We start from the raw sequence: 55,452 nt of genomic DNA, 5'->3' as shown, positions 1-55,452 counted from the left end.
TATCAATTTAAATGCTTTTAAATATTGGAAAATAATTTACGATAGAGCAAAACCGGGACAATACTTATTTAGTCATAATCAACTACCAAATGATGAGCCCGTTAAAGCAAATAGCCTGTATGACTTGTGTACAAAATATTTTAAAAAGGTAGGTTTAAATATAACAGGATATGCTTTAAAATATACATATCTTAATCTTGTTGCAAAAATCTATGGAATATCAATAGCTAAAGAAGCTGCAGGACACACGTCGGAGAGAACAACCAAAATATATGCAGTAGATTACGAAATAGAACAAGTTGAAAAAAATAAAAATATTGATATTTGTATTTAACAATATGAGGTTGTCCAAACTTTTAGGACAGCCTCGTGTTTTTTAAAGGTCTCTGATTTAACAGATGTATTAAAATACAAATGATCATTTTATTTTGTGAGTTCGGTGGGCAAAGCCATAATACACAATTTCATCAGCACCTATCTTTACATCATAAGAATGTATAGTACTCAAATAATCTTCATATATGATACTATCTTTTTTGAAAATTATTCCTTGAAGACCCGATTTTCCTTGTATTAAAATTGTATTATCTACACCAATGTCAGGATAAGAATAAGACAGAATTTTGTTGTTATTTTTTAAGAAATAACATGGAGCATTTACTTTTATATCCCCTGATATTTTGTATTTATGAGAATTAACTTTTAATTCTCCTTTTCCATTATTATCAATTAACTCTAAAACAACACCGTTCACTGTTGTAGTGTCTGTAACAGTAAATTTTGACTTTACTGTGTGGCTTTGTTTTCTATTTTCTTTTGAAACCTTTGAGCATGAAACTAGAACAACAGAAGAAAATAAAATAAATTTGATTGTATTTATAGAAGTTGAAAAAACCATATACTTTTATAATTTACGTTAAAATAATCATTATCTCCGCCTTTCAACTCGGAACCGTTCCATATATCAATATGATCAGTTGGGCCCCAGCCATCTTCAAAAAATATGATCCCTTTCATTTTCCAAAAATCAGTATGATTTAATTTGGGGTATTCTTTTTTAGTAAACAATTTACGATGTCCAAAAATTTCAGGATGTTTATGCATCCAGGTTGCCAATTCTTGTGCTCGTAGAATATGTTTAAATTTATCTTCATGAGACATCCAACATTTTGCACCGTCAAATGTTGACAAATCAACATTTGATAAGGCCAAAGCGACGCTCATACGAATAGCGCATTGATTAGGATATTCGCTTTTATCACATGGAGTGCTTTTTCTTCCAGGATGATGTTTCCACAAATTAAAATACAATGATGGATTCATGTTTCAATATATAATTGTCGAATATAATAAATATTTTTTATTCATAATTACGGGAATCCATACATGCTAAAAATTTATTGTTATGTAAAATACATGCCAGATGAAAAAGAGTTTTAGCTTTATAAAAATCTTTAATTTTATTCAAACGCTTTTCAACTGAACTTAAACTATTCGGTTTAATACCATCTTTTTTTAACCTTTCTGATACCTCTTGCTGACTTAATCCTTCAGCAAGATACTTAACAATTAATATTTCTACTTCGTCCATGAAGTAAAAATATTCTGAATCATATAAAATATCTTATGGGAAACCATATTGTTATGTGGTTTATGAAAAAAATCCCGGAAACACGTCCGGGAACAGATAAAACACATCTCATTTTTTTAAAGTGGTCGAATTTGATCACTTTGGTTAAACATTCAGTTTTATTTTAAGGCATCATATTTTTCCAAAATTGCAGCAACTTCTTTTAAAAGTTCGTTTTTCTTCTGGATATAGTTTTGCATATCGATTACAGAGGAAATGAAACAAATCTCCCATAATACGGAAATACCAGATCCCAAATTCAAAATTCCAATTCTTGAATGTTGACTTTGATTGTCGGCTTTTACACCACGATTGCGAATACCTAATATTCGGGATGTTGCTTTTGAAATTTCATCAGCCATTTTATAAGACAAGGAATTTTTATCTGCAAAATCCTTTGCATTTACATAACATTCAGTTCCTCCGGCTGCAGGACTTCCTGAATTAAAGTGAATATCAAAAACAACTGATCCGCTGCCCGGCTTGATTCTTCTTTGATACTGTGAATTTGTTTCAAAATCCTTGTCTTGAATAACGTTCTTTAAATCTAAACTTGGAATGATTAAGTTCCGGGCATCTTTTGTTAAGTCCCTTTCAACATAACCATTGGCGACCGCTCCCGGGTCTGTGTTGTGATGTCCTGCTGATATAAAAATCATCTTTTTTTATTTAATTGTTTTACAATAGTGTTAAACCAGGCAGGAATGAAATTTTTAATTAAAGACCATATAATTATTCCGGCAATTGCCGAACATGGAATAATCCATAATAATGAACTGAATGAAATTCCTGAACGTTCTGAACTTTTTGTTTTTGATTTTTTCAGTTCTTCATTTTCTTTCTTCAATAATTCATTTATTTTGGTTTGCTCGGAAAGATATTGTTCTGTTTGTTTGAGTTTTGTTTCTGCAGTTGTTTCAGAATTTAGATTGATTTCAGAATTTTCATTGATCGGAATAATTGCTTCATTTCCATCCTTATCACGATATGTAACATTTCGGGGTTTAGGGCAATTTTCTGAATCTTGCTGAGGTCCAGTATTGTAATTCGGCAATGAATTTTGATTATTCTTTATAGACAAACTTAATTTTGAAACTTCTTTATGCTCGTTTTCGACCTCTGTTCTTTTAATATGAACATTGGTTTCGCTTGATCTGTTTTGTTCGATTTTTGAACGGTTTTCTTCACTCTGAATGTTAGTATTTGTTTTTCTTGAAGAACAAGAAAAGAATAAAACAATCAAATTAATCCAAATAAACTTTTTCACCGTTTTGATATTCATAAATCCGTATTTTAAAATCATATTTGTTCAATAGTCTACCAATCCATTTACGGGGAATTTCTTCCCAATAGATAAGTTTTGTATTTGGTTTTAATGCAGCTTTATCATTGGCGTATTTTATTAAAATATTACTGCTGTCAGTTTTGTATTTGCCTTTCTGAATGGCTTTAAAAACCAAACTTTCAATTTTCTTTTTCAATTGTTCTGTTTTGGTTTCCGCCTGTTTTAGCTTTTGATCTAAAATTTCAGATTTCTGTTTTTCCTTCGCAACTTCACTCACCGCTTCTTTGATTTCCGGTGAAAGTCCTATTGTATCAATTTTAATCGGCTGTGAAAACGCCAGGAAACCGATTAAAAAACAAATCAAAGTTTTCATTGTGCATTCTTTTCTAAGTTGTTAGCATATTTTTCAAGTTCCTTATTAAAATCATTCTGTTTTTCAAGTGCTTTTATTTTCTTTTGGTTACTCTTTGCGATTTCACTTTTAAAATGATTTACCAGCTCAATCGCTTTTTGCATCTGATCCGCACAATCTGTTGAATCAATTTTTGTTTGAAGATTTTTCTTTTCAAGTTTTAATTCTTCCAACTGCTTATTGAGGTTCGTTATGGTTAAACTGTCAATTTTTATTGCATCATTAAAACCTTTGTCATATCTTTCTGGGAGCAACCAAAAGAAGAAATAAACTATTACTCCAATCAAAGCAACCCAACCTGAAAAGGGCTTTCTAACAAATCCGTATAACCAATCAAAAAGCCCTTTAGCTGTTTCCATATCTCAATTTTTTTCAATTCATACTTTTAAGATTTGAAAGGAAACTTCCAATCTCCCTTTGTTAAATCTATCGCATTAATGCAATGTTTGTTTTCTTTAAAAACCTTGTCTAAAATCTTTGAAAGGTTTCTACCATAAAACCATTTAGGAAAATCTGGATGAGGTTTTGACGTTAATGTTCCGTCAATTTCATTTTTACCTAAAACAGAACTCATTGTTTCACCATCAATACCGAATTTATATCCGTTTTTTTCGATTAGGGTTTCATTCCATAATGATCGGTAATTTCGCCCGGCGAAAACATCCAGTGCCAATGCCTGACTTCTGTCATATCCCTGAATACTGCCTTTTATTTTTACCAATTTTCTGTTATAGAAATTGACATATACCAGAATGATAACGGCAGCCACATAAAGAAAAAAATCTTTCATTTTAAATTTGATCTAATTCGGTTTGTTTTGCTTTGATGAAACTATCAAGATAACTTTCTATCAATTGTAAAAAACCCGCTTTGTTGTTTTTCATCAGCCAAATCATATATTTATAACTCGGAACTTTTACCAGGTCTTTTTTTGATTTGTCATCCTTCAATGAAAGTTCAATTGGCAAATTATTTGTTCCTCTCAAATAAGACCATGTTTCCTTGTAAATAATCCATTCAGGAGCAGGAAGATTAATGTTTATTTCTTTACCTGTTTCTTTATCTCTTAAAACCTGTTCATAAACAAATACCAGAAATTGTTGTTCTGATTTAGCTTCAATATTCAGTACCCTGATTGACCTGTTAAATTGTGGCAATTTTGGGTGTTCTTGGAGTGGTAATTCAACAAAATTCAAATCAACATTTACTATTTCATTGATTATGCTTTGTATTTCTATTGGGATGTTTAAATGTTCATTCATTATAATAAATATTTAGAGTAATAATAATTGAGTGGGTCTTGCTGAAAATGATCCAACCCCTCCACCTGCTCTGTATGCATAAAAATACCTTGGTGTTGTTGGAATTGAGGTAACTGCAAATACTTTGGTTTTTCCATTTACTTCTGCAGTTAATGTGATAAAACCATTGTAATAGCTTATATATATAACATCTACATTTGTTGTAAATCCTCCAACTGAATTAGGGTAAAAGTCAATATTATATGTAAGTGTTACACCGTATTCAAGTCCGTCGTCTCCTTTCATTGTAAATCTTGTACCTCCAGGAAAGTTTGCACCGTTGTTAGTAACAGAGGTATTGACAGAACATTTCACAACAAAACCGTTCACCATTTGTGATGTATCAATCAAAATATTTGTTCTTGCTGATCCTGCGCCCCCTAATACAATATTGTTATTTCCATCAACACTTGCTGCACCTGTCAAATCTTGCCAAACTGGGTTTAATGATGTAAATGAAATACCTTGTTTTACTAAAAGTTCAGGACTTGACAAGTTTGTAAGAAGATTGTGAGTACAGAAAAATTGATAATATCCTTGTGGGTAAGTACTCCAATTCAAGCCAAAATTTAACATATTTGGGTTTGTCTGTAAAACATTAAAGTTGGTGATATTATACACTTCTGGTGTAGGCAATACACTACCATTTACATCCTTCACACGCTTCATGACAAGTTGAGCGTTCGGTGTTTGATTATCAACGAATAAATTCAAACCAATCAAAGTGATATATTGAGTAAATGTGTAAGAATTATCAATAAATGGTAGAATAACACTGTCAATCCTTGGTTGTCCTATTGAATAAATCTCTGTAGACAATCGCATTCCATTTCGCCAGGATGTTTTTTCACTATCATTTAATAATGAAGGAAAATTTAAAATTATATTTTTCCCATTACTATAAGATATTTGCCCGGCAGCATTTTGAACCATCATTCTGCTGAATGTATTATCAGATGATTTATCACTTAACCCTGTAATGGAGTAGTAAAAACCTGCGGTATTTAAAGTCCAATTTGCTCCCAATGTCAGTCCTGCACCTGGAACAGAAGTTAAAGCAGAATTAGCAACATTTTTTCCCAGATCACCCGCAAGCATCCTTCTGACATTATTATTATCATCAAAGATGTAAGCATATTTAAACGTTGCATCCGGGGCTGTAATGGTTGTTGTTGTTTTATCTACTTTGCCAGCTAAACCACCATTAAAATTATTAACTATTGCATTAATAGTTTGCTGTACGGCTGTAGATATAGGTTTGTCAAGATCAGATGTATTGTCAACGTTACCTAATCCAATTTGACTTTTGGTAACTTGGTGTGGATTACTATGATCGTTGATATGATTTTGTAGATTCTGATTTTGGTCAATAAGACTTTGAGCCACATCAGATTTATTGGCTTTTGTTGCGTTGATGTCATCTAAAACGTTTGCAACCCTTCCTCTTGTGTTTGCAAATTCTTGTGTTTCCTGACGGATTTCAAGAGACTTTTCCGCAATTGTTTGTTCGCTCATTACTCAAAGGTTTTATCAAATGTTTTATCAAATATTTTGTAATTGTCATCATCATTTTCAGGATCACAATAGCAACTTTGGTTGTAAACAACATCTTGCAATTCCTGTATGTTCATCATTGGATTACCATCAATCAAAACTTCATTTGGATCTAAATTGTCAAATAGTACTGAACCGTTTAACACACTTGAAATTTTAATCTTTCCATTACTTTTTTTCAGTACATAATATGTCCGCTTGTAAAAATCAATGTTGGCGGTAAACCGTGTATTTGTTATTATTTTGAAGTTTGTCATTTTCTAACTGTTGAAAATTTAATCCCGGATAATTTTTTTGTTTTCCCACATGAACATGATCCGGTACATCCGCAATTAAGTTTACAATTACAATCATCAAACTTTGGATAAGAATTTTTGTTTGCGCACAAAAAGCCATGAAGGCTTTCAAATGCTTCTTTTCCCATATTCCGATACTTATCTGATAATGCCCGAATATCTTTCATGTCTGTGAAAGAAGAGAAGTCATTTTGTTTCCTGACTGTACCGTTTGCTGTATCGTTGAATTGATTCACTAACAAATACCTGGCATACGAATAATAAATCCAAACTCTCTTTAATCCAAGATTCTGTTTCAATCTTCCTCCGCAATCGGTATATGTTCCTCCGCAAATAATTTGCTGATACTTCTGGTAGTTGGGATCAGTTTCAATCAGGTTCCAATTTTCCAAAACATCATGCACAAAATCAAAACAAAATAGAGGTATGAGATCAAATGTTTTTGCTTCTTCAATGGCAACACATAGTTTGGGTAAACTGCAGTGTTGAGCTACCTGACCGATACAATCAAAATCGGGAGTTGTTAAATAATTTGTTTGGTTACTACAATTCATTTCCTTCTGTTTTTTCAGGTGTTCCAAGCATCTTGCGTGCGGTTTCTTCTGGTATTCCGAAAATCTCTTTAATGATTTCAATTGCAGAATTAATATCAGTTGTTTTTGCAGCAACAGATTTTTGAATTTCCAATAAAGCGGTTACCCCTCCAACACTACCTTTTAATGCAGCTTGTGATTGTTTTCTTAACTTTTCGTCTTCATCAATATTTTCTTCATCAACAACAGGAATAAATGAAACAGTTAATCCAGACAGCATTGATAATACGCTTTCAAGTTCTGTTCTTTCGTCTTCATTCTGTTCCCAATAGAATTTTTTCATTTCTGTGAAAGTATCTGAATTTGGAGCGAATAGAGCCGTTTCACTTGCATAAACCATTGATTCAGGAATGTTATTAAAGTTTCCTGAAATATTTTGTTTCAATGTCTTCTTCGTGCTTTCAAATAGTTTGTCATCAAATTGTGCTTTCAACTGATCGACAGCAAAAACTTTGTTAATGTCATCAGAAACACCTGCGGGTACTCTGATCGTTAAAACATCTGCAGAATTTTCTGAACCTAAATTTTCTTTTAAAACTGCATCATTCTCTTGGTCTTCTTCTTCATCACCTCCAAACATTTTCACAACTGTTTTTCCTAACCATCCTTTTCGTGCCTGGGTATTGTTGTATCTTGAAATACGGTATTCAGTATCCATGTCATCATAAGCAACATCCCACGGAGGTAAGGCATAGTGATATTCAGGAGTAAGGTTGAGATAAAAAACCTGTCCTCGGTAATTTGTCAAAAGATCTTGTGTTGTTGGTTCTTTAATTCCCTTCAACTCACAATCTTTTTTCATCTGTTGAATGATTACTTTCGGATCATTGTTATAAGGATAAAACCATTTTGTTTTTTCATCAACACGTTGAAATTTCCCTTTTGAATCCTGCTTTAATTGATAAAATTTCCCTGGAAATCCGTCATCATCAGATTTGGATTTTGCCATTGGCACATAATCCAAAACTTTTAAATCAGTAGGTTTTAAAATAGGTTTAAGTTCATTTAGATCTGCATCAAGATCAACAGTCCATGACGTATAAAAAAATGCTCCGTATTGTTTAGAAATGCAGCTAGCCGCAATTCTGGCAACATTATTGAGTGTTTGCCCTTTCCTGTTAACAATAAGGTCTTTATTTTCTGCAACCCCTTTACCAAAAATAAATTTTGCCATCATATTTGATGATCTTTTTCCGGTAGGCGAATTATTGATAATGTTTTCAATTCTTAAAGGATAATCATTATCGAAATCCCTTAAATAGATCTTTTTATCATCTTTGGTAACAGAAATATCCCTGCTTTGCAATTCGATATTCGTAGCACGCAGGGATTTTGTTTTCTTTATTTTGTCAGATACAGACATCTATGACAATGTTTTTAATTATTTTACTTTTCCATCTTTCGATTTAGCAGCTGTTTCTGCTTTGGCGTTTGCTTCAGCATCAGATTTTTCCTTTGCAATGCGTTCTTCTTCCTCTTTTGCTGCTTTTTCTGCTTCATCTTTCTGGGCACGTTCAGCTTCTAATGCTTCAAGACGTTGTTGTTCAGCTTCTTTTTCTTCACGCTCCTTTCTCATTCTTTCTTCTGCTTCCTGTTGAAGTTTTTTCGTCTCATCTTCTTTGGCTTTCAGTTCTGCATCTTCCAATGCTTTTCCATCAAGATATGCAGTCATATCAGCTTCATCAGAAATATCCTTGAATTCTTCTTCTGGATAACCTTTATCAATAGCTAAAGATTTAAGTTCTGCAAGTTTTTCAGGATCATTTTGAGTATCTACTCTGAATTTTGCCGGAAGCACACGGAATTGTTTTTTTCTTACCAGAATTTGTTCTTCTGTTCCGATCGTTAAATATTCTTCAGCGAATTGTTCCGTCATCAAGTTTCCGTAAACTCTCTTTCGGTTAAGTCTGTTTAGCTTTTTATCTTCATAATCGTATGAATAGATTATTGAATTATTGATTAGCTCGAATGTTTTATTTGACATAATGATTTGTGGTTTTGTGAATGCTTCACCATCAGTAAATGCTTTGAAAATGTTCCAATCTCTCACACTTCCGCAGGTAGGGCATTCTGGTTTGTAACCAAATTGTTCTTTAAATAATCTTTCGTATTCGGTCATATAGGTGGAATTATTTCTAACTCCACCAGGACCGATATTTATGATTTCTTTTGCCGTCATTATGCAGCTTCAAATTGTTCGTTAAAGTCTGCATTGGCATCACCACCTGTTTGCGGTTTATAAACCAATGGTAACATTGATTCTTGTGCGTTTTCATCTGATTGAAGAACAATCAAGCTACCTCCACCACCTTCGGCAATGTCATAGGTATAATCTCCGGTAGAAAGTCCGTTTTCCCAACCATAAATTTCAACTGTTCCATCTGTCAATTGTAGTGCTACAACATAACGTCCGTGATCCAGTTTGTCGATTTGACATTTTGTTTCTACATCAGCCCCAATCATTAGAATTTGAACCTGGTGCAAATACTGAACAAATCCGTTATCTGTTTTAGATTTTCCAGTAAATCCTTTGATTGCATTTCCTGTTTCCGGCAATTTGACCTGAACCCCTTTTTTAAGAGATTTCAAAATCATCTGAACAGTATAATCACAAGTTGATCCGGCAATATTTCCGATTTGTGAATTTGCTTTGTCAATATCGTTGAGGTTGATAATAACAGCTTCCTGATAATATTTTTTGGGGAAATTTCTTACGCAACTTTTATCAATTGCGCCTGTCAATTCAGTACATATTGAATTATTAGCCATTTTTAAACAATTTTTAGTTAGCGTAAATGATTTCTTTCACTTTAGGGAATGAAGCCCCGATATATGAACCACCTCTCAAATAAATCTTTTCATCATCCTCATTATGCCACATTTTGAAGAAAGTCAATTGAGTTTCATCAGTTGAGCCAACAAGCATATTTTCGTTTTTAGCCAGGATTGCCCTGTTTGGATCTACTCTAGGAGCATTCGGAACATTGTTTCCGTTTAATTCTGAAACCTGTTCAATAACTCTGTCAAATGCAATTCTTGGTTTTACAGGAACACCATTGTAATAAAGGTTTTCCATTGTGTAAACATTTGCTTTTACAACACCTTCTGCAGAAATACACTGACAGTTTGCAGGTGCATTATGTCCTAATTTGTTCAACCAGCTTGCATAAGCATTTGCCATCTGCCAGGTAACTTCAAACATATATTTTGAAGGATCAAACCATGTGTGCATATTTGCCAGATCATACATTTCACCCAATAAGTTGTAAACTTCTTCACCTGTCATTCTTTGAGCTGCTGGATTTGCTCCTGCATTTTTCGCAATCTCAACTTTAGTTTCACCGACAACAGTTCCTGCATCTGCTTTAACAAAGAATCCATTTGCTTTGTCTAATAATGTAGATGTAGAAGCTTTATCAGAGAAGTATGCACGTCTCCATTTTGCGTTTTCCAATCCCTGCTTGAACTGTTCACCCAAATATTGAAGAATCAGTTGATCCATATCCGGGTTGTCATCAAACTTTCTGTAAGTATTGAAGAATCTTAAAAAATGTTTGTCAAATGCATTCAGACAGATTGGAACTTTACATTTGATTAATGCTAAATCCCATATTTCAGCTGAAAAATTGACATTCAAATCACATTCGTTTGTTCCACAGGCAGCTTCATCAGCCGTTGGGAACATGGTGTAATCATCATTTTTTTCAATGATCGGAACAACGTCCCCGTTTTTCACACCATAGATTACCTCTTTTTCTTTTTCAATCTCGTTATCAACAGTAATTTCATTTACAATTGCCTTACTGAATTCTAACATATCAGCATTGTCGAATGATTCTACTAAATCAACAACTGCTTCACTATAATTTGTTGTAATTGGCATATCTTATTTTTCTTTTTTGAATTTGCTTAAGGCGTTGGAAACTCTTGATTTTCCTTTATCCTCGGGTTTTGGTTTTGGTTCACGTTTGTCTTCTTCCTCTTCTTCGTCAAATGCATTACCTAAATTCTGGAAGTTCTTAATCAGGGTTTTCGACTGTGCCAACTGATTGTTCAAAGTCGTGATCTTGCTATCTTTTTCCTTGTTTGTACTTTCAAGGTTTTGGATTTTAGTTTTCAGATTTTGAATTTCTTCTGTCAGCTTTTGATTTTCCGCTTGTAAATCATCAGCCTTGTCTTCTGTTTTGGCGATAATTTCAACCAGTTCTTCACCATCGAATTTGTAAGTTTCCCCGGAAGGCATTACATATTCTCCGTTGTTGGTTTCTCCGGCTGGCTTGCCGTCAAATTTTGCTTTGTCTCCTGGGGTATCTCCGGTTTTTGCTTTTGGAGTATCATCATCGTTCAACTCATAAAAGTCCAGTTCAGAGTTATCTGCAGTAAAGACAATTTTGTTTTTTGTGCTCGTGCCTTTGAAAAATGCTTCTGCATCTTTTACCAGCTTATTCCAAGCGCTTTGTTTGTTTTTATCAGACATATTGTTTTGATTTATTTTTCGATTTTGTTGATTTCTGGAAATGATAGAATTGAAGATCAAAGAGTTTTCAACGATGTGAACATTTTCAAGCTCTGTATAAAATCCGTAGGTGATACATTCCTCAACTGTCAGATCACGGCTTTCATTCATGAACTGCAATCCAAGTTCTTTTGTAATGGTTGTTTCCTCTGAATAGAGTTCTGCAATTTCGTTGTCAACAATGTCAAGCTCTTCAAATATTTTTTTAGCTTCTTTCTTGTCACCTGATAGCATCCAGGACCATGCATTGTGAACAAATGGTTTTAAATATTTGCTTCCAACTCTTTTATCTTTATCACCTGCCAAAAGGATGATAACACCGGATGATGCACAATAACCGTCTACACGGGTCCTAATGGAAATATTATTTTCCTTTTTAAATCTCTTTAAAAGGTTATACATTGCGAATGCCGTTGTGGTATCACCTCCGAAAGTGTGAATGTTTACGGTTAATTCTTCTCCTTCTTTAATGTCTAAAGAGTTCAGAGAATCACGCAAATCCTTTAAATCGTATTCGCTCCCATCATTCAGCCATTTGAATGGAACAATGTCACCGTAAATATTAATTTCGTGTCTCATGAAAAATTTAGCTTCCTCTATTACAAATTTTTGAATAAAAAGGGCTATTTTTGTCCGAACACCATAAGTGAAACATCGTTGTTAACCCTCTTCAAATAAGGGATTTACACAAGTTTCTTATGATTTTATAAGTATGAGACTATGTTGATACCATTCATTTTAATCTTTATTGGCATTTTCCTGATCCTGAAAGTTGTATTTCAGCCGAAAAAACATGAAGTATTGAAAAACAAATACATCGAAAATCATGAAAATAAATTGAAAGATGATGAAGACTATAATGAGTATCTGGAATGGTGCAAAATGAAAGGCGAAATGGCTCTTGAAAAAGAAGGTTATGACGAATACCGAATGAAAGAATATCAATTGTATAAAAAACTGATGAAACACGGTATTCGCGGATTCAAAAATTATTAATATCAATTAAAAATATAAAATCATGAAAAAAATTATTTTACTTTTAGGAATATTCTTACTCGCTTCATGTGGAAACAATGACAAAGATTGTAATTGTACACAGCAACGGTATGAAAGAAAAGCTGTTTATACCATCGCAATTCCACCACAGTTTGTTTCAGCAAGTGAATGGGAGAAAAAAGGGAATGCAGAAAATATTGATTCTGATGATTGTAGTAAAAACGGAAGCATTTCAAAAAAAGGTGATGCTGATTCCTGGGTAAATTCAGGAGGAACAACATCAACAGTTGTTGAATATGAATACAGAGTTACCTGTCAATAAAAAAATCCTACTGAAATGTAGGATTTTTTTTATTGGTTTTTAAATCTTGGTTCATTAGGTAAATTGCTTTCTCAACCAACCCAACAGAAACTTTACAGGCTGATGCCGTTACTTTTTTCCGTTCTGTTTTACTTTCAATCCAATCATATTCCTGATATACGGTATAAATGCGCATCAAATCAATAGCAGAACTGATTGACTTAATCCCGATCAAATCAAGTTTATAAAACATTTCAAGGTTTCTTGAAATCAGGTCTTTAACACAAAGTTTTTTTTCTATTTCCAAAATTCGCAAGGTTTTATTGATTGTCTTAATTTATAAGATGAAGTACAGCTACACATTGAACAAATTTTTCCGGATAATTCTGGAATATCTTTGTCTGTAACTTTTTCACTTTCTACCGGATCAGAAATAAAAAATGAACAGGTTGAACAATGATTTTCATACCTTTCTTTTGCAAGTTCACTTGCTTTTCTGTTGTGACAATAAAAATTTGTCATTCCGGTAATGATTGCCTTCATGTCACGGGCAACCTTTGGATCTGATTCATTTTTTAGATTACTCTGGTATCTTCTTATTTTTTCCCACATGATTTAATGATTTGCACCGTTTGATATTTTTCTGTTTTGTGAAAGATTTTCAAATCCTTCCTGGCTTCCGGTAGATGTTCCAAGAACAGAACCTTCAAGAACTTTTTCACCAATCACATTTGCCATTTCAGTAAAGTCAATTGATTTTGTAAAGGAATTTTGAACGGTTGCCAGGTTGCTTCCAATTACACCACCGTTTGCAAACTTAACACCACCCCCGGCTTGATTGATTGCTGAAAGTTCATCACGATATAATGCCGAACTTCTTTTGTTAATAATTACTTCACCGCCCTCAGCTTCAATAATTCCGTTTGGTGTCATGATTGGGACACCACCATTTGCATGGGAAGGTCCTTCAATCATCATCCCTTTTGCCGCTTTTGCACTTGCTATTTTTGCGACTTGCGCCAATCCAGCAGCAATGTTCACACCCATTACAACATAATTCATCGGCCACGGAACTTCTGCAAGAGCTTTTGTTGCGGACAGATACGTTGAAATTGTTGCTTCTCCGATTGCCATAGCTTTATATGCAAGGGTATTTTCTTTAAACAATCCTTTTGCAGTACCGAATGATTGAGCTAGTGCTGACAGTTTAGCCTGTTCTTTAGCTTCTTCAATCTTTTTTTGATTTTCGGCTGATTGTTTTACCATAAAATCAATTGCATCAAGCTGATTTTTTACCCTTAATTTTTCGTTTTCGTCTTTAGCAAGGTTGTATTGGTTTTGTAATTCATCTCTTTCAGCCTGAATTTCCTGATCGGATATGTATTTATCATTATCCAGATCCATTTTGATTTCATTTTCTTCCGCCCAATTCGCCAATTCTTCTTGAAATCTTTGTTTTTCCTGTTCTTTTTTTATCTCAAATTCGTTTGCATTTTGGGATTCCAGATCAAGAATTCTTTGTTGAAACTCTATTGCTTGAGATAATCGCCTTTGCTCTTGTAATTGGATTTCATAGTTCTTATTGGCTTCTTTCTTTTTCTCATTTGTTTCATTATTCAGTTGAAGTTCTTTGGTGTAAAACTCGCGATGAATATTTTCAATTTCAGAGTTTAGATTGTTGATTTCGTCAATATCATTCTGGGAAAGTTGTTTTCCTAATTCTTTCTTTTTATTGATTTCATCAATCTTTTGCTGAACAGAAAGAACCTTTGCAACTTCTTCTTCATTGTTTGCCTGTTGCTGCAATTTTCTTACTTCATCATAATAATCCAATTGAGCTTGTAGTTTACTTTTGTTAAGTGTTTTATCACTTTTAAGCTTTTCAGCATTGACAGCAATATAGTTTGCAAGTTCACTTTTTGCAATTTCAGCACTTTGTTCTGCGGTTGTTTTGGCAATTTCTAACTCACGTTTTGCTTCTTCTTCAAGAGCTTTTTTTGCATCAGCAGCGGCTTTTTTAGCATCAGCAATTCTCTTGCTTTCAGCCTTTTTTGCTTCGGCTTCTGCTTTTTTTCTCGCTTCTTCAGCTGCTTTTGCGGCTGCATCACGATCTGCTTGAGTTGTAGATTTGTTTTTGTCACTTGCTTTTGTTTCATCTTTAGGCTTTGGTTCTTCTACAATTTGTTTATTTTTTTGAGCATTATTTAATGCAACAATCCTTTCTGCTTCTTTCCTCGCTTTTTCAAATTCTTTTGAAATGTTGATATTTTTCAATTTATTCAACCCACCTTCATAATCTAACCGCATAAAGGATTTTGCAGCATCAGCAAGTTGTGCGAAAACAGATTTTGCTGTAATTGCAAATGCGGTTATGTTAACCCTGCTTGCCTGGATGACTGCAGAAAATGTTTTCAGCCCTAATGTTACAGCCTGGATTGAAAGTTTAAGAACATTTAAAGGGTTCAGTGCTTTAAGAATATTCTTAACAAAAGATTGAGTTTCTCCGTTGTTAAGTCCTAACGCATCCAACAAATCGTTGAAAACATCTGCAACAGATTCAACAGCACTCCAAAGAGCATCCGCTTGTTCTGAAACAGCATCCCATGTTTCTCCGAGAACTTCTGAACCTCCTGTCATTTCGTCAATCCAGCTTATTGAATCTGTGATTAATCCAATAAATTTCCAGAATATGGTTTCTGCTTTTGTCAGGAATAGATCCATATCACTCATGAAATCCATGAGTTTATCTGATTTTAATGCATCATCTTTTGCCTTTCCTAATTCAAAATTTGCTTCACTTAATGCAAGTGTTTTTTGTTGAACTTTGGTTAATGGTTCTTGTAAGTTATTAATGCCTTCGTAAATGTTTTCAAACATAACTCTTGCACCTCCAATATCTTCACCTGCACCTTTGAATACATCAGCTGTCAGAACTCCGAATTGTTGTACTGATAAACCTTGTTTTTTAGCTTCTGCAGCCATTAAGATCAAAGCGTCTTTAACTGTTATTGCACCGGAATTAACATCATGAGAAATTTTATTTGCGAATGCAGGACCGAATGCATTTGAAATTGCATCAGATTGAGCCTTTGTAAACTCTTCAAGAGATAAACCTGCTTCTTTTATTGAGTCTTCAAATTTATCTCCAAACAATCCTTGTTCCTGCGCCTGGATCTGTAATCCGATAATTTCTTCAAGATTGAAACCATATTTGTTTAACAAAGGACCGTATTCAGAAAGTCGGTCAAGAAAATCACCATTTGCATTTGCACCCCTGACATACCCCTGTTCTATCTTGTCAAATGCTTCTTCATACGTGATACCAAGTTGTTTTGCGAGTGTATTCGCTGTTTTTAAAACTTCCTGGAAATCATCACCAAAAGTATCAGATAAAGCCTGTGCCCGTACACGGATGCTGTCGGCAGTTGCTCCAATATATCCTGTAAGATCCTGTGTTAATTTTATGCTTTCTTTGATCGATTCATTATAATCGATCATATACTGTACACCTTTGTATATTCCAACACCAATTGCCAGAAAAGCAGCGGCCAATGCAATTAATGGATTAGCAATTATAAAAGCATAAGCTTCTGCTGCAGCTGTTTTAATACCTTTAAAACCTTCTTTTACTGAATCAAAACCACCTTTAACATCACCACTTGCCATTTTCATTAAACCACCAGTGATTTCAGAAAATGCATCTGTAATTGCTTCTTTGTAGTTACCAACATTTCTTTGATTGTCTCCAACAGAAGCATCAATTTCAACAAACTGATCGTTTAATTCTCTCGCCCGGGTTGAAGCTTCAGCGAATGCGGCTGCAAGTTGTTGGTATCTTTCTGGATCAGTTTCTTTTGATCCGTCTCGTTCCATCATCGCCAATTCAGCACCCAAATTTTTCGCTTCAACTTTTGCTGCATTAAGTTCTTTATTCAGTTCTTTATAAGCACCTTCATTGTTTTGCAGTTCAGTTCTACCAGCTTGAAATAAAGTATTGAGTTCAGATTGTTCCCGTCTTAATGAACTCAATTCATTTTGTGTTTTAGTGACTTCAAGAGCAAAATTTGCTTGTGCTCTGATAGCTTCCTGCTGCTGATCTATAAAATCATCAATAACACTGTTGCTTTTTTCAATTTCTTCATTATACTTTTCTTGCGTGATGTAGCCATTTTCTAATTGATCGGACAAACGTTCTTGTGCTCTTTGTTCTGATTCAATTCTTTTTTCAAGATCTTTAATTGTATTTCCAGTCTGCTTGATTGACTGATTGGCTTCTTTCATCACATTGGAAAGTCTTTGCATTTCCAAATAATTGGCGGCAATCTGATTTGATAATTTATTATCATCCCAGGTAAATGTTCCTAATTCTATGTTTCTGTTTTGGTTCATTCCAGAAGTTTTAATTTTTCATTTATCACTCTTTTCCAATAATCATCAACCTTTGGAAGTATAACATTGTAAAACCTTTTCATGTAAAAAAAAGTCTCACACTTTAGTCCGTTGATAATTACAAATTCGGGCAACTCTTGTTCAATGAAAATGTCAATGTTTATTTCATCTATGATGAAGGCACGTTTTCCGGTAAATGAAAATTTAGAATCAGTTGAATATTCTGTATAGTTTTCAAGACCATTCAAATCAGTTACAACAATATCAATGTCTTTTGGTTTGACATCAATTCCCTGCAACATCATTGCAACACTTCCAACGAAAACTAAATTTTCCTTTAATGCCAACTTATGTAACATTTTTTCTAACATGATCCTTCTTCTGTTAATGTTCCATTTGTTGAAACTGTTCCTTCTCTCGCACATCGGTTGAATTCATACCATTGACCTGTACCAAAACCGTATTGTGTTTCATACTGTGTGATTCCATTGCAATCAACATAATCAATCCAAAGATCATCCCCAGAACCAAGGAATCTTGTTGTCCTGTATATCTTACATACAATTGCAGGACATGGGATAATGGTTTGATTGATTAGAGTTGCTCCACCCATACTAATAATGGATTTTGCATTTAAGCTTTGTACATCTGTAGGACTTGAAAAATTTAAAACTGTAGAAGCTATTTGACCGTTTAATGTAACCCATTCAATGGTTCTTGGCAATGCTTGAAGACTTGTAAAATCAAATCGATAACATTTATCTGGATCTTGTTCAATCTTTCTTTCGTAAGTTAGAATATTTGAGAACCCCGATACAGCTCCATTGGTGTAACTTATTCTCAAATCATTAACACCAAATCCAAATTGATAATCATAATTTAAAACGTTAGGAGTTGCATCAACCCACGGTCCATTGTTGAACCTGGTTTGCCATAAATATGTTGGATTTCCAGTGATTGTTGCAACAGCCATGTAATGCGACCATGTTGTTGTACTTCCAATATTTCCATCGATCCAGGCAATTGTTGCTCCGATTGTAATTAAATCAGAATTAGTTGATCTTTTAACCCTTACAAATTCTCCTGTTGCTTTCTTTTCATCGAAGTTTAATTTGTTTAAGAGATAATATTGCTGTTCTTGTTTGAAGTAGTAAAGTTTTTTGAAATCCAGTTGAATGGCATCTACAATATCCAAATCAAGATCAATAATGTGTAATCTACTATCATTCAAAATTGAAACATAATCACCATAATATTTACCCAAAATATTTTGCCAGTCTAATCCGGCAAAATTTCCAGCTACTGCATTTGTAATATTTTGTTGTTCGTTTGTTGCATTACTTCCGATCGTAACATTATAAGTTCCGGTTGCTTGTCTGATGAAATAAAACCTTTTTTCTAATCCCTTGTAACTTGGCGGATTGTTCGGGTTATCATTCGGTTGCTTATCGTAGAACTTAAAAACATCACTGTCAATTTCTGTTGTACTGTTAAGTCTGAATTTTGTCTTTACTCTTTCCGGTGCGTAAGTTTTTGATTTGAAAACAGTTTTTGTTGCATCAATATTCATGTTTGACACATCAATATAACCGTCATAATATGAACCTTCCTTATCGTTATATTGATATTGAAAGAAATTTCTTTGTGCATAATTGGTTGCAATATATTCTTCACTTGTCCTTTCAATATATTTATCAGACCAATCAACGATTTCATTTGAACGAACTCTTTCTTTTATGGTTTTATAAGTAAGATCATTGGAATTCTCTTCTGGAAACATAGTCAATCCGAAGAAATTTAAAACTTCTTTTGTAAAATCTGATATTAAAAACTCTCCTAAACCATCTTGAAAGTCAACAGTTTCTTTATTAACTTTTTCGATTTTAACAGTAAAGTGTGCATTAAAATACTGTGGATGTCCATTGAATGGCTTTTCAAAAAATAATTGCAAGACTGATCCAGCTGAAAGAGGAATTGTTTTTATGCCACTTATTACAGTTGATCCAGTATTTACAAGTAAAAGCTTATTAGTAATATTTTGTGGTTCAATACCTTCTGAATTTATACCAAGCCAATAATTTGTGTTTGGCCACGGATCTCCACCAGGCCCTACTGTAATAGCATCAAGGTAAATTTTGTAAGTACCATCTTCAACAATATCCAAATATTGTCCGTTTCTCCAAACTGCACTTCCCGGATCAATGTTATTGACAAATAATCTTTTATGTTTTGTTGCTGGTGATTCTGCTCCGGCAAATCCAAAAAACAGATATTGAACATTATGTCCTGAACTTATAAGTTTATATAAGTCTGCAATGTTTGGAGCTTTCGGGTAAGTAATGAAAAGATTTTTGAAATCATCATCATTAAAAATATCACCAACATAAGGGAAATTGAACTTTGAATGAATTTTATCCCATAAATATTTTACATTAACACTTGGAACAAGGTAATCGATATTAATGATGTTTGGATTATTAAGGAAGTGTGTTTGACCGTTATAGTCTGCTAAAAAATATTTATAAGGTGAACCAGGCAGATATGAGTTAACAACACTTGTAATATCCTTTGTATGGTTTATTTCTGATAAGTCAAGATCATCACCCAACGTTTTGTTTTCAATTGCTTTAAAAAAATTGATTAAACCGGAATACAAATAAAAACGATAGTTTTCATCCGTTTCAGTGACATTCATCCATCCTTTTTTAATCAGATCAAAACCCTCATGTTTCATTTTACAATCAGGTTTTAAATATGGAATTCTGGAAGTATCAGACGGCAAGCCCAAACCATCCATTATTTGAACATTGTTTGGTGTTTTAGGTCCTGTAAAAGAATTGGTATATGTTGATTGTCTGTTTGATAAATTGGCAATATCATTCACTTGGAATGTATATTTAATACTTGTATCAGAATACAAGTCAATTGCCTTTTTATCAATCCAAATATCTGTTCTCATAGCGTTCTGTTCACATAATTTGAGAATGAAAACTCAATTTTATTGTCGTATTGTTGTGTGTAATTCTTTTCTATACTGTCATTGTTTTCAAGAACCAATAATTGCCATTGTGATTCATTGTCGTTTCCTGCAGGGTTGTATAAATAAACTTCTGGTGACAATACCAATTCAGTAAATACATCTTGAATTTGAAAAGGTGTTTTGGTTTCAAACTCAATTGTTTTATCAACTGTCAATCCGGTATTTCTGAAATTATCTGTTCTTAATCTTTTGGAAATTTTAGAAATAGATTTTCCAGTTTTGGTTTTCGCTTTAATCTGAAATTTCTCAAAAACGAAATATTGATAACCTCCGAGTGAATTCAAAAACTTAACTATTCGATAATCACAATTTGCAACATTGTATAGTATGTGAGTATTTTCAGGAGTTGGCACATAATTTACAATTGTGTTGTTTTGAATTCTCTTTGGATAGCCCGGCAAAGAAATTCCACGCCAATCAATCCATTTACCAACAATCAATTCATGTGAAGCGGAAAGATGCCATTCAGCAATTCCATCTTTTTCCCTGCCACCTCGAACGAAATATTTTGTTACTGTAGCAATTTCATCTGGAATGTTGGTGTCTTCAAATTTCACTTTGAAATCAAACTTGAACTCTTGTAATGAATTCACGTTGATATGATCGGTAGGAGGAAATAAGTTTCTTACCGGAATACAAATGTTAAATTCAAAATCGTTGTTTGTAGAAGGAGAAGGGTTGAACGGTAATAATGCAACACCTGTTGTCAGGTTGGTTACAGTAAGTTCCATGTAACTCGTATCATCAGTAAAACCATTTACTGTGATCCAAATATCATTTTGTGATAAGTAATAATTATTTTCTAAACCTGTAATTGTCATGAAAATGCTTCTTGTGCGTTTCTGATTAATTGTTCTGCTACTCTTACTTTTGCAATCACTCCAAGTTCATCCTGGATGTACTGTAATGTTCTGGGTTCTTCCAAAACTTCAATCAATGTTGAACCTCCCTGTTCATACCACGTTGTTCCTTTTTGGAAAATTTTCTCCTGAACTGCAAATGCTGCAGATCTTGCAGCTTCGTCACTCAAACCAAATTTTGCTTTTGCCCATCTTTCTAATGCCGGAATCGGAACTCTAACACCAGGACCTAAACCTTTTGCAAGCTGTTCTGAATATTGTCTTCCCATGATAGAACCAGAATCAAGATTTGCAACGGCATGGAGGTTTTCACTCCATTCGCCTGTTGCTTCCATTCCTAATTCATTGAATCGAGGTAATACGAACAATTCGATTACCTTATTCATTACACGTTCTATTTCGTCCTTTGTGAAAAACATTTATATTCTGTTTACTTTTTCTGGATAAGGAATATTTGAATGTGGCAATTTTCTTTTCTTTGGATTTTGAAAGTGTTCAACCACATCAACAACTGCATCAATCATTTTTTTCAACTCTTTCAAATCCTTTACGTTTTTGCTGAAATCATCTTCTGGAATTTCTTCAACCTTATAAAACTTCATTTTACCTTGAACCATTTCCTGTGCATGATTTTGGTTGTATGCTTCAACTTCTGTTTTGTACTTCTTGCCGAATATTTCGACATATACCATGAATTTTTTCATTATGCTTTTGTTTTATATTATCCCCACAACCACCAACCAATTAAAACACCTAATCCGATAAATGGAGATCCAATAATCAGAGCAATAAAGGTTATGATGATCCATGCAGAAATTTTCACCTTTAATGATCTTTTCTTTTCCGGTTGACTTTCTTTGTCAACATTTTCAATCTTTTGATTTGTATCTGTTTTTTCCATTATGAAATGATTTTAAGTTTTACATTGTTAAACCTTTTTAAAGAAATAAAATCCTATTATTGTGTGTACTGTCTAAAGATTCCGAGAATTCGCCAGCCAGTATAATTTGCATCTTCTTTGTAGATTACTGTTTTCATATTCCATTTGAATATTTCAAATTCATAACCCATTTCACATAAATCAAATTCGTTTCCACATCCCAGGCAATTTAACAATGGTTCTAATTTCGTGTTCCAAAGGCTTTCATCAATTGGATGTCCTATTTGTTCATTGTAAACATTAAAGCCCAAATTTGCGTGTTGTACTACATACAGAGTGAAAATATGATCGCACCATTTTCGGTTGATCTGTCCTGTGAGATCATGTTTTGAATAGCCCGGCGATACTTCATAATCTGTAATGAATAAGTGATTGCAGCAAACTGAATCCTGAGCCTGAACAGATGAATTCATTCCGGCAACTGAAAGAGGTGCGCCAAACGTCCAACAGAAGTCACATTTGTTTTCTTCGTTCCATCTGGTTGCAAGCTCTTGAAAGAATTTAACTACGTTCATGATAGTGTATTAAAATTCAACCCCACAAATGGCATTTGCTATTTTTTCAGCAAAATCAAAATCATCAGTATCAATATGAACTTTTGTTCCGTTCATCATTGGATCTTCAAAATCTTCATCTTTAACCCAAACAAAAAATTCTTGTAATGGAGTAATTGCAACAACCAAATCATTTAAATCATTGATTTTTTTCACATAATTGATTACAACATTTTCTTGATTGTCTTCAACAAATCCTCTTTTTCCTAAAAATTCCTTTGTTATTTCCATAATTTTTGATTGTTTCTTTTTAAAAACCCCGATCAATAAAGATCGACCGGGGAACCTAACTATATAAATAAACCCAAATGAGCATAACTAAAATTCACACTATCGTAGTGAACACGCCCTTGTAAGATTTAGAAGGCTACGAAGTACATGAGCTAAACAGACCTTCAATCAATCCTACTGTGTTTTACCCAAGCCTTTGGGATGTGCTGCAAGGGTCATTCTCCATTTAGCCTTTATGTTTTTTCTCCATTACTTTGGCATATCGTTTTTCAAAGTCCCGGATCTCTTTATCAATAAGCAGTTTTTTGAACACCTCATGATATGGAAGTTGTTCAATCTGTTTGTGTTTTAAAATATCTCGCCCGGCTAGACTATCAATTGTGATGATTTCACCGTGAGTATTCAGTTTATCAATTCCTGCAGCAATCATTTCTGGTTCTGGTTCTGATGTCAGATGTTGAGTTTCCCGATCATGAATGAATTCCTGTTGTTCCTTTATCCAAATGAGAAACTGCAGTATTTCATTTCCAGAAGCATTTGACAGATCAATATCATCATATTGACAACCAAGAATAAGTTCAACAGATTCATAAACAAGTTCTCTTTTCTGGTATAATGGCAAATCCTTTTTTATTATTCCATAAGGCAATTCAATGAACGGTTTGCTTTTATATTTGCCTATGGTATCACTCGATTTCCCGAACTTCACCATTCTTTGAAAGTCCTCAAACGTAACTGACTGCATATTAAATTCAGGCACTTTTTCCGGTTCGGGATCTTTTGTCACATTCTCAATTTGTTTTTTCTTCCAGAAGAATAAATTCATGTTCAAATGATTGTTACAAATATAGCTATAAAGTTTAACATTGTTAAACCTGTTTATTGCTAAAAAAAATTATCTGATTTTATATGATACTTTCTTTTTAGTCAGGCAATCATTCACAGCAATCACTAAACAGTCAATTATACCATCTTGTTTACCGTTGGGGAATGTCTTGATCTGACTTAAAAAATAATCGTTCCAATTACCTCGAATAAGTTTCACACGTCTTGATTCGCAAATTGGTGAAATGTCGGTTGCTCTTGCTGTTTTGTCTTTGATTGGGTTTTCCCCTTCTTTGATGTTTAACTTGGTATCACGTTTTTTCTGTTGAACCAATGATTTACCGCTTGCTTTTGGTTCAACAATAATCATTGATTTGTTTGTATATCCATGTGAAGAAGCGAAGGTTTCAACATACTTTACAAGTTCCGGGAATTCTTTGTAAACACCTTCTGCAAATCTTATGATACATTCGTTGTTGAGTTCTGCATATTGAAGCATTCCAGATTCATCATTATCCAGATTATCAGTATAAGCCGGGTCAACTGCAGTGTTCCAAGTCAGATTTGATAATTCTGGTTTCCAGTCGATAATGTCAAACCATTGAGCCTTTAATATTCCGCCTTCTGGTGGTGCAGTTTTCTGTTGAAACTGATTGTTATATCCATAACTACCAAGATCAATTTTTGCTTCCTTTAAAACAGTGTGATCCAGTCGAACAGGATCAAGCAGACCATCAACATATTTTTCTTTCAAATGTTCTGGTTTTACATCTTCTGATAATTCTGCAGGAAGACAAATGTGTTTAATCATTTCACCTTTTTTACTCAACATTGATCCAGTCACATCATTTTCGTGAAGTCGTTGCATTACGGTAATTGTCGGCGTATTTTTTTTGTCAATCTTTCTTGAAGACAATGTTTGTGTCGAATGTTCGATTGCGTTTCGTCTGTCTGATTCGCTGCTTGCCTGTTTTGGGTTTAATGGATCATCATTGATAATAACGTGTGCGTGTTTTCCTGTAATCGTTCCACCTGTGGAGGTTGTGTTCCTTTCACCACCATCTGTATTTTCATAGTTCTGTTTTGCTGATTTATCTGTTCTTAACTTGATTTTTGGAAATACAGCCCTGAATTTATCAGACAAAATAATATCTCTTGACTTCACAGCATGATTTGTTGACAGATCGGAAGCGTATGAATTTGTAATGATCTTGATTGTCGGGTCCTGTACCCATAACCAAACCGGAAACATTACAGTACAAATTGTTGACTTTGATGTTCCAGGTGGAATGTTGATTATTAAATCATAAGGTTTTGGCAGTCGATTAATGATGTAGTATGATAAGGATTGAAGTTCATCACACAAATACGGAATGTGCCAATTGTAAACCGGATCTTCTTTGATGACTACATCCCAAAAAAGGCGCACAAAGTCAAAAAATGACTTTTCACACCTTTCTTTTTGAATTGATAGTAATAAGTTTCGATCAATCTTCATGTTTAACTTTCATTGATAAATCAAATAATGTTTGCTTTTCTTCTTCTGTTAAATCCGAAAGTTCATAATTGAAATTGGTTGTCCTCTGTTCGATTTCTGTTGTTTCTTTCAAGTTGTTCAACCTTGCCGTAATGCTTGGGTTGTAAATGCCAACCATACCGCCTTCAATCTGATCTTGCCTTATCACTCTTTTTATACGCGAACAGATAGTGGAATATTCAGAGTACTGATTTTTTTTGTTTGAAAAATAATCGCCTAAATCTTCAATTATGTCGTTATCAGAACACCAGTTTTCAAAACCTTCCATTGTAAGTGGATTTTGCACGGGTATTCTTATGATAGGGTTTGATGCTTCCTGTATTTCTTCTTTAAGTTCACTTGCATCTGCTCCGCTGTAAAATTTAAAGTTTACAGAAGACTTTCTCTGTTCAACTATTTCTCTGGGATTTTCTTTCAATGCTTCACGGTATGAACAAAAGTATTCCCACAACTTTTCTGGTGATTCAATATATTTTGTCTTAGCCATCTTTTTTTATTTGTAGTTCTTCTCCTGTTAAAACAAAGTGTAAATTTTGAAGTTGGTGAATATATTTTATAGTTTCAATTAGAATTTCCTTAGAAAAATATGTAATGGCAATTGTATTTCTATCCCATTCAAGCCATACATCATTTTTAACGCTTCTCATTAAACTTAATCCTCCTTCAATAAATCCTAACTTTAACAACCATTCAAAAGTTATAGGAATGGGTGAAAATCTTCCAACACTTTCATAAAATGTTTCTCCATTATAAGTACAGTGTATATAATCTTTTCCCACTGCAATTATTTCAACAATTCCAAGTTCTGAATGATTGGCAAGGTTTCCAATTCTTAATTCTTTAACGTCCATTATTACCCCAATTTATCCATTAAAATTTCATCAATACTTTCCAATACGTTTGATGTATTATAACCCAATTTAGAATAACAAGACTTGATTTCCATTCGGGCCAATTCCAGAGCTTTGAATAATTCTTTCTTTGTCGGGAATCTTTCAGGATCTGGATGTTCAACGTCCATTCTTTGAATGAGTGTATAAATTTCACTTCCTGGTGGAATTATCATAAAAACTCCTTCATCTTCATTACATTCAAAATGACTTAAATTTTTTTTGTCAACTTCCAAATGAATATCATACCCGATGAAATTACCTTCATTGTCTCGGTGTTGACTGCTGCACTCATAATAACAATGCTCATTATCTCTTGTTAAAAACATTGTGGATCTTGTACTCATGTTTTTGATTTATTATTAATTAGTAATATACAAAGATAGCGAAAAGGCTTAACATTGTTAAACCTTTTGAATCTTAGTTTGTGGAATATTTCGTTTATTCTGTCGGGGTTTCATCTTCCAATTGTAATCAAGTTCGTAATTGTGTGAATTGCCTTCAAGATCATATTTATCATTACTGAATGAGATCTTCACAAAGGTTCGTATTCCTTCGTATATGGAACTATCATTCACCTTATGGATGTTGTATTGATTCAATCGCAATATCGTGTTTTCTGGGTAAGTAATTTCGTTTTCCGGTAATGCTTGTTTCTTCATTTCCTTTAACGATATTTCATCATCCAATGTTAGATTGAAATTGCTGACATTGAAAATTGTCGGATTCCTGTCACTCCAAATGTAATTTATATCATCTGTCATAAATCCGTCTGAATGATACCCAGGTCGGTTCATTGATTTCTTCTTTGAAACATATTGCCTTTTTACTGTAAGGTAGATGTAAGATTCATTGAACTTTTCTTCTCCGAACGTATTCTTGTAATTACTCAACGTTTCAACAATTAGTTCTGAAAACTTCATCAATCGTTCTTCCAAAACAAATCCTGTCATTCCTTTCAACTTGATCGGCAAATATTGATAGAACATCATTTCTTTGCAGTCAATTTCAATTTCTCGTATCACTGTAGGTAATGCACCGTAATTGCGTATAAATTCTGCTCTCTTGTTTTTGAACAATGTTTCAAAATCTTTAATCTCCATACAGTCAATAACACCTTTCTTTCTCAAACTCCTGAAAACAACTTTGTCTTCTGTGATGTTGGTTATTTCAAATTCCAATCCTGAATATTTGAATTTATCACCAATGATGTAATATACCTTTTTCATTCTACTTTATTTTGTGAGTTCAATGGCAAAGAATATTTCTTCTTGTGTTTCAGTTGAATATAGACCTGATTCATTTTTCAAGACAATTTTGGTTTTATTTTGATTTCCTTCCATTGGAGAAATATGCATTATTTCATCCAATCGTATAATGTGAAAACCTGTAATACATTTGACTTTTATAAATTTTATTTCCATTTTTTATTTAATTAGTGTTTGTATCAATTTTATAGTTTCCAGATCCTGATCTTTAAGATAAAGTTTTGAAAGATCCCAATTAAATAGAAACCCTCCATCATCATAAAAGTCCCCATTTAAGAACATTGTAACTTCATATTGTTCATCTTCATAGTCTTCATCTTGGTTTGTTTCATCTTGATACATTTTAAGACATTCCAAGACATCACAGAATGTTGGTTCTTTTCCGATGATCTCAAAATGTTTTCCAATTTCATATTCATAACCTCCAATCTCAATTTCATCATCAGATAACAAATCACAATCTTCTTTTCCAATGATTACTTCAACTCCTTTGCAAATGCCATTAGCTTCGTCATCAATTAATGATTTCAGTATTTGACCATCTGTAAGTTCCATTAACTTCGGTAACTTACTTTTAATGCTCTGTGTTAATTCTTCAAGCTCTTTCATATTAGTCATCTTCGTTTTCAAAATCTTCAAATGTTGGATTCCAGTCTTCAATTTTTCCGGTCTCATCAACTTTCATGATGATGTAATCACCGAAACCACTTCTACCAATTGCCAAATCACTGATAACATATCCGTCAATACTTTTAATGGTTTCACCTTTGTCATCTTTAAGAATATACCGACCATCATCACACACTTTATAATGAATATCTGCAGTTTTACCCTGTTCCCAATTCTTAATGATTCCGGTTTCAACGTCAATGATCGGTTTCCAAATATCACCATCACGACAAGGGATCAAATCACCCTCTGTGTCTTCAACTCCATTTACTTCTGCATCTTCCCAATACCTTACACCAGCTTCAACATGGAGTTCTTTTACATCGAATTCTTTTTCAATTTTTAATGTTAGTTTCATAATGTTTTTGTTTGATTTAATGTGTGTATTCTTTTAATCATTTTATTCCAAGCCTTTTCAAATTCTAATTCTGGAATTTCTTCACCAAGAGAATGAACATATCCTCTATCTTTTGTATCAATATTAACCCGACCGTATTTATCTGTTTGGAAACTGAAACCTGAATAATTAGAAAGGCATTCACCAGAATTTGAAACATATAGATCATCTTCTTTTATGTCTGTAATCCTAACATATAAAAACCAATAGTCAGAAGGTTTTTCAGGGCATGAATAGTTGTTTCTTATTTTAAAACACTTTCCAATCATCTGTTGAAATTCTGGAAAATGCTTTTTGATTATTTCTTTTTCTTCAAGTTGAATTGTTTCTTTCAATTCTTCTTGTAAACGTCTTCTTTTTTCTGATAATGAATTGTTCATACTATATAATTTTAAAGGTTTTTTGTATATAATTTTTGATGAAAATTGTATTATTCGCAGATGCCGTAAAATGACATACAGCTTTTATTTTGTTCTGGTTCGTCTTCAAAAAGGTTTCCAGAAAATTCAGTTAGATAATTGATGATGTCATTGATTAAAGGGTATTTTCTCCCCTTTTCATCTTTCCCACTACTAAACCTTGTCGGTATATGATTGGGTGGAAAAAATGATCTTCCAACGGCAATTTCTGCCTGGTTTACTTTGTCAATGAATTCCGGTGTTAATTCCATCATTGCTTTTAATTCCTTGTGTGAAGTCATTACACAAGGGAAACACCCAACACGGTTCGCACCTTTGTAATAAAGCGGATTTGGTTTTTGACCGTTCTCAATGATGTAGTCAATGACTTGTTGTCCACTCCAATCAAATACAGGTCTTAAAATACTGTCATCATAATTTTCACACCATTTCAAAACATCTTTCTTTCTGTAAGTATGATATTTTGGTTTTCCATTCTTATCATATCCGTATGGTGTTGAATAGTATTTAAACATTCTGCAGTTCTCCAACATCTTTGATCGGGATTCACTTTCATTCTTTCTTATTCCCTGAATGATTAAAAGGTTTTCATTCTGATCCAGAATCCAATCAATCATTGGAATCGATTTGAGTTCAGTGGTGCAAAATCTTGCTTTTGTTGAAGGGAATCGTTTTCTTTTAATTGCAAGGTCAACCATACCATCATATGTTTTGCTCTTTAGAATGATTAACTTAACACCAAGATCTTTACATATTTCATGTATATGCTTGTAAGTTGACGGATGTTCCCAACCTGTATCACAGAAAACAGCGATAATATTTTTTGATCCAAACTTTTTAACCGCCCAGATCAATGATGCCTGGCTATCTTTTCCGCCACTAAACGATACTACTATTTTCATTTTATATTCTGGTTAACCATTGTTCATAAATCCTTGATGCAATTTGAGCCATCATAACAGGTGGAACAGACATTCCAATTAAATAAGCTGGTTTATTCGATAGAAAATTATAATCTAATGGGAAACTTCCAATCTTGCATAATTCGTTCTTATTGAATCCTCTGGGTTCGTCAAACAAAATATTTTTCTCACCTCCTGTTATTGTGTTTGGAACTTTGTCTTTGTAGATGTAGTTGCTGCTGAAAAAACTGTTTGGTCTGTTGAATTCTCTTCCCATCGTACAAGACAAATCATTATCGCCGTACTGCCTTAATTTCCATGCTTCCAGATAACTCGGAGGAATAACATATTGACCGTCATCATAATCCTCATAAACTTCACCAAATGTTATTAACGGTTCAAAGAAAACCATATTCAGAATTGGAAAGTCATCAAACAATATTGCTTCGTTTGCAGGAAGATGTTCAATCAAATCCTTTCGGATTGCGACAAAAAACACTCGCTCACGTTTTTGAGGAACTCCCATTCTCATGGCATTCAACAAGAATTCTTTTACAACATAACCTGCTTCATCAAATTCTGCCAGAATACGTTTTACATATTCTTTTGCTTCTCCAAGTAAAATCCCTTTTACATTTTCAGCAACTGCAACTTTTGGTTGAAGTTTTTTTGCAAGAGCAATGAAATCAAAAAATAACGTGTCAAGAACTTGTTCTGATTGTCCTTCACGGAATTTCTTTTCTTTTCCCCAATCTTTTTCACGGTTTCCAGCCATTGAGAAACTGGAACATGGAGGGCTGCCGTCAAGAATATCAAGGTGATAAAGTTCCTCAGGCAGATCATCCCGGTCTTTGAAAACCCGAATATCTTCAATGAATGAATATTTCGGATTGTGGTTTGTGATGTAACATTCTGCCATTTTCGGATCAATCTCATTCATCCCGATCACATCGAATCCTGCAAGTTTGTAACCCATTGTAGAGCCACCACCACACGCAAAACATGAAAATACTTTGCCTTTGTCTTTAGTGAAGTGTGTATTATTTAAAGTCCATTGATATGGAAATCTATGTTTCATAAATTCGTTTTGTTTGTTTTCTCTTTAGTTTCTTTTTGAAATTTGTGAGCTTCTGAAAATTTTTTCACTGTCATTTCTTCATCAAAGAATTGGTGATAATATCCAAGTTCATCGAATACGAGCTTGCCAGGCTTCTTTTCATTTCTGTTCTTCTGATATATTTGAATCAGACATTTCATTTCCGGTTTCATCAGAATTCTTTTTAATCAGCTTCTTTACATGATTATAGACCAAATCATTTTTTACATTTGAAACAGCTCTATGATAAAATAGATTAAAAGCAAACAATGATGTTTCTGGAATTTGATAATCTTTCATTTTGCAAAACATCCTGATATGGTTTGATTCCACTGCATTTACTATTTTGTTTTGCTTTTTTGAAACTTCACTTTGTTCAAGCAATTCCAACATCTTTTTCTTAATCAATATCCATTGAGCGTTTGTATTTCCTACAAAGTTTTTGAAGTATCCTTTTTTTATCAATCGTTCGTAGAAATATGAAGCGTGAATACATGGTTTGTTTTCAGATACACAGGTTTTTAAATCTTCCCAAAGTTTTTTGTTTCTTGCTTTTCTTTGTTCCGGTGTTGCTTCAACAGGAGTATCAAAATATTTTTCAATTGCTTTTTTACCTATTTCCCATTGTTTGTCAATTCTTTTGTGCTCGATATAAGCATTCAAAATTTCTCCTGCAGTAATCAATGAAAGGTTTGGGTATATTTTGATAAATTCACCTTCATATTCTGAACTCTTGTATGCTTTATTTTCATCAAATATTTTCAACTCCTTTTTCAATGCCATCGTGTATGCTTCAACAATTTCCGGGGCGGTTAATCTGAAATCCTGACAGAACAAAACCCATTCAGCAGCTGAATCTTTTCTATCCTTTTCATCTTTGAACTGAACCCCCAGCATTCTCACAATTTTATTTAAAGTATCAATTTTCTTTTCTCCACTGTCTTTGAACAATGGATGCTCAATTTCAAGTTTGTATATTTCAGGAAGATTGGAGAAAATCATCAACGGTAAATGGATTTGACCGCCCGTTAATCTTACCGGAACCGTTTCCGTTGCTGCTAAATCTGTCGTTTGCGTTTTGATTATTTGATTGTCCATATTGTTTTTGATTTTCGTCTAACCATTTGTATTTGAAACCCTGCCAGCTGCTTTCTGCACATATCCGTACAGCTTCTGAAATGGGGAAATTATTTTTTTCACATTCGTTTGTTAATCCATTGAGTGCCGTTTCAGTGTATGGAGCACGTTTTTTGTCTCTAACTGTAAACCAATCTTCAATGTGTTGTTCGGTGGCCCCCAGGTCTAATAATTTTTTCTTAAAATCTTTTTTTGAGAAATATTTATCTTTTTCTTTTTTTGCGGAACTTTTTTCTTTTTGTTCATTTTCGTCTGGATTTACTTCAACACTTTCTTCTGAAATAATTTCTTCCTGATTTTCTTCTGAAAATATTTCAGAAGCGACAGCTTCATTATTGTAAATTTGTAAATTGGTATTATTGTAAATTTGTTTATTTATACTATCAATGCTTTCGTCTGTGCTTTGTTCTGTGCTTTCACTTTGCTTTGTTCCGTGCTTCATTAATGCTTTGTCAAGTGCTTTGTTATGTGCTTCGTCAAAATTTGATAGAGCAATTATATTTGCAGAATACTGATTTTTTGACTTCTCAATCATTTCGATAAAACCATATTCAACCAAATCTTTTAATGTATTTATGAAAGTATTGTATGATTTTATCCCGATAGCTTCCATTGCCATCACTGTTGGAAATCCAAATTTTTCCTTCCATCCCAATCGATTGCAATGTTCAACTGCAAAAAAATACATCGCCCCATGATTTGGTTTTATTTTGTCAGGATTTTCAAAAGCGAAATCCCAAAATTTCCGAGATAAATCATAAATGTTCATTATTACCAATGAGTTTTTAATATTCTGTTTTTCTTAGGAATGAATATCCTAATAATGATATTCGGGATTATCATTGTGTTTCAATTTCAATTTTTAGATCTTTAATTGCCATATTGCCAACCGGAAGATCAAAATGTTTGTCTGGAACATTTTCCAAACCTTTGAAAACAATCTTCTGCACCCAGTAACCTGACATTCTTATTTTATTTACACCTTTGTAGATGTATTTAAAGCCATTCATGATTACTTCTTCGTTTAGCTTTATATCTTTAACTTTCATAGATTTTCATTGTTTTTAGGTGTATTTCTGTTAGAAATTCCTTTGTGTAAATATTAGCGTGTGCTTTCTCATGGCAGGTTCTACACAATGCGATAAGATTTTCAATTTGATCTTGCAAATGCTTTGTTTTGCTCCCGAACTCCGATCGCCGTTGAATGTGATGAATCTCGGTTGCTTGTTTATGACATATTTCGCAATGGTAGAACCCAGAATGAGAAGGAAAAAATTCAAGGTAAACCTTTGTGTGTTTTTCCATACTTATCCATCTGCTTTTTCAGTTTCAAGGTATTTTGAACAGAAAACCGAATCAATGACAGCTTCACACGGAATCACTTTTGCAGATTGAAGTGTTAAATGAAATTCTCCAATATCATTTTCCTCTTTGAATTTATTGGTTAAAAAGGCTTCAATTAATGCTTTTCCATTTTCAGCGTTTAATGCTTTTACAATAAAACCGTTGTTGTATGAATGTTCATCTTTTTCAATTTCAACTTCGATCATATAGAATTTCAATTCACCATCATTTTCCTGTGAAACATTAGTGATTAGAACAGCATTATTTAATTCCTTCACTCCTGCAATTCCAAAGTGACCGGGATAAGATTGTTCAATGAAGTCTTTGGCAATATCCAATGCAACAAATACTGAATTCGCATACATATAAATATTCTTCTTTTTACCTCCGATTACTGCAGTAACACACCATGTTGAGGTTAAATATTCATCTGAAAATATTCCATCCCTTTTTTGGTTGCTTACTTCAACTCCTGTAATATCACCAGAACTTAAATGAAAATCTATAATCTGTAAGTTGTGATTGTCTAAAAGAGTTCCTATGTCAAGAATTATTTCATTACGTTCTATCGAAACAACCTCGCCACTATCTTCATCAACAAAATCTTCATTCCATGTTCTTAATAATCTTTTTGCCAGATACATCCCTTGCATTTCTTTGAGATCTGATGTGATGAATCTTATTTCCTGGTGTTTGGTTTCCAATTTATTTTTCATGTTATGAATTATTTTAAATTATTCTTCATCTTCATACTCATAATTGTCACCTTTCAGAACATAACCTTCTTTGTAATGTGGTCTTAGTTTGAAGGCTAATTCATAGGCTTCTTTTGAACCTCCGACTGGAATAGATTGATGTGTAATTTCTCCGTTTAAGAATTTATATGAACCGCAATTATATCCTGTATCTTCATCTGCATATTCATAGTGAATTTCAGTTTCTGGATTTTGTTTGCTGATCTCTTGAATTAATTCAGGAACACCACCCCAGGCAGTTTCAAATGTGAAAACATTGTAACTTTCTTCTTCACAATCGTAACTGTTCCATTTAGTTCCCCAATGCTTAACATTCCATGTATGCCACCAATTAGGGCTTTTTCTTGCAACTTCTTGATTTGGTTCATCACGATATGCCGGATCATTTGGAGGAAGAATAATTTTTTCAAAGTCTGGAAAATGATTGAATGATTCTTTTAATTCAAATTCCCATTCATCAGGAAGACCAATTGAAGATTCTGTTTCACGTGTTCTAAATGTTCCATCTTTAGGGTTAAACCAACCGACAGAAAATTCATTTGGATTTTTTTTCTTGCAAACGATTGTACCGTCATACGCTTTATATAAAGTCGCTGGATAATGAGTTGAGTATTTATTGAATACTTCTTTAGCTTTGTTGTAATCACCAATGATTGTGATTCTGTTTTTGATATGATTAGGCATAATTTTATAAATAAATTTTGTTTTGATGTTGTTCAAGTTGATTTTCGATTTCTTCCAGATAAACAATGTCCTTTGGTTCTGGTAAGTACAGATTTAAAGTCTTCATTGAATAGTTTCTAAATCTTTCAGTTGCAAGTGACATTTCTTCGGTGTTGAGTTCTTTTGTGCTTCTCCACCGATCGCGGACCTCGCCAGTTTTTTTGTTGATGAATTCAGTTTTGAAAATTCCTGGGTTTACAATCTTTTTAAAATGCTCTTGTTTTATCTCTTCAAGTGTATCACCATATTCCAGTGCATACCATCCCAGGATTAAGTGCAAATAATTGTTTTGACTGTAGGTCCGGTTTTTCTTTTTTTCCAAAACCTCAATCTTTGCATTCTTATCAAGTAAATGCTTTATTCTGTTGATTGCTTTCTTTTTCATTTCAGGTATGGAAGTATCGAAAATCATAATTAATTGTCTAATAAAAGTTTTGCAACGTCTTCTTTTAACATTCCTTTTTCTCCAAGTTTGGTAACAATTTGAGAAGCGAACAGTAAATCATATTTGTCTTTGATTGATTTAAAGTGAACATCAGCTGTTTTCTTCATTTCATCAAGATTCTTTTTCGACAGTGAATCAAGGTAACTTTCAACAGATTCTTTTGCTAATTGATCTTTCTTTGTTATGATGCCCTCCACATACTCTTTTACAGTAAATTCATCACCATATTTTTTAACTTTATAGTCTGAATTGAAAAAGGTCTCTGAAATAATCTCTTTTGCAATGATTGGAATTTTCGTATCTGAAATCTTAATGATTTCTTCCTGAACAATTTTCAATACCTGATCTTTCATTGACTTTATGTCATCACCAAGCAATGTTTTCAATTCCCTTGTAACTTGGTTTTTTAGATCGGAAAGAATTATATCATTTAATGATGTTCCATTCTCATAATCATCATATTCTGTGTATAAATCATCAAGATCTATTGTTATATTTAGTTTCATATTACCAATTGTTTAAAAAGATTTGTTTTTGTTTTTCTGCCATTTTAAGGCGGGTTTTGATTTTCTGAATATCTTCTTCATTTCTATGAATTTCGACCACATGGAGTTGTAATTCTTTTTTTGTAAATCGATCATCATAGTCAATGAAGTAACATTTCTTTCGTCCGGTTGCTAAAAAGTTTCCTTGTATCTGCCAGTAATAATCTTTCTCATGCTCTTTGAAATCTTGTTGGTTCTTGATCTTCTTAACCCTAAAAGCATGAGTTTTACAGTCAGGACACTTCACCTCAATCATGTCATCAACATCAATCAAACCATCTGGTGTACCTCCGAAATATGAACACAATTCAACAAATTCTTGATTTTCTCCTGTTGCATAACATTTAACACCATACTTTTGTTCAAATACTGCAACTGCTTCAAGTTCTTTTTCATTTCCACGATCCATTGAATCATTGGAGAATCTTTTTACACTTTGTCCTTCTGTAAGGATTTCAAGGGCTTTTTCTTCTACATATGTCAATGCGCCCTTTGGTAACTCGTTGATCTTATTTTCATAAGTCATTAATTTCCCCAGATCAGAAGAAGTAAACTTTCCAAGCCTTGATTTAAACCATTCTTCTCGTTTCTTTTCAGCTTCTGCAGTTCTTTCAATTGAAGCAAGAGCCGCCTCGTGTTCGGCTCTTAGTGCTTCAAAATCAACAACAATGTTATCTTTAGTCAGCATTGTCGAAAAGATTTATATTTAATTCATCAACATCGAACAATGGAATATCATTTCCACCTGTTGTTTTTGTTGATCCAGTACAAGTGATCCTAACACCTTGACCGATTTGCGTGTTCATTAAAGCTTGTACAAGAACTGTTTGACCTGCAACAAAGGCTTTCGCTCCATCGTGTAATTTTGCAAGGAAATAAGTGTTTCCTTTGCCGTCTGTTGCTTCTTTAAATCCAAGAAAGAAACATTCAACTGGCTTTCCTTGTTCAGCAATCCATTCTTCCTTTTTCTGGTATGAAACTGTTAACTTTCTGTTAGTGTCAGCATTCTTTAATGCACCAATGGCATTTGTTGAAGGCATGATAAATGTGATTTCACCGTTCTTTGGATATAATTCCGGTTTTTGTTCTGAATTTTGATTTTCGTTTGACATCGTATTATGATTTTATTATTTGAAATTTTTTATTACTGAAATTGAATCAGAAATTGCATCCTGAATTCTTTCCATTGATCTGATGAATTCAGCTTTTAATTTTTCGTCTTTTATTTCTGGATCAGTACCTGAATATTGTAAACTTTGTAAGAACTCAACAGCTTTTTGCTTTTCAGGTTTTAAGGCTTCAAGTCTTTCCGCTTCTGCTTTCGCCTTTGCTTCTGCTTCGGCTTTCTCTTTTGCTGCACGTTCTGCATCTTCTTTTTCCTTTCTTTCCGCTTCTTCTTTAGCAATGCGATCAGCTTCAATTTTTGCCAAACGAGCTTTTTCAGCTTCAATGTCTTCACGTTCCTTTCTCAACTTCGCTTCTTCTGATTCTCGGAGTTTTCGCGCTTCTTCTTCTTTGGCTTTTAGTTCTGCTTCATGTTTTGCTTTTTCAGTGGCTAACGCTTCACGTTCCTTTTTTGCACGTTCTTCTTCTGTCTTTCGATCAGCTTCGATTTTAGCCTTTTCAGCATCCAACTTTGCCTTTTCTTCCTGCAGTCTTATGTTTTCAAGTCTTTGCGCTTCTGCTTCTTCAAGAGTTTTGATTTTAGATGAAAAGGCATTTTTAACCTGGATTAATCTTTCATTGAAATCCAGTTCAAATTCTTCAAATTGTACGAGATCCGTTTTGTAAAGCCCATGTTCAAAATCAATCTTTAATGAATCAATAGTATCAAAGGAAAGTTTGTTGATTTTTTCAAGTGCGCAATTAATTGTTAAGTTGATAGAATTTTTAATGATGGCTTTCCTTTCTTCTTCCAGTCGCAACTTTTCTTGTTTTTCCTGTTCTTTAATTTCTTCCCATCTTTTAACCTCAGACTGTTGTTTGTCTTCGTGTGGTTTAGTGATAGCAATAAGTTCTTCACTTACCCCGGCAACCGCTTCACGGAATTTTTTGATTTTTGAAGCAATTAATTTGTCTTGATTCTGAATTTCAGTTCTTGCAGTAACAAGCGTTGTTCTTGCTTTCTTTGCTTCTTCGTAGGTTTTATTATCAACGATTTCCACAAATGGATTTTCTTTGACAATTTGAAGTTGTTTTTCTTTCATTCCCTGCAGCTCTGGAAGCTGCTTGGCATCGAATTGGTCGATTTGTAATAGGTTACTCATTTAGTTTGATTTTTATCGTTTATACAGTTTTACATTTCACTTTGTAGATGAACTACACCACCTTTATCAGCGTACACCTGTCCCAATTCCACAACAGGAAATCCCTTTTTAACAGCATTTTTAAGTTTCATTTTCTTAAATTCCTTTTTGCTGGAATATGCTGTAACAATGCGGCTTTGCTGTCCGTGGTTTTCAGATAATTGTGACTTTCTCCAAGTAGGCTTTTTAGTCAAAACACCTTCTTTCTTCTTTGGTTTGCAAACCATTTTCGCATCTTGAAGAATTCTGTGATAAAATCGTTCTGATTTTTTAAGTTCTTTGTTCATTTTATATTTATTTTAATTGAGAAATTTTAAGATTTTGAACCACCAATTTTGACGTTTGATTCTTTTGGATATTAATCTGTGTTCGTGTCTTATTGCTATTAGTTCAAGTTCATATTGTGATAATCTCTGTGCTTGTAATTTGTTTACTGTAATGGCATGGTCTAACTTGCTTTGAAAAGTCTCACACCTTTCGTTAAGGTTTTGACTTCTTAGGATTAGGGAATCTATTTTATCCATGTTTAAATTCTACCAGGTCCGTAATTTCTCCACAATTCATTTTGGAATGCATTAAACTCAATCTGATCTTGCATTTTTCTTGTTGGTTCATCCAGAAGATAAATTCTTAAATCATCAAGCTTCTTTTCAAGATGTTCATCAATTACACATACTTTGGTATCATCACATTCCAGATTGTATTTTCCGTTTTCAGTTCTGGCAATAGACCAATAAGCATTGTTTTCTGCCATAAACAACCCGAACCAATTGTTTCCGGTTCTTGTGTCTTCACTCACTTCAAAGTCCTGGAACTTTAATTCATTAGCCAGTTTTGAAGCTGTTAAAAAATCTTTTCCATTAAAGGAGTTTGATTTTGTAGTTGATTGTTGTACTTTTGTCGTAATCATTTAGTTTGACTTTAATCGGTTGAACATTCGCCATCTGTTAGCGCAGGTGGCTTTTTTATTTTCCATTTATCGCTTGTGCCAGTGCAAGTTTTTTTGCTTTTGAACCTCGGCGGGTTAGGATTCTTTGGGGATCAATTACGGCTTCCACTCCGTTGTTACTGTTTTTATTCTCGATAGATTCCAACGTGTCTAATTCATATTTCATTAATTCACATTCTTTAAATAGTTTCTCTATCTTATCCCCAAGCTTCCAAATATTCACCCGCAGAGCTTCAATTTTGGCTTTATTGCTTTTAGATTGCATCGATTAATTCTAAAATTTCGTTTGATTGTTCTCTGGCTTCATTTTTAAGTATTTCCAGAACTTTATCAATATTCTGTTCTGGAATTTTACCCCCATATATCCAGTTCATTTTTGCAGAATCAACTGTAATATTGAATTTCTCTGACAATATCCTTCTGACATTGTTTTTACGTTCAGGTGAAATGGCTGCGAATATCTCTCTGATTTTTTCCTTTTTGTCATTCATATCCTTATATTTGCATTACTGTTAGTAATATTGTATTGCAAATATACTACACAATGTGTATATACACAACAAATATCCACATAGTGGAGTGTTAAATATTTGTTAAAACAATTTATATTATTGATTATGAACCAAATAGAAATTAAAGAATTCAGAAAAAAACATAATTTGTCACAACAGCAATTGGCTGATTTGACTGGCGTTTCAGTTAGAACTGTGAAAAGTTGGGAATATGGTGAAAGAAACATTTCAACTTCTGCACTTAAAATAATTCAAGATCATACACCACAAAGTGGAATCACTGAAAACCTGTCAAATGCAAAGGTTTTGAAAGAGGATGAAGATTTCATTTGGTTAGAAACTTTAAAAATCCCTGAAAAAGCTGCATTAGGAGCTGCTTCAAATTTCTTTGCAGAAAGTTATATGAATGAGCTTGAAAAAGGAAGTGTGAGGGTTAAAAAGAATCATAAGGGTAAATATTATGAAGTTGAAGCAGTTGGAGATAGTATGAATGATAATACGAATAAAGCTCTTTTGGATAAGGATTGGTATTTAGCCCGGGATATTCCAAGGGATCTTTGGAAAAACAAATTACATTTAAATGATTGGAATGTGTTTTATTTCCTTCATAACGAAAAAGGCAACTTAATAAAGGAAGTAAAATCCCATAATCCAGATACAGGTGAAGTTGTGTTACATTCATGGAATCCTGATAAATCATTATATCCTGATTTTACAATAAACCTCAAAGACTGCTACATAATTGGAAATGTAGTAAAATTAATAAGTAGAGACTTTAATATTTTCTATTAAAATAAATACAATGAAAAAATCAATTTTATTTCTTGCGTTATTCGCATCAACATTTCTGTTTTCTCAATCACAAGAAGTTAAAACAGAAACTCAACAAGTAAAGAAAAAGTATCCAGAATATGTTTTTGCAGCGGATATAAAAAAAACAGACTCTGGAACTTTTTTAATTGAAAAAGAAACTGTTTTAAAAAACGGAAAAAAGGAAGATGTTAAAGTTTCTTTAAAAGCAAATTTTGGTAATTATGAGCCAACTGAAAGTGATTTAGGCAAAATAAACATCAATTTAGATCAGACTATTTGGCTTGCAAAATTTAAACTAAAAAATCCAGTTACTTATGTTCCAACATCGGTAAATGTTACAAAACTGGAATCATCTTGGAAAATTGTTCTGTGGTATTATGCAAAAAATGATATGGGGATTGAAAAAGAAGGAATGCAGATTTATAAATATGATTTGACAGGAAAAGAAATAAAATAAATGTTGACATCTGATCGCCAAATATTGAAACTTCCTGAAATACTTAAAAGTTACAGGAAGATTGAATATATAAAAGAATTTTATGAACAAACTGGAATTCCGAAATCCTGGTTCTCTAATGTTAAGAATCAGGACAAGCGGAATCGATCATATCATTTTACTGCAGAACAGATTGAAATAATAATAAAGCTATATAATATCGATGCAAATTTCATATTCGGAATTACAACAAATCCTTTTAAATAAAAGATTTGCGCTTGTTCTAATCGTGCAAAGTATCGTGCAAAAACGTGTAAAAAATAGTAGAAAACAATAGTTTATTAATTCGCAAAACATTGAAAATCAACAAGAATAAAAAATCAGTCAAAAATAAAAATGGTCTCAAACACCAGTTCTTAGGAGTACCGGTTCGATCCCGGTCCTGGGTACAAGACCGGAAAGAGGTGATAATTCACTTTTTTTCCGGTTTTTTTTCGCACCTAACTCATTGTTTATCTGGTATATATAAGAGAGCAAAACATTTGGTCGGGTGGTTCGATAATGATTTTTTGAAAATTGCAATTTTTCAGGAAATATCGAACCAATTATTTTACGTTTTACCTCGATATCCCCATCAGTATAGACTTTCGCAAGGTCTACTAGGTTCGATAATGCTTGGTCTAGTAGTTTTTGAAAATCTATTTTCTTATTATCCTTTCCTTTAGTTAATTTAGCTTCGAACTTTTCAATTTGTCCTTTACAGCCGGTCCTAATTTCAAGATAATCTTCATCATCAATTACTTCCTCCATCAGTTTATTTCTTGCCTGTTTCAATTTACTGTTTAAACGATCTATTTCTAATAGAATTGCTTTCCTTTCTCTTTGGGGATTATTGATTAATTTTTCAAAATTTTGCCTCAACACTTTTTTCAAATAATTTTTTATAGATGCGCGCATTTCCAATGACTGCAATATTTCTAAAAATTTAGAATTAATAATCTCAGATTTGTAACGGTATGAACACGGGGATTGGCAATGATAGTAATAATATTTATTTCCAGAACGTCCCGTAGAGGCACTGCCTGTAATCAAATGACCACATTCCGGACACAGAAGGAAACCTCTTAATGGCAAATTATCGTCAGACAGTACTTTTACATTAGGTCTGGCTGGATTCACATTTCCATCCATTATACATTGAACTTTTTCGAATAGTTCTTCACTGATCAAAGGTTCATGAATACTTTTAACAAAATGAGCCTCCTCTTCATTGAATTGCTCCACGTAAATTTTCCCGCAATATGCGGTATTGCGTAAACTTGCAAGAAAGGCACTTATCTTAACTGACTTTCCTTCTTTTCTGTTCATCATATCCATGATTTGGCTCGCTGAATAAACGCCTTTGGACATTTCATTGAATGCCCATTTCATATTGGAAGCTTCCGGTTCCTTCGGGATTACATACTTTTTCCCGTTCTCCGTTATTCTGTTAGCGTAGCCATAAGGTGCCCTTCCCATTAATCTGCCTTCTTTTTTAGCACGGCGCATTCCATAATAAGTATTCAGAGCGCGCCTGTCGTTTTCAACTTCCGGTGCAGCAAGATATATAGCCAGCATCATTTTATTTTCAGGAATTGAAAGATCTAAAGGTTGCTCAATAGCCTGCGGTTCAACGTTACTTTTCCTAAGTATGTTAATCATTTGATACGCATCGCCAGCGTTCCTGCTGAAGCGATCCCATTTTGTAAAAAGCAGCAGATCCGTTTTTGAGCTTTTTTTCTTTAGCGTATCCAGTAATTTAATCCACTCTGGCCTGATAAAAGTCTTGGCTGAGTAATCTTCATAGATGATTTGACCTACTTTAATGTTATTGTTTTCACAATAACGTTTTAATCGTTCCTCCTGATCTCTTTGCGAGTATCCCTTATCTGCCTGCTCATCAGTTGACACACGGATATATAAATCGGCTTTTTTCATATATAAATCTTAGAAAATATTATTGTTCTAAAAAACTCTTAATGGTAATTTTTAAGAGCATCGTCAGAAAGCTTAAAATATCTTTCGCCTCCTCAATGCTTAATTCAATTCCCTCCTCTTCTTTAAAAATCTTGATAATCTCCTCTATGGTAATGTTACTAATTTCAACTTTCTTCTCCATACCAATACTTTTTTAATAAAAGTATTGGACAACTGTTCTGAAATTAAACCCAGACACTTATGTGATGTATTTGGCTTTTAAATATAAATGTCTAACGCTTGAACATGTAAAATCAAACGAAACACTTAACATCAACCATTAGGCGGAAAAAATTTTTATTTATAAAAGATGTGGTTACGTTTAAATTTATTTTTTAGGTGCAACAAGAGAAAATTGATGCAAAGAAATTCATCATTCTTAGATTCAACTAAAATACAAATAAAATCAACATTGTTAATTTAAACATTCATTTCATATACAAAAACAGGTTATTGACTGCTATTACACGAAACATTTTCCATAATAACCCGGTAAAAAGGCAGCTAAGGTATTTTTGCCAGCCGTCTTGCTAATCCAACCAAAAGACTACGGCATAAACGGTTTCCTCCCTAAAGGTACCCTCCAATTATTCCGTTTCCTTTTGTTTTTTCATTGTCAACACTTCATATCCGCTTTCTTTTTTCCGGTTTTTCTTTTGAAAAATATTCAGCGAAGCCTGAAAGGCTTTTAAGAAATAGAACGGAGAAGAGATTGAAAAGGCTTTTGATCTAAAAAAGACGCATAACAGTTCAAAAATGTTTTAAATAAATGCTGTTTTAACTTAAGTACGGGAAACAAAAGGCTCTGCCGTACTCAGAGCAATAACAATGAAATATAATATCGTAAATGAGATCAAATTGATCTACACAAGAAAAGGAAATGCTGAAAAAAAAGTACTGAACTCCCAGGATGCTACAGATATTTTCAGGGAACATTTTGATGCAGATCAGATCGACTACAGAGAGTCATTTTACTCAATGTATATGAATCAGGCTAACAAGGTCTTAGGAATACAAAAAATATCAGAATCTGGAATTACCTCTTCTCTTGTTGACATCAGAATCATCATGCAGGGAGCTCTATTATGTAATGCCGTATCATTTATTATAGCCCATAACCATCCTTCCGGAAACCTTACACCTTCTCGCGAAGACATAGGCATCACACAAAAAATAAAGGAGGCTGCCCAACTATTAAATATTAACATGCTTGATCATTGTATAATAACTTCAACCGACTCCTTCTCGTTCTCCGATGAAGGTATTTTATAAGGGACTTAAATGTCTAAAAATAAGAATCCAGAGCCGGTTCCCGGTCTGGATTCTTGTGGCGTCGCGGAAAGATGCTTGCCCTTTAGGGAACAACCATCTTTCCGCAAATACTAAACAATGCTTCTCAAATTAGATGGTTTTATTTGAAGTGGAAATATATATTTGTAAGCTAAAGAAATAGTATTTATCCGTTTAGCTTTTTGTTGTTGAATTGAAATTCAATTTTATTCTCATTTCCAAAACTGTCTGATAGCCGTACCGTAAATGATTGTGAAACTTCAGAGGTTGAAGTATAATACAATCTGAACTCTTTCTCATACAGAGGATAAATATCATTGGGAAAATAGGGTTGAGTGTTATAATACTGTAGCTTTCCTGTTCCCTCAAACTGAAAATATCGAAGATAATATTTGGTGTCAGCAAAATTACCTTCAGGAAGAATTTTGATACGAATCTCTACATACTCGTCTTTAGCTATGTCCTTGGGAACCGGCATAACCGACACCTTAAAAGGATAGTTCTGCTGAATTTCCAAATCATCTTTCTCACATGATTGTACAAATAGTCCGACTACAAATAGTAGCAAGAAACACTTTAATTGTATTTTAGCTGTATTAATTATATTTTTCATTTTTCATTATTTTTAGAAATTATATCTTATTCCTACCCCCAGCAGAGAGTGAAAATTAACCATTTGACTATTTTTCAAAAAGCGAAGTTGCCCGTTGACCAGGAAAACTAAATGCTTAGTCAGATAGCTTTCAATAGACAGCTTACCGTTCGTCCCATAAATAAAATTACCTGTAGAGTTAAGCTTTGATCCATCATACAACAATTCATCACCTCTATTAATCTGCTCGTAACCAACAAGACCTCCAATTCCCAGATTAAAATTTACATTTCGCATGAAGTCTCCCCAAACATAAAAACTGTACCCACCACTAAGCAGGAAACTATCTATCGGGATATCGCAGCCTGTGTATTTATAATATTTTCTACCATATTCTGTCAGTCCAAAAAAGTAATTACCATTCTTCGAGTAAGAAACAAGCCCCGTACTAAACATATAATTTTGCTTTTCTGGAGATTTTGGAAATACCGAATAGGTAAATTCAATACCAATTTGCTTGGGAATCATCTGTTGAGCAAATATTTTGCTACCCATTATCATCGTTAAGATGACTGTTAAAAATATGTTGTGCATCTTACCCCGTTTTAATGGTTAAACTGTTTATCAATCTTGCATGAACAATATCTTCATTTTCAAGCTGTACTTTCAAATGCCTTCCCCCGTTCTTTTCCAGAATTTCAATCTCCAAAACCTGATCTTTTAAGAGCGTAAACTGATCAAGCATATAAATCCCTTTACTATCTGAATGATCAGCTATTATCCTTTCCGGGAAATAGGTACGAACCTGCTCTAAAATCTTATCCTGAACGACCGTTCGCTTTAAGTTCTTTTTATCGACAATTTTAAAATTGACCCATTCAATAGCATACCCCACATTACTTTGATTCTTAACCTGCAATGTGAAATAAAACTTGCTGTCATTAACGTGCAGCGCCCTGACTGAAAACTCAATTCCATAACTTTTCGAAGCAATATGCTTAATAGTTCTGTTGCTTTTCCTGTAAAGATTTTCCATAATAAGCCAGATGAGAGAAGTTGAGCTTCCTTTAAGATCTTCAAATAATACATCAGCATACTGTCGCTCCATACCTCTCTGAAGTTTTACTAAATCATAGCTGAGTATATCGGGATAAGAACTGTAGGATGCGTCAAAACTGTAAAATTTTCCATCTTCAGTAATGACCGAAAAATTAGTTTCTTCTTCAAAATCCCTGACGGCTGACTTAACCCGAAGAACGTTTCCTATAGGATCTGCCTTATTGGCAACCAAGAGATCACTTCCCAGGTCAACATATCGTATTGATGTAGGAAATATCAAATGGCTGGTTTTATTGTAGGTAACTTGTATCCTGAAAGGCTCTAATTTTCCCTCTTCCAAGGAATAATAGGTTGTCACGGAATCCTGCCCAAATGCCTTGCTTACTAATAAAAGTAATAGCATAATTAGAATATAATGACTCTTTTGTGTATTCATTTTTATTTTTTTTGATTAGTTATTTTTAGATAAGAGTAAGACCTGATGGCCAGCTTTTACAGTTACTTTCAATTGTCTGACTCTTTTCTGAAAATAGCCCGACAATCCCTGTACTACTCCCCTGCTCAGATCAGCTGCAATCTGTTGTCCTGCTGATTGGGCCACCATAATATTGGTACCGGAAGTCTGGCTCATATTAGCTACAATGTCGCTTACCGCATTCTGCTCCGCTGAATAAGGAACATACAATCCCATCTGACCGTCAGTGTCATAAACATTGATTTCTACAGAATAGATATTATCTTGAGATTGAATGGAAGATATTTTTAACTGAAGCCTCCCACCCTGAAATTTGCTTACTGCAATCAGTAAGCTCCCCGCTGGAATTTCAGCTCTTCCGACTTTCATCGCTTCTGAAAGCCTTAGATAATGTACTTTCATTGACCAAAGTCTTAGTTTCATAGACCACACCTCTTATTGCGTTTTTTGTTTGAACTAAGTTTTCTGAATCATTTTGACTGTCATAAAATCGATTCTGATTCAAACCTGCGACAAAAGCACTATCCGACTGGTCTCTGTATAATGAGGAAACAACATTGGAACGTACCGGTATCGACTTAAAAATAGCAATATGCGTGTCAGTGAAATAGCTGACGAATTCGGCTTTTCAGATAAAAGCTACTTAAATAAAATCTTTTTAAAGTATACAGGTATCTCTCCATCACAATATAGAATTAATTCGAAAAATAAAAATTTTCTATCCAATATTTCTTAATATTTCTACTTAAAATTAAAGCATCAACTGATATATGTTGTTAATTAATAGTAAAATGATATAATTCAAAAACTCAAAATACAACATTAATTTTAGACAATTCCTCAAAGTCTTTCGGTAAATCGGGAGAATGGGCACAGCATGATATTGATTACACTCAGACAGGTAAACTGATTGGAGATTGCGCAATCAAACTTGATCTTTATCATAAAAGAATAGAGATATTAATTACAATATCGTATTTGGAGCAAAAAAATGGCATTGCTAAAAAGGCATTCACGGGCATGGTGGAATTCCTACTTGAACAAAAAATCTATATCGAATCGTAGCAATAGTTGATACTGAAAATATCATCTTGATAAATTTGCCAAAAGTGCCAGTTTTAAGAAAAGAACATTTTACGAAAACATATTTTTCAGGTAAATGGGAAAACTAGTAACAATATGTAATGCTACAGAGAGAATTGAATAGTGCTAGCTGCTACTCTTTCTGAGTATTTCTAGAAAAGTATCGTTACAATATAAAAAGTTAGCTTATAATAAAACTTACAGACAAGATCAGCTTTGCAATTCTTGTAAAATTTCACACAATCTACTTAAATCATCTCTAAAAGTGTTAGAAGATAAGCTCGTCTTGGTCACATGCCAAGATTATTTAATTGTAAAGTATCAATAGATCCGCTACAAAAATGACTTAAATTTATGGTGTAAAGTTTAAAACCTTTATCCATGAATAAACAGCAACAGCAAGTCAAGGCTCGTAAAGATTGGCTCAAAATCTATTTAGAATCGGGGTCTGTAACGAAAACGGCTTTACGTTGTGGAATTGCAAGATCAACACTTCACCGATGGATAAAAAGGTATAAAGAAGAAGGAGAACAAGGACTGTCAGATAAGTCAAGACGTCCTAAAACCCTTACCAATACTAAGGTTACAAAAGAAACTGAATCTATTATCCTTGATTTAAGAGAGAAAAAAAGATGGGGAGCTGCAAGAATCTCAACCCATCTACTCAGAACGGGAACTTCATTATCTGCAATGACTGTTTGGCGGGTACTCTTTAAACACAAAGTTAATCCTGTAGTAAAAAGACGTAAAAAATCTGATTACAAAAGATACAGCAAAGAAGTTCCAGGGGATAGAGTTCAGCTAGATGTTACTAAAATCAGGAGTAAGGCTTATCAATTTACAGCTATTGATGACTGCACAAGAATGAAAGTTATTAGAGTTTACCCTAATAAAAAAGCAGAAACTACGATACATTTTTTAGGTGAAATTTTGAATACATTCTATTTTCCTTTACAGCATATTCAAACCGATTGGGGTACGGAATTTTTTAATTACTCCTTCCAATATGAGCTGCATGAACATTTTATCAAATACAGACCCATCAAGCCCAGATCCCCTCATTTAAATGGTAAAGTAGAAAGAACCCAACAGACCGATAAATCAGAATTCCGGTCGCTAGTGGATTTATCTGATTCAGATCTAGATTTAAAGGCTTTAGCTATTGAATGGCAGGAGTTTTACAATAAGAAAAGACCACACTCTTCTTTGAATGGAAAAACGCCTTGGGAAAATTACAGTCGTTGGAACATCTTATCCCTATTCAGCCTGATGTTACTGCTCAATTTTGGGACTCAAATGAAGAAATATTGCCCAGAAATTATACCTATTTAAATTACATAAGACAAAAAATACTAATTTAGTCTCAAAGTCCAAGAGGAAGTAGGCTCTGCTGGGGAACAGCCGAGAAAAGAGTGAAATCTCTTGCCGAAGACTGCGAGCGAAGCTCATGCCAGCAATAGGCTTTTAGGTATACGGAAAGGGAGACCGAAAAGGTCTCCTCTTTTATTTCCGGTATCTTTCTATGGCTAAGAAAACCCTCTCTTAATTTGTAGCGAATCTATTGTTATAGCACAATTTAATGCTACAATTCTTTCTAAATCTTCTACTAAATGTTTCGATATCTCTTCGGTTACGGGTACAGAGGAAAAATGGCGCCAACAAAAGACAGTTGGTGCCATTTTGATTTTAATTGAGTGAACATTAAAAACAGTATGATAATGCACAGTTTTCTAATCATTTTGTTACTTTTAAAAATTACCTATAACGTTTAGGCTTAGCGAAAGCGGTAATTGAGGTTGATATTTTCACTAATGTAAAAAGCTCAATAAAATTTCTAACCTTGAACCCTGTACAAATCGCAACTTATTTTTGATGTAATATTTTACTCACCATTTGATTGATTGCGTTTTCAACTACTTTTGGGTTATCCTGATTGATATAATGACCACTATTGGGAACTAAAATTTGTTTGCTGTCTGTTGAAAAAAGTAAAAAATCTTTTTGCATTTTATCCCACACATTGATCATTTCTAGTTTTAATTTTTTGTCTTTAATAGAAGAATCATAACGCTTTGGATCTGCAGCGGTCAGTACCAAAAGAGGGATATTACCGAAAGACTTTATTTTTGCCGCTTCTTTTTTTACAGAACTCATGTGATCCTGTTCTTCCAACACCGCATCTGCACTTTTATAAAGCAAAGCGGGCATGATGGAATTTTGATATTTATATTGTTTTTCAGCAGGAAACATACCTTTAAACATTAATCTTGCCAAACCAAAAGCATTGGCAAATTTCAAAAAACCACCTGGCAATCCCTGATTGACCATTTTGAACAGTTCCGGTGATAGATATTTTTTATAATCAGGACATTGACTATCCACCAATATTACGCCTGCAACATCTTGAGGATACTGATTGACGAAAAACCGGACAAGTGTTCCTCCAAACGAATGTCCAACCAGAATATAAGGCTTGGGTACGTTGGATTTTTCGAGCAGGAGATGCAGTTCTTCAGCCATCTTTTCACCTGATTTTGGATTCTGGCCACGTTCGCTCCATAATATTCCTGACCTGTCATATGAAAAACTGGTGTAAGAAATAGGTAACTTTTGTTGAATATGGTACCATTGCAAATGTCCGGCAGGATCGAATGCCGTTTCAAAAACAACAGTCGGCCCTCCATTTCCTTTTTTGTAATAATGCAACCGGTGATTGTCAACTTCCACAAAATTGCCGTCGGGTTTGATTTTTTCAGCATCATTTCGGGATATCCTTTCAAAGATAAATCCTGCAATAAGCAATAATATAACCAATGTAACTAAGCCTAATCCTATCCGTTTAATCCATTTAAAAAAAGCCTTCATATATATTTTGTTTTTTATTATCCCATATGTTTGGTATGGATTTTTAAAGAGATCATCTGCAAATGAGGTATTTTACAGCAGTGTACCTTCAGGGGTTTTGTATTGCGTAGCGGCATAAATATTTGTATAAAGTATTTAGCATCATTTTGAAGGGTTAATTTTCAGATTTCGAAAATAGCCATCTGTTCCTACATCGACAAATAAGCCTACGCCGCCCGTCGCATCCGAGCCTTGTTTAAGGTCATTCACGATAAGGCAAGGGTATTTGTTCTTATTTAAAAAAAGCTTAGCCTGGCTGCCTTTCACTTCAATTTTTATGGTGATCCATTCATCCAGGCCCATATCAGCATACGACTCATATTTCTCTGGATCCTCTCTTCTAAGGCGGTCGTATTTAAAATTTGGGTAAGAAAAGTATTGAATCGAATGATTGCGCCTCACCTGATCTTCGGCTCTACCATTCGCTGGGCGTATATATATGGATTCAAATTTGGAATTCATGTCGTCAATCCTGAATGCCAATCCAATAAACCCACGGTCGGTGGGAGCAGCCGTAGGGAGCAGCCGGCTTAGAACTTCTACTTCGATACTACCATTTTTGAATTTTGTATTCTTTATTTTAACAAATGTAGGTTCGTCCGCTTCTTTCACCGCACTGTCTTTTACGACCCTAACAACTTTTTTACCTTTCAGGTTTACCATTTGCATAGAAACTTTATGAGGTACAAGATTGCTTTTGTCTAAAATTATTTTTTGGCTGTATGCACTTTCTGAGACTAATAGGAAAAGAAATAAGATTGTTCTTAATTTTTTCATACTTGTTACTATTAATGAGTTTATGACTGTTATGATTACAACTTATCTTTTAAAAAGTCCGGCATTTAGATTCGAACCCAATGAACCTTCTGCCAATTGTAGATAATTGCGTTTACTCTGATCTTTTTCAATGATCACGTTTCCGGTAGTCTGTACGTTTTTCATTTCCAGAAAATCGGTAGGAGTGGGAATACTGTCGCTCAACGGCCCACTTCCGTATCCTGCCAGTTTATTATAATTCACAAAAATACAGTCAGAAGCCTTATACCGGCGTGCACTTCCTTTTTCCCTGATCCACACTGTGCTGGTGTTGGCGATAATGTTATGATGAAAGTCGAAGTCATCACCGTTGGTCCCTTGGGTAGTCCAGACCCCTGCAAAATAGCCGCCATAGACCAACGAATATTGCATAGCACTGCGAATGCCGTTCTTCCCTTCATTTTTCCAGAAGACAACAGGAATTTTACAGTTGAAGAAAACACAATGGTCAATAACTAAACCATAGCCATTGGCGATCACTCCTACATGTAAAGGCAGTACATCTGCATTCCCGGCAAACAGACATTGTGTTACAAGCAGATCGTTCAGTTTTTTTCCATCGCGCCAGATGGGGTATGAACGGCGCAAATTATTGGCATCGAGATACGTATAATCGGGGCTTCCTGTAAACCGCAGACCTGCAATGGTAACATGGCTTACCTCGGGTTGAATGCCTCTCGCTTCTTCTCCCCCCACACCAGGCTCAGGAGGTACAACGGTCATAACGACCGGCATTTTTTTCGGTGTCCAGTCTGCATCATCGGGCATCACTTCAGCACGGATCGTTAGACGGTTGGTAAAAGTATATTTATTATTGTTAAAAATGACTGTTTCGGTGATCAGGTGAGTACCTTCTGAAAGAATGATTGTTGTTTCTCCCTGGTCTTTATTTAGATTAACGCGTCTGGCGGCTTCTGAAAGCGACTTCAGAGGTTGTGTATTTGTTCCCGAATTTATATCATTGCCGGTCAGGGGATTAACATATAATTGTTCTGCCTTTACACAAAACAGGTTCATTAGAAAAAATAGAAGACTAAATGTTACAGATTTTATCATTTCCCTTTTTTTGACAAATTTAGGAACATTCGTATCTTACAAAATGGTCATTTTATAATCAAAATTGTCAATTCATCTATTCTTTCGGTATTGCAAAGGTGTGGTATGGGTAAATTTTTTGAAAAAACGGTTAAAGTTGGAAGGATCTGAAAATCCAAATTCATAGCAGATCTCTTTTGCAGATTTATTCTGGTGCAACGCTTTCTTTATTTCTGAAATGAGTTTGTGATGAATCATTTGCTGTGCTGATAATCCGCTGAATTGCCTACAGATTTTATTAAGGAACCCAGAACTTACATTAAGCATTTTAGTATAGTCTTCAACAGTTTGATCTTCTAAAAATTTCTTTTCCAGTAAAGAGCGGAATCTGTAGAAGTCTGCATGGATGTAAGTGTCCCGCTGAACGTTATAGATCCGAGCATAATAGCGGTTGAGAATGATAAGTAACTGATAAAGTACTGACCGGATCAAATGATTGCTGTCATTCTGAATTTGTCTGAACTCCCGTTCTATTTCCCGTAAAAGCTCAAGGCATTTTCCAAATGACGCTTGATCGATCTTTATATCAGCGGGATGAGAATACTGATGAAAGTATTGAAACCGGTACAGAAACAGCTCATCTGAAAAGAAGAGGTGAAGAAAATCTTTTTCAAAGAACAGCGTATAGCCTTTTATCTTTTCTTCAATTTCCCAGCGGCGAACCTGCCCGGGACTGATAAAAATGATGATTCCGGGAGTTATAGACATTATCGTTCCATTCAGTGAAAGTGTTCCCGATCCTTCTTCGATGAAAACAATTTCGTAAAAACTGAGCTGATGTACAGTGCGGTCTAGTACATAATTCTTCAATGTTTCAATACGTCCAAGATCCAACAATAATTCCGCCCCGTATTTATGTGGCAGAAAATGATACGTTTTAATTTGAGCGGCTGTTACCATCTTTGAAAATTTTTACAATAGAACGCTTGTGTTAAAAATACAAACTTTTGTTTAGCTCAAAGATAGGTGATTATATGCTTAACAGTACCAGTAGAATCCTTATCTAAATTATGAGTTTTAATATTAAATATAAAATAAACTAACCTCAACAAACTCTCTTTACAGATTCCAAGCTCCTCGGCTACTGAAGAAACATTACCTCTTTGCTCACTTAATGAAACTGCTTAAATCTTAAATTGACTCCCTCGAATCTTCGATTTCTAAACTGTAATTTTTTCTAACTTTTTTCATTACATTAAAGTTAAAGAGTATAAGAATCCTGTCCTAACAAAGGTAGCAACTCCATGGAAGGATTATTTTTTAATTTAAACTGATAACTAATAGCTGATCCGTTTGTTTTTTCGGTGTAAGGCATTAAGGAAATTCCGGAAAGTGTTCTTCCCAAATCCGGAATAACCGTCCATTTTGTATTGGCAGGAGCTTTAACATCCAAGAAATGTTCAGCTTCCATAGTCACTACGCCATTCTTCTCTTCAAAAATATACCCTCCGGTTTTTGCTTCTGCAGGAGTGATTCTGTAAACGGTTGGCTTAATGTTTCCTTCTTTGGGTTCGTCCCAGGATTTGTAGCCAATGTGCGTCTGATCCATCATATGATTCCATTTTCCTCCGGAGATATTCAGGTTGTAATCTTTGGTGTATTCGGCATCTCTGGTGAAACATTCATCGGCATAATCTGCCCAATAATTTGCTTTCTGATCTTTTTCTTCTGCCAATTTATGATCCATTGCAACGGCGTAATACATGTCGTAGAGATTGGCCATTGCACGAACCGGATGTAAAATAATCTGTTTGTACGTATCTTGGTAGGTCTTATCCAAAATCATAAACTGTCTCAAAGCCCTCGTCTCCAAAGCCAGATAAGCATCTCTTACTTGCAAAAACTCCCCACTTTGAAGATTATATGTTTTGTGATTCATCATTTCCGCGGAAACTCTTGAATTATATTTACAATACAGGTTGATGATTTCTGCAATTTCTTTGGCATTATTTTTTCCAAATTGATCTTCTGCAAATTTCACCGAGTAATAATCCAGATTTTCCTGTGTAAAAGAAGTTGGATTCCACGCCATATTCAGGAAGAAATCCATTGGATATTCATTTGGTTTTAGATCTCCGACATTCAAGATCCAGATTTTATCTACTCCATAACTGTAAGTCAGCTGCAGCTGTTCCCACATGTGCGGAATCTGCGCCATATTCAGCCATTGGTAGGCTCTTGGCGCGCCATGTAAATCAACGTGGTAGTACATTCCGTAACCTCCAGGATGTTTTTTGCCATTGAGGTAAGGCAATCGGCGGACATTTCCCCAATTGTCATCACAAAGTAGAATCGTCATATCGTCCGGAACTTTCATTCCCTGATCGTAGTAATCTAAAACTTCACTGTATAAAGCCCAAAGCTGAGGTGTTTCTTTAGCCTGTTTTTTTGTTACTTTCTGAATAATTTTTCTCTGGTCAAGCATAATTTGCTCCAATAATTTGAAATTGGCTTCCGCACTTCCCAGGTCGCTCATCGGTTCGTCGCCGTTTCCACGCATTCCCATTGTCACGAGATTATCATAATTTTTGTTCCGGCTGAATCCATCTTCCCAAAATTTCAGGAGACCTTCTTTATTGGTGTGGTAATTCCATTCACCGTTTCCGTATTCTTTTCTATGATTTCCCCATTCTTTCTGAGCCCGCATCATCGGCTCGTGGTGAGAAGTCCCCATAACGATTCCGTATTCATCGGCAACTTTCGGATTAAGCGGATCATCTTCGTTAAAGGCTTTCCCCCACATTGCAGGCCACAAATAATTGGCTCTGAGACGAAGGAGAAGCTCAAACATGTGTGAATACATTTTGCTGTTGATGCCTCCGAATTTGGTTCTTGCCCAGGTTCCGAAAGCAGGTTCTTCATCATTAATGAAAATACCGCGATACTTTACTTTAGGCTCACCTGAAGCATAATACCCAGGAACAACATACGCCGAAGAACGTTTCTGAACAGGGACATCATTCCAGTAATACCATGGAGAAACCCCTAATTGTCTTGATAATTCATAGATTCCGTAAATCGTTCCTCTTCTGTCGCTTCCGGCAATGATAAGCTGTTTTTTGGATTTAGATTTTGGATTTTCTACCGTTGTTATCACGAAACTTTCCCATTTTCCTTTTAAATCTTTGGCATTGATTTTTTTTGAGGATATAAGTTTATCAATCAATTTATTTGTGCCAAAAGTTCCGATGATGATTTCAAATTCGCCGGAAATTTCTGTTGTTGAAAGATTGGGTAATTTTCCTGTCACTTTCTG

The 55,452-nt window shown here is 34.1% G+C and carries 74 protein-coding genes (1 of these 74 only partly in view); 8 read left to right on the top strand and 66 right to left on the bottom strand.

The genetic code is table 11. The features are described 5' to 3' along the window. On the top strand, positions 1-334 hold the 3' end of the coding sequence (locus H560_RS22855; protein WP_027378197.1) for a tyrosine-type recombinase/integrase. Its footprint begins 815 nt before the window's first position; 334 of the gene's 1,149 nt are visible here — the last part of the coding sequence; its start codon lies beyond the left edge, outside the window; it ends in the stop codon at positions 332-334. An 84-nt stretch (positions 335-418) separates the two neighbouring features. On the opposite strand, the gene H560_RS0100380 is transcribed toward H560_RS22855, so the two are convergent. From H560_RS0100380 to H560_RS0100295, 17 genes are all read right to left on the bottom strand, one after another. After that, positions 419-898: a hypothetical protein gene (locus H560_RS0100380; RefSeq protein WP_027378196.1), complete on the bottom strand. Its 480-nt coding sequence runs from the start codon at positions 896-898 to the stop codon at positions 419-421. Continuing rightward, complete coding sequence (locus H560_RS22635) at positions 877-1,323, bottom strand: type VI secretion system amidase effector protein Tae4 (RefSeq protein ID WP_081413900.1); 447 nt, start codon at positions 1,321-1,323, stop codon at positions 877-879. Before H560_RS22635 ends, H560_RS0100380 begins: the two co-directional genes overlap by 22 nt. A 37-nt stretch (positions 1,324-1,360) precedes the next feature. Further along, on the bottom strand, positions 1,361-1,591 hold the full coding sequence (locus H560_RS0100370; protein ID WP_027378194.1) for a hypothetical protein: 231 nt from the start codon (positions 1,589-1,591) through the stop codon (positions 1,361-1,363). Between the two features lie 158 nt (positions 1,592-1,749). Further along, positions 1,750-2,289 (bottom strand): N-acetylmuramoyl-L-alanine amidase, encoded by a 540-nt coding sequence (locus H560_RS0100360; RefSeq protein WP_027378193.1) that lies wholly within the window; start codon positions 2,287-2,289, stop codon positions 1,750-1,752. Further along, complete coding sequence (locus H560_RS0100355) at positions 2,286-2,912, bottom strand: hypothetical protein (RefSeq protein ID WP_027378192.1); 627 nt, start codon at positions 2,910-2,912, stop codon at positions 2,286-2,288. The genes H560_RS0100360 and H560_RS0100355 overlap by 4 nt, the downstream gene beginning before the upstream one ends. Then, positions 2,875-3,288, bottom strand: coding sequence for a hypothetical protein (locus H560_RS0100350; RefSeq protein ID WP_027378191.1), 414 nt, complete (start codon positions 3,286-3,288; stop codon positions 2,875-2,877). The genes H560_RS0100355 and H560_RS0100350 overlap by 38 nt, the downstream gene beginning before the upstream one ends. Next, on the bottom strand, positions 3,285-3,686 hold the full coding sequence (locus H560_RS0100345) for a hypothetical protein (protein WP_027378190.1): 402 nt from the start codon (positions 3,684-3,686) through the stop codon (positions 3,285-3,287). The genes H560_RS0100350 and H560_RS0100345 overlap by 4 nt, the downstream gene beginning before the upstream one ends. A 26-nt stretch (positions 3,687-3,712) precedes the next feature. After that, the gene (locus H560_RS0100340; protein ID WP_027378189.1) at positions 3,713-4,117 is read right to left on the bottom strand and encodes a hypothetical protein; all 405 of its coding nucleotides are present in this window, start codon (positions 4,115-4,117) and stop codon (positions 3,713-3,715) included. Between the two features lies 1 nt (position 4,118). Next, positions 4,119-4,589 carry a hypothetical protein gene (locus tag H560_RS0100335; protein WP_027378188.1) on the bottom strand — a complete coding sequence of 157 codons (471 nt, stop codon included), beginning with the start codon at positions 4,587-4,589 and terminating at the stop codon, positions 4,119-4,121. A gap of 12 nt (positions 4,590-4,601) precedes the next feature. Next, complete coding sequence (locus tag H560_RS0100330; RefSeq protein ID WP_027378187.1) at positions 4,602-6,143, bottom strand: hypothetical protein; 1,542 nt, start codon at positions 6,141-6,143, stop codon at positions 4,602-4,604. After that, a complete protein-coding gene (locus tag H560_RS0100325; protein WP_027378186.1) occupies positions 6,143-6,439 on the bottom strand; it encodes a hypothetical protein in 297 nt (98 codons plus the stop codon). Before H560_RS0100325 ends, H560_RS0100330 begins: the two co-directional genes overlap by 1 nt. Continuing rightward, positions 6,436-7,032 (bottom strand): DUF6712 family protein, encoded by a 597-nt coding sequence (locus H560_RS0100320; protein ID WP_155844926.1) that lies wholly within the window; start codon positions 7,030-7,032, stop codon positions 6,436-6,438. Before H560_RS0100320 ends, H560_RS0100325 begins: the two co-directional genes overlap by 4 nt. After that, entirely contained in the window at positions 7,022-8,434 is a 1,413-nt protein-coding gene (locus H560_RS0100315) for a hypothetical protein (RefSeq protein WP_027378184.1), read from the bottom strand. Before H560_RS0100315 ends, H560_RS0100320 begins: the two co-directional genes overlap by 11 nt. 18 nt (positions 8,435-8,452) lie before the next feature. After that, complete coding sequence (locus H560_RS0100310; RefSeq protein WP_027378183.1) at positions 8,453-9,250, bottom strand: hypothetical protein; 798 nt, start codon at positions 9,248-9,250, stop codon at positions 8,453-8,455. Further along, positions 9,250-9,840 carry a hypothetical protein gene (locus H560_RS0100305; protein WP_027378182.1) on the bottom strand — a complete coding sequence of 197 codons (591 nt, stop codon included), beginning with the start codon at positions 9,838-9,840 and terminating at the stop codon, positions 9,250-9,252. Before H560_RS0100305 ends, H560_RS0100310 begins: the two co-directional genes overlap by 1 nt. Positions 9,841-9,853: 13 nt before the next feature. Continuing rightward, complete coding sequence (locus H560_RS0100300; protein WP_027378181.1) at positions 9,854-10,954, bottom strand: hypothetical protein; 1,101 nt, start codon at positions 10,952-10,954, stop codon at positions 9,854-9,856. Between the two features lie 3 nt (positions 10,955-10,957). After that, positions 10,958-12,166 carry an ATP-dependent Clp protease proteolytic subunit gene (locus H560_RS0100295; protein ID WP_027378180.1) on the bottom strand — a complete coding sequence of 403 codons (1,209 nt, stop codon included), beginning with the start codon at positions 12,164-12,166 and terminating at the stop codon, positions 10,958-10,960. A 141-nt stretch (positions 12,167-12,307) separates the two neighbouring features. Here H560_RS0100295 and H560_RS0100290 point away from each other — a divergent pair, with 141 nt between their 5' ends. Further along, positions 12,308-12,583 (top strand): hypothetical protein, encoded by a 276-nt coding sequence (locus H560_RS0100290; RefSeq protein ID WP_027378179.1) that lies wholly within the window; start codon positions 12,308-12,310, stop codon positions 12,581-12,583. Between the two features lie 22 nt (positions 12,584-12,605). Beyond that, the gene (locus H560_RS0100285) at positions 12,606-12,905 is read left to right on the top strand and encodes a hypothetical protein (protein WP_027378178.1); all 300 of its coding nucleotides are present in this window, start codon (positions 12,606-12,608) and stop codon (positions 12,903-12,905) included. 7 nt (positions 12,906-12,912) lie between these two features. Here H560_RS0100285 and H560_RS0100280 read toward each other — a convergent pair whose 3' ends face one another. From H560_RS0100280 to H560_RS0100085, 38 genes are all read right to left on the bottom strand, one after another. Next, a complete protein-coding gene (locus H560_RS0100280; RefSeq protein WP_027378177.1) occupies positions 12,913-13,191 on the bottom strand; it encodes a hypothetical protein in 279 nt (92 codons plus the stop codon). Next, positions 13,182-13,496 (bottom strand): hypothetical protein, encoded by a 315-nt coding sequence (locus H560_RS0100275; protein WP_027378176.1) that lies wholly within the window; start codon positions 13,494-13,496, stop codon positions 13,182-13,184. The genes H560_RS0100280 and H560_RS0100275 overlap by 10 nt, the downstream gene beginning before the upstream one ends. 3 nt (positions 13,497-13,499) lie before the next feature. Then, entirely contained in the window at positions 13,500-17,273 is a 3,774-nt protein-coding gene (locus tag H560_RS0100270; protein WP_027378175.1) for a phage tail tape measure protein, read from the bottom strand. Further along, a complete protein-coding gene (locus tag H560_RS0100265) occupies positions 17,270-17,644 on the bottom strand; it encodes a hypothetical protein (RefSeq protein WP_027378174.1) in 375 nt (124 codons plus the stop codon). Before H560_RS0100265 ends, H560_RS0100270 begins: the two co-directional genes overlap by 4 nt. Then, the gene (locus H560_RS0100260) at positions 17,638-20,232 is read right to left on the bottom strand and encodes a hypothetical protein (RefSeq protein WP_027378173.1); all 2,595 of its coding nucleotides are present in this window, start codon (positions 20,230-20,232) and stop codon (positions 17,638-17,640) included. Before H560_RS0100260 ends, H560_RS0100265 begins: the two co-directional genes overlap by 7 nt. Continuing rightward, positions 20,229-21,134, bottom strand: coding sequence for a hypothetical protein (locus tag H560_RS0100255; RefSeq protein WP_027378172.1), 906 nt, complete (start codon positions 21,132-21,134; stop codon positions 20,229-20,231). Before H560_RS0100255 ends, H560_RS0100260 begins: the two co-directional genes overlap by 4 nt. After that, positions 21,131-21,592 carry a hypothetical protein gene (locus tag H560_RS0100250; RefSeq protein ID WP_155844924.1) on the bottom strand — a complete coding sequence of 154 codons (462 nt, stop codon included), beginning with the start codon at positions 21,590-21,592 and terminating at the stop codon, positions 21,131-21,133. Before H560_RS0100250 ends, H560_RS0100255 begins: the two co-directional genes overlap by 4 nt. Next, positions 21,593-21,877 carry a hypothetical protein gene (locus H560_RS0100245; protein WP_027378170.1) on the bottom strand — a complete coding sequence of 95 codons (285 nt, stop codon included), beginning with the start codon at positions 21,875-21,877 and terminating at the stop codon, positions 21,593-21,595. A gap of 17 nt (positions 21,878-21,894) precedes the next feature. Beyond that, the gene (locus tag H560_RS0100240; protein WP_027378169.1) at positions 21,895-22,074 is read right to left on the bottom strand and encodes a hypothetical protein; all 180 of its coding nucleotides are present in this window, start codon (positions 22,072-22,074) and stop codon (positions 21,895-21,897) included. Between the two features lie 56 nt (positions 22,075-22,130). After that, on the bottom strand, positions 22,131-22,628 hold the full coding sequence (locus tag H560_RS0100235) for a hypothetical protein (protein ID WP_027378168.1): 498 nt from the start codon (positions 22,626-22,628) through the stop codon (positions 22,131-22,133). A gap of 9 nt (positions 22,629-22,637) precedes the next feature. Further along, positions 22,638-22,898: a hypothetical protein gene (locus tag H560_RS0100230; protein WP_155844923.1), complete on the bottom strand. Its 261-nt coding sequence runs from the start codon at positions 22,896-22,898 to the stop codon at positions 22,638-22,640. 226 nt (positions 22,899-23,124) lie between these two features. After that, complete coding sequence (locus H560_RS0100225) at positions 23,125-23,724, bottom strand: hypothetical protein (protein ID WP_027378166.1); 600 nt, start codon at positions 23,722-23,724, stop codon at positions 23,125-23,127. A 69-nt stretch (positions 23,725-23,793) separates the two neighbouring features. Further along, positions 23,794-24,975, bottom strand: coding sequence for a phage terminase large subunit family protein (locus H560_RS0100220; protein ID WP_027378165.1), 1,182 nt, complete (start codon positions 24,973-24,975; stop codon positions 23,794-23,796). A 235-nt stretch (positions 24,976-25,210) separates the two neighbouring features. Beyond that, a complete protein-coding gene (locus H560_RS0100215; protein WP_027378164.1) occupies positions 25,211-25,747 on the bottom strand; it encodes a terminase small subunit in 537 nt (178 codons plus the stop codon). Continuing rightward, positions 25,740-26,111 carry a hypothetical protein gene (locus H560_RS0100210; RefSeq protein WP_027378163.1) on the bottom strand — a complete coding sequence of 124 codons (372 nt, stop codon included), beginning with the start codon at positions 26,109-26,111 and terminating at the stop codon, positions 25,740-25,742. Before H560_RS0100210 ends, H560_RS0100215 begins: the two co-directional genes overlap by 8 nt. Before the next feature lie 2 nt (positions 26,112-26,113). Beyond that, the gene (locus H560_RS0100205) at positions 26,114-26,497 is read right to left on the bottom strand and encodes a hypothetical protein (protein WP_027378162.1); all 384 of its coding nucleotides are present in this window, start codon (positions 26,495-26,497) and stop codon (positions 26,114-26,116) included. A 57-nt stretch (positions 26,498-26,554) separates the two neighbouring features. After that, on the bottom strand, positions 26,555-27,379 hold the full coding sequence (locus tag H560_RS0100200; RefSeq protein WP_051289074.1) for a hypothetical protein: 825 nt from the start codon (positions 27,377-27,379) through the stop codon (positions 26,555-26,557). Positions 27,380-27,385: 6 nt separating this feature from the next. Next, complete coding sequence (locus H560_RS22850; RefSeq protein ID WP_027378160.1) at positions 27,386-27,574, bottom strand: hypothetical protein; 189 nt, start codon at positions 27,572-27,574, stop codon at positions 27,386-27,388. A 3-nt stretch (positions 27,575-27,577) separates the two neighbouring features. After that, the gene (locus tag H560_RS0100190) at positions 27,578-28,027 is read right to left on the bottom strand and encodes a hypothetical protein (RefSeq protein ID WP_155844922.1); all 450 of its coding nucleotides are present in this window, start codon (positions 28,025-28,027) and stop codon (positions 27,578-27,580) included. Between the two features lies 1 nt (position 28,028). After that, positions 28,029-28,445, bottom strand: a complete 417-nt coding sequence (locus H560_RS0100185) for a hypothetical protein (RefSeq protein ID WP_027378158.1) — start codon at positions 28,443-28,445, stop codon at positions 28,029-28,031. Beyond that, a complete protein-coding gene (locus H560_RS0100180; protein WP_027378157.1) occupies positions 28,442-28,864 on the bottom strand; it encodes a hypothetical protein in 423 nt (140 codons plus the stop codon). The genes H560_RS0100185 and H560_RS0100180 overlap by 4 nt, the downstream gene beginning before the upstream one ends. 50 nt (positions 28,865-28,914) lie before the next feature. After that, positions 28,915-29,805, bottom strand: coding sequence for a phosphoadenosine phosphosulfate reductase domain-containing protein (locus tag H560_RS0100175; protein WP_027378156.1), 891 nt, complete (start codon positions 29,803-29,805; stop codon positions 28,915-28,917). A 1-nt stretch (position 29,806) separates the two neighbouring features. Further along, positions 29,807-30,883: a DNA cytosine methyltransferase gene (locus tag H560_RS0100170; protein WP_027378155.1), complete on the bottom strand. Its 1,077-nt coding sequence runs from the start codon at positions 30,881-30,883 to the stop codon at positions 29,807-29,809. A 138-nt stretch (positions 30,884-31,021) separates the two neighbouring features. Beyond that, positions 31,022-31,999 carry a hypothetical protein gene (locus tag H560_RS0100160; protein ID WP_155844921.1) on the bottom strand — a complete coding sequence of 326 codons (978 nt, stop codon included), beginning with the start codon at positions 31,997-31,999 and terminating at the stop codon, positions 31,022-31,024. Further along, positions 31,881-32,807 (bottom strand): hypothetical protein, encoded by a 927-nt coding sequence (locus tag H560_RS22200; protein WP_051289072.1) that lies wholly within the window; start codon positions 32,805-32,807, stop codon positions 31,881-31,883. The genes H560_RS0100160 and H560_RS22200 overlap by 119 nt, the downstream gene beginning before the upstream one ends. A gap of 70 nt (positions 32,808-32,877) precedes the next feature. Next, positions 32,878-33,087, bottom strand: coding sequence for a hypothetical protein (locus tag H560_RS0100150; protein WP_027378152.1), 210 nt, complete (start codon positions 33,085-33,087; stop codon positions 32,878-32,880). Continuing rightward, entirely contained in the window at positions 33,077-33,343 is a 267-nt protein-coding gene (locus H560_RS23665) for an HNH endonuclease (protein WP_027378151.1), read from the bottom strand. The genes H560_RS0100150 and H560_RS23665 overlap by 11 nt, the downstream gene beginning before the upstream one ends. A 2-nt stretch (positions 33,344-33,345) precedes the next feature. Beyond that, a complete protein-coding gene (locus H560_RS0100140; protein ID WP_027378150.1) occupies positions 33,346-34,098 on the bottom strand; it encodes a hypothetical protein in 753 nt (250 codons plus the stop codon). An 18-nt stretch (positions 34,099-34,116) separates the two neighbouring features. Then, positions 34,117-34,821: a DUF1281 family ferredoxin-like fold protein gene (locus H560_RS22195; protein WP_155844920.1), complete on the bottom strand. Its 705-nt coding sequence runs from the start codon at positions 34,819-34,821 to the stop codon at positions 34,117-34,119. Positions 34,822-34,825: 4 nt separating this feature from the next. Then, entirely contained in the window at positions 34,826-35,245 is a 420-nt protein-coding gene (locus H560_RS0100130) for a hypothetical protein (protein ID WP_228372391.1), read from the bottom strand. A gap of 29 nt (positions 35,246-35,274) precedes the next feature. Next, complete coding sequence (locus H560_RS22190; RefSeq protein ID WP_027378148.1) at positions 35,275-35,811, bottom strand: hypothetical protein; 537 nt, start codon at positions 35,809-35,811, stop codon at positions 35,275-35,277. Position 35,812: 1 nt separating this feature from the next. Continuing rightward, positions 35,813-36,538 carry a lambda exonuclease family protein gene (locus H560_RS20865; RefSeq protein ID WP_051289068.1) on the bottom strand — a complete coding sequence of 242 codons (726 nt, stop codon included), beginning with the start codon at positions 36,536-36,538 and terminating at the stop codon, positions 35,813-35,815. Beyond that, positions 36,528-36,962, bottom strand: a complete 435-nt coding sequence (locus H560_RS0100115; protein ID WP_027378147.1) for a hypothetical protein — start codon at positions 36,960-36,962, stop codon at positions 36,528-36,530. Before H560_RS0100115 ends, H560_RS20865 begins: the two co-directional genes overlap by 11 nt. A gap of 15 nt (positions 36,963-36,977) precedes the next feature. Then, a complete protein-coding gene (locus tag H560_RS22185; protein ID WP_027378146.1) occupies positions 36,978-38,117 on the bottom strand; it encodes a hypothetical protein in 1,140 nt (379 codons plus the stop codon). Positions 38,118-38,146: 29 nt separating this feature from the next. Further along, positions 38,147-38,443: a hypothetical protein gene (locus H560_RS0100105; protein ID WP_027378145.1), complete on the bottom strand. Its 297-nt coding sequence runs from the start codon at positions 38,441-38,443 to the stop codon at positions 38,147-38,149. Between the two features lie 239 nt (positions 38,444-38,682). Beyond that, positions 38,683-39,066, bottom strand: a complete 384-nt coding sequence (locus tag H560_RS0100095; RefSeq protein ID WP_027378143.1) for a hypothetical protein — start codon at positions 39,064-39,066, stop codon at positions 38,683-38,685. Positions 39,067-39,121: 55 nt separating this feature from the next. Beyond that, complete coding sequence (locus tag H560_RS0100090) at positions 39,122-39,370, bottom strand: hypothetical protein (protein ID WP_027378142.1); 249 nt, start codon at positions 39,368-39,370, stop codon at positions 39,122-39,124. After that, positions 39,360-39,596, bottom strand: coding sequence for a hypothetical protein (locus H560_RS0100085; protein ID WP_027378141.1), 237 nt, complete (start codon positions 39,594-39,596; stop codon positions 39,360-39,362). The genes H560_RS0100090 and H560_RS0100085 overlap by 11 nt, the downstream gene beginning before the upstream one ends. A gap of 126 nt (positions 39,597-39,722) precedes the next feature. Between H560_RS0100085 and H560_RS20855 the strand changes: the two genes are divergently transcribed. Further along, positions 39,723-40,409, top strand: coding sequence for an XRE family transcriptional regulator (locus H560_RS20855; RefSeq protein WP_034752008.1), 687 nt, complete (start codon positions 39,723-39,725; stop codon positions 40,407-40,409). A 10-nt stretch (positions 40,410-40,419) separates the two neighbouring features. Further along, on the top strand, positions 40,420-40,887 hold the full coding sequence (locus H560_RS0100075) for a hypothetical protein (RefSeq protein ID WP_027378140.1): 468 nt from the start codon (positions 40,420-40,422) through the stop codon (positions 40,885-40,887). Between the two features lie 381 nt (positions 40,888-41,268). Here the strand turns inward: H560_RS0100075 and H560_RS0100065 are convergent, their stop codons facing one another. Together H560_RS0100065 and H560_RS23145 are read right to left on the bottom strand one after the other, a co-directional pair. Then, positions 41,269-42,843 (bottom strand): recombinase family protein, encoded by a 1,575-nt coding sequence (locus H560_RS0100065; RefSeq protein ID WP_027378138.1) that lies wholly within the window; start codon positions 42,841-42,843, stop codon positions 41,269-41,271. 19 nt (positions 42,844-42,862) lie between these two features. Further along, positions 42,863-43,024, bottom strand: coding sequence for a hypothetical protein (locus tag H560_RS23145; RefSeq protein WP_002980924.1), 162 nt, complete (start codon positions 43,022-43,024; stop codon positions 42,863-42,865). Between the two features lie 716 nt (positions 43,025-43,740). Between H560_RS23145 and H560_RS0100055 the strand changes: the two genes are divergently transcribed. After that, a complete protein-coding gene (locus tag H560_RS0100055; protein ID WP_228372390.1) occupies positions 43,741-44,154 on the top strand; it encodes a JAB domain-containing protein in 414 nt (137 codons plus the stop codon). A 184-nt stretch (positions 44,155-44,338) separates the two neighbouring features. Here H560_RS0100055 and H560_RS0100050 read toward each other — a convergent pair whose 3' ends face one another. The 4 genes from H560_RS0100050 to traM all read right to left on the bottom strand — a co-directional run bounded on the left by H560_RS0100050 (position 44,339) and on the right by traM (position 46,721). After that, on the bottom strand, positions 44,339-44,785 hold the full coding sequence (locus H560_RS0100050; protein WP_027378137.1) for a DUF3872 domain-containing protein: 447 nt from the start codon (positions 44,783-44,785) through the stop codon (positions 44,339-44,341). A 12-nt stretch (positions 44,786-44,797) separates the two neighbouring features. After that, positions 44,798-45,292 (bottom strand): conjugal transfer protein TraO, encoded by a 495-nt coding sequence (locus tag H560_RS0100045; RefSeq protein WP_228372389.1) that lies wholly within the window; start codon positions 45,290-45,292, stop codon positions 44,798-44,800. Between the two features lie 67 nt (positions 45,293-45,359). Next, complete coding sequence (gene traN / locus H560_RS0100040; protein WP_027378136.1) at positions 45,360-46,259, bottom strand: conjugative transposon protein TraN; 900 nt, start codon at positions 46,257-46,259, stop codon at positions 45,360-45,362. A gap of 15 nt (positions 46,260-46,274) precedes the next feature. After that, positions 46,275-46,721: a conjugative transposon protein TraM gene (gene traM, locus H560_RS20850; protein ID WP_228372388.1), complete on the bottom strand. Its 447-nt coding sequence runs from the start codon at positions 46,719-46,721 to the stop codon at positions 46,275-46,277. A gap of 133 nt (positions 46,722-46,854) precedes the next feature. Here traM and H560_RS22630 point away from each other — a divergent pair, with 133 nt between their 5' ends. Together H560_RS22630 and H560_RS20845 are read left to right on the top strand one after the other, a co-directional pair. After that, positions 46,855-47,034 (top strand): helix-turn-helix domain-containing protein, encoded by a 180-nt coding sequence (locus H560_RS22630; RefSeq protein WP_228372402.1) that lies wholly within the window; start codon positions 46,855-46,857, stop codon positions 47,032-47,034. A gap of 728 nt (positions 47,035-47,762) precedes the next feature. Then, positions 47,763-48,713 carry an IS481 family transposase gene (locus tag H560_RS20845; RefSeq protein WP_081413897.1) on the top strand — a complete coding sequence of 317 codons (951 nt, stop codon included), beginning with the start codon at positions 47,763-47,765 and terminating at the stop codon, positions 48,711-48,713. 531 nt (positions 48,714-49,244) lie between these two features. Here H560_RS20845 and H560_RS0100025 read toward each other — a convergent pair. From H560_RS0100025 to H560_RS20835, 5 genes are all read right to left on the bottom strand, one after another. Continuing rightward, positions 49,245-50,246: an alpha/beta hydrolase gene (locus H560_RS0100025; RefSeq protein WP_034752004.1), complete on the bottom strand. Its 1,002-nt coding sequence runs from the start codon at positions 50,244-50,246 to the stop codon at positions 49,245-49,247. A 141-nt stretch (positions 50,247-50,387) separates the two neighbouring features. After that, positions 50,388-51,062 (bottom strand): family 16 glycoside hydrolase, encoded by a 675-nt coding sequence (locus H560_RS0100020; RefSeq protein WP_027378133.1) that lies wholly within the window; start codon positions 51,060-51,062, stop codon positions 50,388-50,390. A 42-nt stretch (positions 51,063-51,104) separates the two neighbouring features. Further along, positions 51,105-51,872, bottom strand: coding sequence for a hypothetical protein (locus H560_RS20840; RefSeq protein ID WP_228372387.1), 768 nt, complete (start codon positions 51,870-51,872; stop codon positions 51,105-51,107). Positions 51,873-52,229: 357 nt separating this feature from the next. Beyond that, positions 52,230-53,096 (bottom strand): AraC family transcriptional regulator, encoded by an 867-nt coding sequence (locus H560_RS0100010; RefSeq protein ID WP_027378132.1) that lies wholly within the window; start codon positions 53,094-53,096, stop codon positions 52,230-52,232. A gap of 301 nt (positions 53,097-53,397) precedes the next feature. Beyond that, on the bottom strand, positions 53,398-55,452 hold a 2,055-nt coding region (locus tag H560_RS20835; RefSeq protein WP_051289064.1), incomplete at its 5' end, for a glycosyl hydrolase 115 family protein.

Source organism: Chryseobacterium daeguense DSM 19388 (genome assembly GCF_000430825.1).
Classification (GTDB): domain Bacteria; phylum Bacteroidota; class Bacteroidia; order Flavobacteriales; family Weeksellaceae; genus Chryseobacterium; species Chryseobacterium daeguense.
Note: the sequence above shows the minus strand (reverse complement) of the source record. Positions and strands in the feature narration are given on the sequence as shown.

Excerpts from the sequence above, each read along its gene's own strand:
- H560_RS0100380 (WP_027378196.1), bottom strand. The coding sequence starts at position 898 with ATGGTTTTTTCAACTTCTATAAATACAATCAAATTTATTTTATTTTCT.
- H560_RS22635 (WP_081413900.1), bottom strand. The coding sequence starts at position 1,323 with ATGAATCCATCATTGTATTTTAATTTGTGGAAACATCATCCTGGAAGA.
- H560_RS0100370 (WP_027378194.1), bottom strand. The coding sequence starts at position 1,591 with ATGGACGAAGTAGAAATATTAATTGTTAAGTATCTTGCTGAAGGATTA.
- H560_RS0100360 (WP_027378193.1), bottom strand. The coding sequence starts at position 2,289 with ATGATTTTTATATCAGCAGGACATCACAACACAGACCCGGGAGCGGTC.
- H560_RS0100355 (WP_027378192.1), bottom strand. The coding sequence starts at position 2,912 with ATGAATATCAAAACGGTGAAAAAGTTTATTTGGATTAATTTGATTGTT.
- H560_RS0100350 (WP_027378191.1), bottom strand. The coding sequence starts at position 3,288 with ATGAAAACTTTGATTTGTTTTTTAATCGGTTTCCTGGCGTTTTCACAG.
- H560_RS0100345 (WP_027378190.1), bottom strand. The coding sequence starts at position 3,686 with ATGGAAACAGCTAAAGGGCTTTTTGATTGGTTATACGGATTTGTTAGA.
- H560_RS0100340 (WP_027378189.1), bottom strand. The coding sequence starts at position 4,117 with ATGAAAGATTTTTTTCTTTATGTGGCTGCCGTTATCATTCTGGTATAT.
- H560_RS0100335 (WP_027378188.1), bottom strand. The coding sequence starts at position 4,589 with ATGAATGAACATTTAAACATCCCAATAGAAATACAAAGCATAATCAAT.
- H560_RS0100330 (WP_027378187.1), bottom strand. The coding sequence starts at position 6,143 with ATGAGCGAACAAACAATTGCGGAAAAGTCTCTTGAAATCCGTCAGGAA.
- H560_RS0100325 (WP_027378186.1), bottom strand. The coding sequence starts at position 6,439 with ATGACAAACTTCAAAATAATAACAAATACACGGTTTACCGCCAACATT.
- H560_RS0100320 (WP_155844926.1), bottom strand. The coding sequence starts at position 7,032 with ATGAATTGTAGTAACCAAACAAATTATTTAACAACTCCCGATTTTGAT.
- H560_RS0100315 (WP_027378184.1), bottom strand. The coding sequence starts at position 8,434 with ATGTCTGTATCTGACAAAATAAAGAAAACAAAATCCCTGCGTGCTACG.
- H560_RS0100310 (WP_027378183.1), bottom strand. The coding sequence starts at position 9,250 with ATGACGGCAAAAGAAATCATAAATATCGGTCCTGGTGGAGTTAGAAAT.
- H560_RS0100305 (WP_027378182.1), bottom strand. The coding sequence starts at position 9,840 with ATGGCTAATAATTCAATATGTACTGAATTGACAGGCGCAATTGATAAA.
- H560_RS0100300 (WP_027378181.1), bottom strand. The coding sequence starts at position 10,954 with ATGCCAATTACAACAAATTATAGTGAAGCAGTTGTTGATTTAGTAGAA.
- H560_RS0100295 (WP_027378180.1), bottom strand. The coding sequence starts at position 12,166 with ATGAGACACGAAATTAATATTTACGGTGACATTGTTCCATTCAAATGG.
- H560_RS0100290 (WP_027378179.1), top strand. The coding sequence starts at position 12,308 with ATGTTGATACCATTCATTTTAATCTTTATTGGCATTTTCCTGATCCTG.
- H560_RS0100285 (WP_027378178.1), top strand. The coding sequence starts at position 12,606 with ATGAAAAAAATTATTTTACTTTTAGGAATATTCTTACTCGCTTCATGT.
- H560_RS0100275 (WP_027378176.1), bottom strand. The coding sequence starts at position 13,496 with ATGTGGGAAAAAATAAGAAGATACCAGAGTAATCTAAAAAATGAATCA.
- H560_RS0100270 (WP_027378175.1), bottom strand. The coding sequence starts at position 17,273 with ATGAACCAAAACAGAAACATAGAATTAGGAACATTTACCTGGGATGAT.
- H560_RS0100265 (WP_027378174.1), bottom strand. The coding sequence starts at position 17,644 with ATGTTAGAAAAAATGTTACATAAGTTGGCATTAAAGGAAAATTTAGTT.
- H560_RS0100260 (WP_027378173.1), bottom strand. The coding sequence starts at position 20,232 with ATGAGAACAGATATTTGGATTGATAAAAAGGCAATTGACTTGTATTCT.
- H560_RS0100255 (WP_027378172.1), bottom strand. The coding sequence starts at position 21,134 with ATGACAATTACAGGTTTAGAAAATAATTATTACTTATCACAAAATGAT.
- H560_RS0100250 (WP_155844924.1), bottom strand. The coding sequence starts at position 21,592 with ATGTTTTTCACAAAGGACGAAATAGAACGTGTAATGAATAAGGTAATC.
- H560_RS0100245 (WP_027378170.1), bottom strand. The coding sequence starts at position 21,877 with ATGAAAAAATTCATGGTATATGTCGAAATATTCGGCAAGAAGTACAAA.
- H560_RS0100240 (WP_027378169.1), bottom strand. The coding sequence starts at position 22,074 with ATGGAAAAAACAGATACAAATCAAAAGATTGAAAATGTTGACAAAGAA.
- H560_RS0100235 (WP_027378168.1), bottom strand. The coding sequence starts at position 22,628 with ATGAACGTAGTTAAATTCTTTCAAGAGCTTGCAACCAGATGGAACGAA.
- H560_RS0100230 (WP_155844923.1), bottom strand. The coding sequence starts at position 22,898 with ATGGAAATAACAAAGGAATTTTTAGGAAAAAGAGGATTTGTTGAAGAC.
- H560_RS0100225 (WP_027378166.1), bottom strand. The coding sequence starts at position 23,724 with ATGAATTTATTCTTCTGGAAGAAAAAACAAATTGAGAATGTGACAAAA.
- H560_RS0100220 (WP_027378165.1), bottom strand. The coding sequence starts at position 24,975 with ATGTTTCCGGTTTGGTTATGGGTACAGGACCCGACAATCAAGATCATT.
- H560_RS0100215 (WP_027378164.1), bottom strand. The coding sequence starts at position 25,747 with ATGGCTAAGACAAAATATATTGAATCACCAGAAAAGTTGTGGGAATAC.
- H560_RS0100210 (WP_027378163.1), bottom strand. The coding sequence starts at position 26,111 with ATGGACGTTAAAGAATTAAGAATTGGAAACCTTGCCAATCATTCAGAA.
- H560_RS0100205 (WP_027378162.1), bottom strand. The coding sequence starts at position 26,497 with ATGAGTACAAGATCCACAATGTTTTTAACAAGAGATAATGAGCATTGT.
- H560_RS0100200 (WP_051289074.1), bottom strand. The coding sequence starts at position 27,379 with ATGAAAAAGGTATATTACATCATTGGTGATAAATTCAAATATTCAGGA.
- H560_RS22850 (WP_027378160.1), bottom strand. The coding sequence starts at position 27,574 with ATGGAAATAAAATTTATAAAAGTCAAATGTATTACAGGTTTTCACATT.
- H560_RS0100190 (WP_155844922.1), bottom strand. The coding sequence starts at position 28,027 with ATGAAAGAGCTTGAAGAATTAACACAGAGCATTAAAAGTAAGTTACCG.
- H560_RS0100185 (WP_027378158.1), bottom strand. The coding sequence starts at position 28,445 with ATGAAACTAACATTAAAAATTGAAAAAGAATTCGATGTAAAAGAACTC.
- H560_RS0100180 (WP_027378157.1), bottom strand. The coding sequence starts at position 28,864 with ATGAACAATTCATTATCAGAAAAAAGAAGACGTTTACAAGAAGAATTG.
- H560_RS0100175 (WP_027378156.1), bottom strand. The coding sequence starts at position 29,805 with ATGAAAATAGTAGTATCGTTTAGTGGCGGAAAAGATAGCCAGGCATCA.
- H560_RS0100170 (WP_027378155.1), bottom strand. The coding sequence starts at position 30,883 with ATGAAACATAGATTTCCATATCAATGGACTTTAAATAATACACACTTC.
- H560_RS0100160 (WP_155844921.1), bottom strand. The coding sequence starts at position 31,999 with ATGGACAATCAAATAATCAAAACGCAAACGACAGATTTAGCAGCAACG.
- H560_RS22200 (WP_051289072.1), bottom strand. The coding sequence starts at position 32,807 with ATGAACATTTATGATTTATCTCGGAAATTTTGGGATTTCGCTTTTGAA.
- H560_RS0100150 (WP_027378152.1), bottom strand. The coding sequence starts at position 33,087 with ATGAAAGTTAAAGATATAAAGCTAAACGAAGAAGTAATCATGAATGGC.
- H560_RS23665 (WP_027378151.1), bottom strand. The coding sequence starts at position 33,343 with ATGGAAAAACACACAAAGGTTTACCTTGAATTTTTTCCTTCTCATTCT.
- H560_RS0100140 (WP_027378150.1), bottom strand. The coding sequence starts at position 34,098 with ATGAAAAATAAATTGGAAACCAAACACCAGGAAATAAGATTCATCACA.
- H560_RS22195 (WP_155844920.1), bottom strand. The coding sequence starts at position 34,821 with ATGCCTAATCATATCAAAAACAGAATCACAATCATTGGTGATTACAAC.
- H560_RS0100130 (WP_228372391.1), bottom strand. The coding sequence starts at position 35,245 with ATGAAAAAGAAAGCAATCAACAGAATAAAGCATTTACTTGATAAGAAT.
- H560_RS22190 (WP_027378148.1), bottom strand. The coding sequence starts at position 35,811 with ATGAAACTAAATATAACAATAGATCTTGATGATTTATACACAGAATAT.
- H560_RS20865 (WP_051289068.1), bottom strand. The coding sequence starts at position 36,538 with ATGCTGACTAAAGATAACATTGTTGTTGATTTTGAAGCACTAAGAGCC.
- H560_RS0100115 (WP_027378147.1), bottom strand. The coding sequence starts at position 36,962 with ATGTCAAACGAAAATCAAAATTCAGAACAAAAACCGGAATTATATCCA.
- H560_RS22185 (WP_027378146.1), bottom strand. The coding sequence starts at position 38,117 with ATGAGTAACCTATTACAAATCGACCAATTCGATGCCAAGCAGCTTCCA.
- H560_RS0100105 (WP_027378145.1), bottom strand. The coding sequence starts at position 38,443 with ATGAACAAAGAACTTAAAAAATCAGAACGATTTTATCACAGAATTCTT.
- H560_RS0100095 (WP_027378143.1), bottom strand. The coding sequence starts at position 39,066 with ATGATTACGACAAAAGTACAACAATCAACTACAAAATCAAACTCCTTT.
- H560_RS0100090 (WP_027378142.1), bottom strand. The coding sequence starts at position 39,370 with ATGCAATCTAAAAGCAATAAAGCCAAAATTGAAGCTCTGCGGGTGAAT.
- H560_RS0100085 (WP_027378141.1), bottom strand. The coding sequence starts at position 39,596 with ATGAATGACAAAAAGGAAAAAATCAGAGAGATATTCGCAGCCATTTCA.
- H560_RS20855 (WP_034752008.1), top strand. The coding sequence starts at position 39,723 with ATGAACCAAATAGAAATTAAAGAATTCAGAAAAAAACATAATTTGTCA.
- H560_RS0100075 (WP_027378140.1), top strand. The coding sequence starts at position 40,420 with ATGAAAAAATCAATTTTATTTCTTGCGTTATTCGCATCAACATTTCTG.
- H560_RS0100065 (WP_027378138.1), bottom strand. The coding sequence starts at position 42,843 with ATGAAAAAAGCCGATTTATATATCCGTGTGTCAACTGATGAGCAGGCA.
- H560_RS23145 (WP_002980924.1), bottom strand. The coding sequence starts at position 43,024 with ATGGAGAAGAAAGTTGAAATTAGTAACATTACCATAGAGGAGATTATC.
- H560_RS0100050 (WP_027378137.1), bottom strand. The coding sequence starts at position 44,785 with ATGAAAAATATAATTAATACAGCTAAAATACAATTAAAGTGTTTCTTG.
- H560_RS0100045 (WP_228372389.1), bottom strand. The coding sequence starts at position 45,292 with ATGATTCCCAAGCAAATTGGTATTGAATTTACCTATTCGGTATTTCCA.
- traN (WP_027378136.1), bottom strand. The coding sequence starts at position 46,259 with ATGAATACACAAAAGAGTCATTATATTCTAATTATGCTATTACTTTTA.
- traM (WP_228372388.1), bottom strand. The coding sequence starts at position 46,721 with ATGAAACTAAGACTTTGGTCAATGAAAGTACATTATCTAAGGCTTTCA.
- H560_RS20845 (WP_081413897.1), top strand. The coding sequence starts at position 47,763 with ATGAATAAACAGCAACAGCAAGTCAAGGCTCGTAAAGATTGGCTCAAA.
- H560_RS0100025 (WP_034752004.1), bottom strand. The coding sequence starts at position 50,246 with ATGAAGGCTTTTTTTAAATGGATTAAACGGATAGGATTAGGCTTAGTT.
- H560_RS0100020 (WP_027378133.1), bottom strand. The coding sequence starts at position 51,062 with ATGAAAAAATTAAGAACAATCTTATTTCTTTTCCTATTAGTCTCAGAA.
- H560_RS0100010 (WP_027378132.1), bottom strand. The coding sequence starts at position 53,096 with ATGGTAACAGCCGCTCAAATTAAAACGTATCATTTTCTGCCACATAAA.